The organism is Teredinibacter purpureus, from assembly GCF_014217335.1.
Lineage (GTDB): Bacteria > Pseudomonadota > Gammaproteobacteria > Pseudomonadales > Cellvibrionaceae > Teredinibacter > Teredinibacter purpureus.
Map to the genome: position 1 here is coordinate 4,051,789 of NZ_CP060092.1, position 57,671 is coordinate 4,109,459.

50 protein-coding genes and 1 tRNA gene (1 of these 51 running past the window's edge) are annotated in these 57,671 nt (G+C 46.1%); 12 read left to right on the forward strand and 39 right to left on the reverse strand.

From position 1 onward, the window contains the following. From flgF to H5647_RS18125, 9 genes are all read right to left on the reverse strand, one after another. A protein-coding gene (gene flgF, locus H5647_RS18085) for a flagellar basal-body rod protein FlgF (RefSeq protein WP_045860467.1) crosses the window boundary here: on the reverse strand, positions 1–574 show its 5' portion. It extends 176 nt beyond the left edge of the window; only the first 574 of its 750 coding nucleotides appear in the window; its start codon is at positions 572–574; its stop codon lies beyond the left edge, outside the window. A gap of 305 nt (positions 575–879) precedes the next feature. Further along, positions 880–1,743, reverse strand: coding sequence for a hypothetical protein (locus tag H5647_RS18090; protein ID WP_045860468.1), 864 nt, complete (start codon positions 1,741–1,743; stop codon positions 880–882). 253 nt (positions 1,744–1,996) lie between these two features. Further along, positions 1,997–4,426, reverse strand: coding sequence for a flagellar hook-basal body complex protein (locus tag H5647_RS18095; protein WP_045860469.1), 2,430 nt, complete (start codon positions 4,424–4,426; stop codon positions 1,997–1,999). A 49-nt stretch (positions 4,427–4,475) separates the two neighbouring features. Then, on the reverse strand, positions 4,476–5,195 hold the full coding sequence (locus H5647_RS18100) for a flagellar hook assembly protein FlgD (RefSeq protein WP_045860470.1): 720 nt from the start codon (positions 5,193–5,195) through the stop codon (positions 4,476–4,478). A 49-nt stretch (positions 5,196–5,244) separates the two neighbouring features. Further along, positions 5,245–5,685: a flagellar basal body rod protein FlgC gene (gene flgC, locus H5647_RS18105; protein ID WP_045860471.1), complete on the reverse strand. Its 441-nt coding sequence runs from the start codon at positions 5,683–5,685 to the stop codon at positions 5,245–5,247. A gap of 117 nt (positions 5,686–5,802) precedes the next feature. Continuing rightward, complete coding sequence (gene flgB, locus H5647_RS18110; RefSeq protein WP_045860472.1) at positions 5,803–6,207, reverse strand: flagellar basal body rod protein FlgB; 405 nt, start codon at positions 6,205–6,207, stop codon at positions 5,803–5,805. A 225-nt stretch (positions 6,208–6,432) separates the two neighbouring features. Then, positions 6,433–8,355 carry a tetratricopeptide repeat protein gene (locus H5647_RS18115; protein ID WP_082087110.1) on the reverse strand — a complete coding sequence of 641 codons (1,923 nt, stop codon included), beginning with the start codon at positions 8,353–8,355 and terminating at the stop codon, positions 6,433–6,435. Positions 8,356–8,571: 216 nt separating this feature from the next. After that, complete coding sequence (locus H5647_RS18120; RefSeq protein WP_045860474.1) at positions 8,572–9,447, reverse strand: CheR family methyltransferase; 876 nt, start codon at positions 9,445–9,447, stop codon at positions 8,572–8,574. A 41-nt stretch (positions 9,448–9,488) separates the two neighbouring features. Further along, positions 9,489–10,436, reverse strand: coding sequence for a chemotaxis protein CheV (locus H5647_RS18125; RefSeq protein WP_045860475.1), 948 nt, complete (start codon positions 10,434–10,436; stop codon positions 9,489–9,491). 396 nt (positions 10,437–10,832) lie between these two features. Between H5647_RS18125 and flgA the strand changes: the two genes are divergently transcribed. From flgA to H5647_RS18150, 5 genes are all read left to right on the forward strand, one after another. Next, positions 10,833–11,603, forward strand: a complete 771-nt coding sequence (gene flgA / locus H5647_RS18130; protein WP_052692172.1) for a flagellar basal body P-ring formation chaperone FlgA — start codon at positions 10,833–10,835, stop codon at positions 11,601–11,603. Positions 11,604–11,812: 209 nt separating this feature from the next. Next, a complete protein-coding gene (flgM, locus tag H5647_RS18135; RefSeq protein ID WP_045861520.1) occupies positions 11,813–12,124 on the forward strand; it encodes a flagellar biosynthesis anti-sigma factor FlgM in 312 nt (103 codons plus the stop codon). 287 nt (positions 12,125–12,411) lie between these two features. Beyond that, a complete protein-coding gene (locus tag H5647_RS18140; RefSeq protein WP_052692176.1) occupies positions 12,412–12,909 on the forward strand; it encodes a flagella synthesis protein FlgN in 498 nt (165 codons plus the stop codon). Between the two features lie 122 nt (positions 12,910–13,031). Further along, positions 13,032–13,108, forward strand: a tRNA-Arg gene (locus H5647_RS18145). A 377-nt stretch (positions 13,109–13,485) separates the two neighbouring features. Further along, on the forward strand, positions 13,486–14,196 hold the full coding sequence (locus tag H5647_RS18150) for a 16S rRNA (uracil(1498)-N(3))-methyltransferase (protein WP_045860476.1): 711 nt from the start codon (positions 13,486–13,488) through the stop codon (positions 14,194–14,196). Between the two features lie 69 nt (positions 14,197–14,265). Here H5647_RS18150 and H5647_RS18155 read toward each other — a convergent pair whose 3' ends face one another. After that, complete coding sequence (locus H5647_RS18155) at positions 14,266–16,713, reverse strand: putative bifunctional diguanylate cyclase/phosphodiesterase (RefSeq protein ID WP_045860477.1); 2,448 nt, start codon at positions 16,711–16,713, stop codon at positions 14,266–14,268. Positions 16,714–16,926: 213 nt separating this feature from the next. Beyond that, positions 16,927–17,859 (reverse strand): tRNA 2-thiocytidine(32) synthetase TtcA, encoded by a 933-nt coding sequence (ttcA, locus tag H5647_RS18160; RefSeq protein ID WP_045860478.1) that lies wholly within the window; start codon positions 17,857–17,859, stop codon positions 16,927–16,929. 273 nt (positions 17,860–18,132) lie between these two features. Here ttcA and H5647_RS18165 point away from each other — a divergent pair, with 273 nt between their 5' ends. Continuing rightward, positions 18,133–18,900 carry a PilZ domain-containing protein gene (locus H5647_RS18165; protein ID WP_052692178.1) on the forward strand — a complete coding sequence of 256 codons (768 nt, stop codon included), beginning with the start codon at positions 18,133–18,135 and terminating at the stop codon, positions 18,898–18,900. Positions 18,901–19,007: 107 nt separating this feature from the next. Next, on the forward strand, positions 19,008–20,291 hold the full coding sequence (gene bioA, locus H5647_RS18170) for an adenosylmethionine--8-amino-7-oxononanoate transaminase (RefSeq protein WP_045860479.1): 1,284 nt from the start codon (positions 19,008–19,010) through the stop codon (positions 20,289–20,291). A 40-nt stretch (positions 20,292–20,331) separates the two neighbouring features. On the opposite strand, the gene H5647_RS18175 is transcribed toward bioA, so the two are convergent. From H5647_RS18175 to adk, 12 genes are all read right to left on the reverse strand, one after another. Further along, complete coding sequence (locus tag H5647_RS18175) at positions 20,332–22,041, reverse strand: ATP-binding SpoIIE family protein phosphatase (RefSeq protein WP_045860480.1); 1,710 nt, start codon at positions 22,039–22,041, stop codon at positions 20,332–20,334. Between the two features lie 36 nt (positions 22,042–22,077). Continuing rightward, a complete protein-coding gene (locus tag H5647_RS18180; RefSeq protein ID WP_045860481.1) occupies positions 22,078–22,383 on the reverse strand; it encodes an STAS domain-containing protein in 306 nt (101 codons plus the stop codon). A 12-nt stretch (positions 22,384–22,395) separates the two neighbouring features. Continuing rightward, complete coding sequence (locus H5647_RS18185; protein ID WP_236074964.1) at positions 22,396–23,568, reverse strand: methyl-accepting chemotaxis protein; 1,173 nt, start codon at positions 23,566–23,568, stop codon at positions 22,396–22,398. Positions 23,569–23,765: 197 nt separating this feature from the next. After that, complete coding sequence (locus tag H5647_RS18190; protein WP_045860483.1) at positions 23,766–24,770, reverse strand: tryptophan--tRNA ligase; 1,005 nt, start codon at positions 24,768–24,770, stop codon at positions 23,766–23,768. An 83-nt stretch (positions 24,771–24,853) separates the two neighbouring features. Next, a complete protein-coding gene (locus H5647_RS18195; RefSeq protein WP_045860484.1) occupies positions 24,854–26,062 on the reverse strand; it encodes a BamA/TamA family outer membrane protein in 1,209 nt (402 codons plus the stop codon). A 61-nt stretch (positions 26,063–26,123) separates the two neighbouring features. Then, positions 26,124–27,263 carry a tRNA-queuosine alpha-mannosyltransferase domain-containing protein gene (locus H5647_RS18200; RefSeq protein ID WP_045860485.1) on the reverse strand — a complete coding sequence of 380 codons (1,140 nt, stop codon included), beginning with the start codon at positions 27,261–27,263 and terminating at the stop codon, positions 26,124–26,126. A 61-nt stretch (positions 27,264–27,324) separates the two neighbouring features. Then, positions 27,325–28,365, reverse strand: coding sequence for a cyclic nucleotide-binding domain-containing protein (locus tag H5647_RS18205; RefSeq protein WP_045860486.1), 1,041 nt, complete (start codon positions 28,363–28,365; stop codon positions 27,325–27,327). Between the two features lie 195 nt (positions 28,366–28,560). Next, complete coding sequence (locus tag H5647_RS18210) at positions 28,561–29,859, reverse strand: M18 family aminopeptidase (RefSeq protein WP_045860487.1); 1,299 nt, start codon at positions 29,857–29,859, stop codon at positions 28,561–28,563. Positions 29,860–29,871: 12 nt separating this feature from the next. Then, positions 29,872–30,669, reverse strand: a complete 798-nt coding sequence (locus H5647_RS18215) for an undecaprenyl-diphosphate phosphatase (protein ID WP_045860488.1) — start codon at positions 30,667–30,669, stop codon at positions 29,872–29,874. 82 nt (positions 30,670–30,751) lie between these two features. After that, positions 30,752–31,468 (reverse strand): tRNA (adenosine(37)-N6)-threonylcarbamoyltransferase complex dimerization subunit type 1 TsaB, encoded by a 717-nt coding sequence (tsaB, locus tag H5647_RS18220; RefSeq protein WP_045860489.1) that lies wholly within the window; start codon positions 31,466–31,468, stop codon positions 30,752–30,754. Positions 31,469–31,647: 179 nt separating this feature from the next. After that, positions 31,648–32,484, reverse strand: coding sequence for a hypothetical protein (locus tag H5647_RS18225; RefSeq protein ID WP_045860490.1), 837 nt, complete (start codon positions 32,482–32,484; stop codon positions 31,648–31,650). A 1,056-nt stretch (positions 32,485–33,540) separates the two neighbouring features. Continuing rightward, on the reverse strand, positions 33,541–34,197 hold the full coding sequence (gene adk / locus H5647_RS18230) for an adenylate kinase (RefSeq protein WP_045860491.1): 657 nt from the start codon (positions 34,195–34,197) through the stop codon (positions 33,541–33,543). 434 nt (positions 34,198–34,631) lie between these two features. Here adk and H5647_RS18235 point away from each other — a divergent pair, with 434 nt between their 5' ends. After that, positions 34,632–34,967 carry a hypothetical protein gene (locus H5647_RS18235; RefSeq protein ID WP_045860492.1) on the forward strand — a complete coding sequence of 112 codons (336 nt, stop codon included), beginning with the start codon at positions 34,632–34,634 and terminating at the stop codon, positions 34,965–34,967. 52 nt (positions 34,968–35,019) lie between these two features. Here H5647_RS18235 and mazG read toward each other — a convergent pair whose 3' ends face one another. The 3 genes from mazG to cysM are packed head-to-tail and all read right to left on the reverse strand — an operon-like array spanning position 35,020 to position 39,021. Further along, positions 35,020–35,850 carry a nucleoside triphosphate pyrophosphohydrolase gene (gene mazG, locus H5647_RS18240; protein ID WP_045860493.1) on the reverse strand — a complete coding sequence of 277 codons (831 nt, stop codon included), beginning with the start codon at positions 35,848–35,850 and terminating at the stop codon, positions 35,020–35,022. A gap of 14 nt (positions 35,851–35,864) precedes the next feature. After that, entirely contained in the window at positions 35,865–38,105 is a 2,241-nt protein-coding gene (gene relA / locus H5647_RS18245) for a GTP diphosphokinase (RefSeq protein WP_045860494.1), read from the reverse strand. Positions 38,106–38,127: 22 nt separating this feature from the next. After that, positions 38,128–39,021: a cysteine synthase CysM gene (cysM, locus tag H5647_RS18250; RefSeq protein WP_045860495.1), complete on the reverse strand. Its 894-nt coding sequence runs from the start codon at positions 39,019–39,021 to the stop codon at positions 38,128–38,130. 363 nt (positions 39,022–39,384) lie between these two features. Between cysM and H5647_RS18255 the strand changes: the two genes are divergently transcribed. Next, the gene (locus H5647_RS18255; protein ID WP_082087111.1) at positions 39,385–42,303 is read left to right on the forward strand and encodes a response regulator; all 2,919 of its coding nucleotides are present in this window, start codon (positions 39,385–39,387) and stop codon (positions 42,301–42,303) included. A gap of 38 nt (positions 42,304–42,341) precedes the next feature. On the opposite strand, the gene recO is transcribed toward H5647_RS18255, so the two are convergent. From recO to rpoE, 11 genes are all read right to left on the reverse strand, one after another. Beyond that, positions 42,342–43,043: a DNA repair protein RecO gene (recO, locus tag H5647_RS18260; RefSeq protein WP_045860496.1), complete on the reverse strand. Its 702-nt coding sequence runs from the start codon at positions 43,041–43,043 to the stop codon at positions 42,342–42,344. A gap of 15 nt (positions 43,044–43,058) precedes the next feature. Continuing rightward, positions 43,059–43,949, reverse strand: coding sequence for a GTPase Era (gene era, locus H5647_RS18265; protein WP_045860497.1), 891 nt, complete (start codon positions 43,947–43,949; stop codon positions 43,059–43,061). Between the two features lie 55 nt (positions 43,950–44,004). Then, entirely contained in the window at positions 44,005–44,694 is a 690-nt protein-coding gene (gene rnc, locus H5647_RS18270) for a ribonuclease III (protein WP_045860498.1), read from the reverse strand. Continuing rightward, the gene (locus H5647_RS18275) at positions 44,669–45,079 is read right to left on the reverse strand and encodes a DUF4845 domain-containing protein (RefSeq protein WP_045860499.1); all 411 of its coding nucleotides are present in this window, start codon (positions 45,077–45,079) and stop codon (positions 44,669–44,671) included. The genes rnc and H5647_RS18275 overlap by 26 nt, the downstream gene beginning before the upstream one ends. A 20-nt stretch (positions 45,080–45,099) precedes the next feature. Beyond that, positions 45,100–45,963, reverse strand: coding sequence for a signal peptidase I (gene lepB / locus H5647_RS18280; RefSeq protein ID WP_045860500.1), 864 nt, complete (start codon positions 45,961–45,963; stop codon positions 45,100–45,102). Positions 45,964–45,976: 13 nt separating this feature from the next. Beyond that, a complete protein-coding gene (lepA, locus tag H5647_RS18285; RefSeq protein ID WP_045860501.1) occupies positions 45,977–47,776 on the reverse strand; it encodes a translation elongation factor 4 in 1,800 nt (599 codons plus the stop codon). Positions 47,777–47,974: 198 nt separating this feature from the next. Next, positions 47,975–49,357, reverse strand: coding sequence for a Do family serine endopeptidase (locus H5647_RS18290; RefSeq protein WP_045860502.1), 1,383 nt, complete (start codon positions 49,355–49,357; stop codon positions 47,975–47,977). Positions 49,358–49,484: 127 nt separating this feature from the next. Further along, on the reverse strand, positions 49,485–49,937 hold the full coding sequence (locus H5647_RS18295; protein WP_052692179.1) for a SoxR reducing system RseC family protein: 453 nt from the start codon (positions 49,935–49,937) through the stop codon (positions 49,485–49,487). A gap of 139 nt (positions 49,938–50,076) precedes the next feature. Then, positions 50,077–51,087 carry a MucB/RseB C-terminal domain-containing protein gene (locus tag H5647_RS18300; protein WP_045860503.1) on the reverse strand — a complete coding sequence of 337 codons (1,011 nt, stop codon included), beginning with the start codon at positions 51,085–51,087 and terminating at the stop codon, positions 50,077–50,079. Positions 51,088–51,199: 112 nt separating this feature from the next. Further along, the gene (locus H5647_RS18305) at positions 51,200–51,985 is read right to left on the reverse strand and encodes a sigma-E factor negative regulatory protein (protein ID WP_045860504.1); all 786 of its coding nucleotides are present in this window, start codon (positions 51,983–51,985) and stop codon (positions 51,200–51,202) included. A 232-nt stretch (positions 51,986–52,217) separates the two neighbouring features. Next, complete coding sequence (gene rpoE / locus H5647_RS18310) at positions 52,218–52,799, reverse strand: RNA polymerase sigma factor RpoE (RefSeq protein ID WP_045860505.1); 582 nt, start codon at positions 52,797–52,799, stop codon at positions 52,218–52,220. A gap of 357 nt (positions 52,800–53,156) precedes the next feature. On the opposite strand from rpoE, the gene nadB reads away from it, so the two are divergent. Next, the gene (gene nadB, locus H5647_RS18315) at positions 53,157–54,803 is read left to right on the forward strand and encodes an L-aspartate oxidase (protein WP_082087113.1); all 1,647 of its coding nucleotides are present in this window, start codon (positions 53,157–53,159) and stop codon (positions 54,801–54,803) included. 10 nt (positions 54,804–54,813) lie between these two features. On the opposite strand, the gene H5647_RS18320 is transcribed toward nadB, so the two are convergent. Together H5647_RS18320 and H5647_RS18325 are read right to left on the reverse strand one after the other, a co-directional pair. Beyond that, positions 54,814–55,281, reverse strand: coding sequence for a hypothetical protein (locus tag H5647_RS18320; RefSeq protein WP_162926440.1), 468 nt, complete (start codon positions 55,279–55,281; stop codon positions 54,814–54,816). 35 nt (positions 55,282–55,316) lie between these two features. Then, positions 55,317–55,568, reverse strand: a complete 252-nt coding sequence (locus tag H5647_RS18325; RefSeq protein ID WP_045860508.1) for an FAD assembly factor SdhE — start codon at positions 55,566–55,568, stop codon at positions 55,317–55,319. 103 nt (positions 55,569–55,671) lie between these two features. Between H5647_RS18325 and ygfZ the strand changes: the two genes are divergently transcribed. Together ygfZ and H5647_RS18335 are read left to right on the forward strand one after the other, a co-directional pair. Further along, a complete protein-coding gene (gene ygfZ / locus H5647_RS18330; RefSeq protein WP_052692181.1) occupies positions 55,672–56,664 on the forward strand; it encodes a CAF17-like 4Fe-4S cluster assembly/insertion protein YgfZ in 993 nt (330 codons plus the stop codon). Positions 56,665–56,792: 128 nt separating this feature from the next. Beyond that, positions 56,793–57,635: an HDOD domain-containing protein gene (locus H5647_RS18335; RefSeq protein ID WP_045860509.1), complete on the forward strand. Its 843-nt coding sequence runs from the start codon at positions 56,793–56,795 to the stop codon at positions 57,633–57,635. Positions 57,636–57,671: the final 36 nt, after the last annotated feature.

A 57,671-nucleotide genomic window follows, 5' to 3' on the forward strand; every position in this document is an offset into this window, starting at 1 on the left:
CGGGCACGTCCTCTTCTAAATCCAACGCATGAATCAAACCATCGGTACCGCGCTTAATCGTGTCCAAGGCTGGGTTAACTAATTTAATTCTGTCTGCAAGCACTGGCGCGTCCACGCCCTGCCCAAGCGGCAAAACGGTAATGGAGCCGTCTATCGCCACTTCTAATTTTTCCGCGGGCGGTATTGAAATAGGCCCTCCATTGCCAAGCACCGGCAAGCCATTGCCGGTGCGTAAAATACCAACACTGTCCACAAACAACGAGCCAGCGCGCGTATAAGCTTCGCTGCCATCAGGCGCTTGCACGGCGATGAATCCTTCACCTTCAATGGCGATATCGAGTTCGCGCCCTGTTTGCACGAGTGCGCCTTGTTTAAAATCCGTTGCCGGGCTTTCCGCTAATGCGTAGGCACGTGTAGGCTGACCATCACCGTAATACACCGGCATACTGCGTGCCTGTGCAAAATCGGCCTTAAAGCCAACCGTATTAATATTGGCGAGGTTATTCGCATGCGCGGTTTGCGCTTGCATATTGTGTTTAGCGCCTGTCATAGCGACATATAGAGCTTTATCCATAGTATTTCACTGTCGTAACGCGTGAATTTAAACCCATCGAAAAACGTGTTGTTTGCATTGAATAACGATGGAAAAGTGTCACATTCGAACCCTATCCAGAAAGGAGCAATAAGGGTGCCAAAACGGGAATAGCGTTGTACTAGGCCATTATTGATTCCGCTAACGGTTGCTGCCGCGAGGGCTATTCGGTTAATAGTGCGAGTACCGCACGCTAGAACTACACCTATGACTACACCGATGAACTAGCGCAAGGAGTATGAAGAGTATGAAGAGTATGAAGAGTATGAAGAGTAAGTGGCGCGATGCTATAGCCCTAAACTGTAAGGGTCTAACCAAAGTGTTTTATCTTCCAGTGGTGTTTTGGGTGATAGCGTAGGGTTTTTTAAATGGAACGCAATACGGTTTTGGAGGTTAGCTTTGTTTAAGACATCCATCACCATAGGGTTGTTTAGAAAAAAATTATCGAAACTACCATCGGTTATCGCGGCGCGTAAACCCGATTCCAAATCGGCAGCCAACCGTATATTGCTCTGTGAAACAAAAAGATAAAAGGGCATTTTATAAATGAGCATTAATTTTTTCTCTACAGCCAACTCTAACGTCGGCCGCGACGATATTTCTGCCCAAGGCTCTTGCACGCCACGCGGGAAAGCGTCGAAGCGGCCACCATCGACCATATCGAAAAGATTGGAATATTTATTTGCCTTAACAACATTGAACCCATTAGCTTCTAAAATTTCAGTGTCTGACCATGTTCGGCCCTGCCCTAAATTTAGCCGTTTCATGTTTTCTATAGTTGAAACATTATCGAACGCTGGTTGGTTTCCAGAATGGATAATAAAAATACGATGCCCCAGTAAACCTTTGTAAAGTGGAATACGAACAGGAATAAGCTCTTCTTCGAGAGAGCGGGTGGTGCCCGCCCACATAATGGCTATATTGCCACTTTTAACTTCTTCGAGAAGTCGTGTTTGGGTCATATTCGTTTCACCATTATAGGTAATCGAATACGGCGTCTCGCTATAGGAAAGCGCTAATTTTATTAAGCCGTTACAATATTCACCGTTAGGGTCGGATATTTCACCAAGATTGACGGTCGCGGCCTGCGCGCGAAGGGGCAGCGCCATTATAGAGGCCAAGACTATTAAAACCATTAATCTATTGGCCATGAGTCACCCTCCTCACTGTGCCGCAAATCACTTTCACTCCCGTTAGGTTGAATACGCGCTCACAGTTTTAGCCCGCGGTGCGTAAGCGCATGCTTGGAGTATAGACACGATTCCATAATGCGGCAGTTAAATGACGCGATAGCCAGCTGTAACCCACACAAACGATTAACGAGCGAAGCGACCGTGGACATGCTCCACGCGGGTCGCGATAAACCGCATTAGTAACGACGTTTCAAGGTGCTCACACCTAGTGTTAACGTAGGTTAATAATTGTTTGCGTAACTTGATCCGCTGTTTCTATCGTTTTGGCGCTTGCTTGGAAATTGCGTTGCGCAATAATGAGATTTACCAATTGCTCTGACAAATCCACGTTCGATTCTTCTAGTGCACCGGATTGCAGAGCACCCAGTGCAGCACTGCGCGGGGTACCAATATTGGGTTGGCCCGATTCGAAATTTTCAGCCCACATGGTATTACCGACCGGCTGTAAGCCTTGTTGATTGGTAAAATCAGCCAGTGCCACCTGCGCCAGTGTTTGCGATTCACCATTGGTGTAACGCGCAAAAATAATACCACTTTCGTCAATACTGAGGCCCGATAAGCGGCCCGTCGCATAACCATTCTGATCGACATCATTCACCGAAAAGTCGGAACCAAACTGCGTAGTACCATTTAACTCAATCACAAAATTAGACGATGTGGGAGGCTCCGGTATGGCCGGCGTTCCACCTGCCAGTACGTTCTGTGGGCCCATCGCACCATTGGGCTGCCCATTAGAGTCGAGCGGCACCCAGTTCGAGATAAGCATATCTTCGGTGAGAATATTATTGAGTGAGCCATCCTCATTAAAGTACACACCAAAGGACAATGGCGTAGGTGATATATTGGCTGGCGGCGGCAGTGAGGTATCGGGATCGCCTACATCTAGGCCGTCAATTTGCACGAACATTTGCCAGTGATTGGAGGCTGAGGCGGGGTCCGTTGCATCGTAATTTTGTTTCACAAAGTATTGTGTCATTACATGAGAATTACCCAAGCTATCGTAGATACTCATGGAGGTGGCACTGTTGTAGGTGGACTGATCTGTCGGATCAAAAGCGTTGATAACCACATCCTCAAATTCGGCATCGGAAATTGGTTGATACAATCCAATAGAGGGAGGCGAGGCATTTTCCATCACGTAGCCTTGGTCTAGTACGATATTAATCGCACCGCCCACGGTTACCGAATTGAGGGTTGAGTCAAAATTACCCGCCCCTACCGGCGGTACCTGTAACGTTTGGGCTGGTGCGTCCAAATCACCTTGTATGGTGAGTGAGTCGCCACCATTTACACTATCAATAGCGATACGTAAATCGTCGCCCACGGCAGAGGCTAAAACTAAACTGGTTCCCGTTGGGCTTAAGGTTGCCGTTATACCTGGCAAAACTGAATCACTCAAAGCATTCACTTCTGCCTCTAACCCCGCTAGCGAATCCGCCACTAGGTTTACGCCGTTGAACGAGACCGTTAAGTTTCCGGAGGCACTGGTATGGTTACTGAGTGTTAATTCTGATTGCGAAGTAGCAGAGACGCCTTCCAACGCATTTAACCGAGAGGCCGTTTGTGCCGCTGTGACACCCTGTAAACTCGTAAACGGCACTATCGCACCATCAGGGCCAATAAATTCAATGGACTGCTGTGGGTAACCATTCGATACCGCTGCGATACCCCCTACCGAAGCTGGTGCTGGATTTAACCCAATTTGTGCCACGTTCGCAGAGGGTGTAAGCACTTGAACGAGAGAGTTTTCTCCTTCTTGTAAAGATGTAATCTCTAACCCATACACACCACCACCGTAGTCCACGGCATCGGCAATAACATCGATAGCGGTTTGCGGTAACACGGGGTTAAATATTTGCGCATTAATAACGCCGGCAAGCGTACTGAGATCATTAAACGTATTGATGGTGGCCGGTACGCCCGAACCGGTATCAAGATCAATACTAACGGTACCGTTGTTACCCGACGTAGCTCCCGACAACTGCACATCGAACGTCATAGGCGTAGTGGTAAAGTCGTTCGCTAGCGGCAACGCAAATGTAGTGCCCGTTAAGGTTGTGATGGTTGCATTTTGTAACCCTATCTGGGCAACACCAATTGCATTACCTTGCGTTTGAAATTCGCGGCCAATGCTTTGCAGTATTTCATCGGTGGAATCTAAATTGAGAATTGAATCGACAGACGTGGTTTGACGAGGTGCCAAATTAGCGGTTTGAATTTGTATATCACCGGTTATGCCGCCTACATTTCCGCCTGTATCGGCTTGAAACCCTTGAATACGTGCCCCTACATTATTAGTAATATAACCGTCATCGTTCAAACCAAATGTACCCGCACGCGAATAGAGTTGTTCCCCATTGCGGCTAAGCAAAAAGAACCCGTTACCGTTAATAGCCAGATCTAATTCATTTTCAGTAAAGGCGATATTACCTTGCGAAAAGCCTTGTGCCACGTCTTGCACCTGAATACCGCTGCCCACCGAGTTGGCTCCCGCACCTAAAACCGAGGTAGCGTAAACATCGCCAAACTCCACTCTAGACACCTTAAAACCTGTGGTTGACGCGTTGGCAATATTATTACCCGTCACGGTTAAATCTGTTGAGGCGGCACGAATGCCGCTTAAAGCCGTATCGAAAGGCATATACTTCTCCTGCTAAACTTAATTACAACGTGCGGCAATAAATTGCCGCCTATTCATTAAACTGTTTCACGTCGGCCAGATTCACTGCACCAATACCCGCTAAATTCAGTACAAGGCTGCCATTGCTAGCAACGGTCACACTATTAACATTCGCACTAAGCGCAGTATTTAATTCCGTTGAATTTCCGTCGCTTTGGGTGAGTACTTCAAACCGATATAAGCCTGCATTTACGCCATTTTCATGGCGACTTTCCCAATCAATTAATTCACCATTCACCTCGGCATTTTGTCCATCCCAACGCAGTACTACTTCGCCTGCAGGCTGTACACCAAGGGATATTTGCTCTACGAGTTCACCAGATTCGGTTAAAATATTCACCGATATGTCACTTGCACTAGCAGGCACATCAATGCTTGCCGTAATCACACCGCCGCTTTCAAGCTGAGTTCTATCGGATGGTACCGTTACGGAACGGCCCACGAGGGTAGAGGCTTGCAATGCTTGATTGGCCACAAAATTATTAGTAAAACTATCAAAATTGTTATTTAGCCGATCAAGGCTTTCCACCGAACTAAATTGCGCCAACTGGGCAATAAATTCGGTATTTTCTTGCGGGCTTAACGGATCTTGATGCTCTAACTGCGTAATCATTAGTTCCAAAAAAGCACTTTGACCAAGCTCGTTGTTTTTAGCCTCGCCCTTGGTTTTATTGGCGATCGATAAATCGCTTAACAGGCTGTTATTGCTGATAGCATTTATTTCACTCATGCGTTTTTCCTCACCAGCTCTACCGTTTTAACAAAATTGTCATGACTATTTATTGGCCCAATGATAATACCCGTTGAACCATTTGCTTGGCCGCGTTCATCACTTCTACATTTACTTGAAATGAGCGAGAAGCCGAGATCATATTCGTCATTTCTTCTACGATATTAACGTTCGGGTAATATACGTATCCGTCTTCATTTGCATTGGGGTTTTCGGGCTCGTAACGGGGTTGTAAAGGTGCATCACTTTCTACAATTCCCTGCACTCTCACACCCATAGATTCGGGCGTATCATGTTGAGCAGACATGGTGTTGCCCTGTAGCGCTGCGGCCTGAACCGCCGAAAATACTGGGTGCCTACCACGGTAGGTTAATTCACTACTTGAACTGGCCGTTTCTGCATTGGCAATATTACTGGCCGTGGTATTGAGGCGAATGCTTTGTGCATTCATACCCGAACCCGCGACATTAAAAATATTGGATAAGCTCATACATTTCTCACAACAAAATAATGTTTAAATAACCGTTAACACAGTCTCAACGCAAGAGACGACTGCTTTCGATAGAACAATCGGCGCTCGGACAATATCCAACACAGCAGATATTCATTATTCACCACGAATGGCTTTTGTCAGCCCTTTAAACTTGCTATTGAGAAATGTAAAACTCGCTTGGAAATCTAAATTGTTTTTCATAAATTCAGCATGTTCCACTTGTTCTTCTACTGTATTGCCATCAATACTGGGCTGGCTGGGTGTACGGTATAGGGTATCCAGCTCACCCAAGCTTTTGTCATCAAACTGTAGGTGTCCGTTACGAGTAGCACGCAAGCTCATATTGCCCGACTTATCGCCCAGCCGTGACGCTAGTGCTTGCTGAAAATTAAGATCTTTGGCTTTATAACCTGGCGTATCCACATTCGCTAAATTGCTGGCCAGTATGCCGGCACGCTGGCCCCGTAGACGCAAAGCTGATTCATGAACACCGAGCGCTTGATCGAATGAGATTGCCATGGGGTTTTACCTTCCAGTTCAAAAAAGAGTGTTATACCAGACTAATAGCAATGCGTATGCCAAGAGGATGAAAACCACTAACACGTTGTTTTATATGGTTTTTATTTTATTCTAGATGCCAGCAGCAGCGGTGAGAAGCGGCAATTTATTACCGCGCTTAGAGAGGATAGTGTAACCGAAGAAGATTGCGTGAAAGCCCTGTATCAAGTGGCACAATAGCCATTGCTACAGGTTTGCCAAGCCTTGTAAAACATAATAGAACGCAGCGCTTTCCGAGTCGCCCAAGGCGATATCTGCAAGCGTTGTATCGAGTTCAGTCTGGCTAATAAGACCGAGGCGTTGGTCTAAATACGCCGCCAAAATTTGTTGCTCTGAATTCATCGGCTGAAGGCCATCACGCAATGCCCGCGCGTTTGAGGGTGAACCCAGTAACATTTCATTGATGGCCATTTCACTGCGTATATAGAAGTTTTCGTTAACCGATAATTGCTGGCGATAAAAATTTTGTGACGCTTCGAAGTTACCTTCTTGACGATAGGCATGACCAATTTTGTGTAAATACTCTGTGTTTTCAGTACTGTGATACAAGTGTTGCCACACTTCTCTAGCGGCATCCTCTTCACCCAATGCGTATTGGGCGGCAGCATGAATCTCTAACAATTCGGGCAGCTCGTTAGCATAATACGCTTCTTGCTCTTCTTCAGACATTAACAGGTAGTTTTCAGTTAAGGTCGATACGCTATACCCGTGTTCTTCTATCGCTTGCACGCTAACATTTATTGCGGCTTCGCTATCACCTTGGGTAACCAACAGGCTGGCTTGCAGTAGCGCATAATCACCACGCCTAACGTCACTGGGTAGCGACTCCAACAGCGCTAAGGCCTCTTCGGCGTTGTCTTGCTGTAGTAATAAATCGAGTTTTATATCGTAGGCCCCAAACAGGACCTCTCGAGCCTCTTCCGTTACATCAAATTGGTAGCGTTCTATCAGTTCATTCACGGCCAGCAACTTCTCTTCTTCTGTTGCCAACAATTCGATTCGACGCTGCTGATAATAAAAATTATCCGGCTCCCGCGCTAAATGCGCATCAAATATCGCCTTTAGGGCCTCTTCGTTATCATAGCGTTCGGCGAGTGTTTCGCGCGCCTCCAGATAGCGGGGCTCATCTGGAAACTGATGCAAAAAATCCATTAACACTGCGACTGTTTGCCATTCAAGGTATTCTGGCCGTGAGTATTCCACGAGTATATCAAGCGGGTAGCGTTGCTCTTGAGCGGGTAAAGAGCCCAACCGAGAGAGATAAAACTCTACCAATTTAAACTTTAAATCGGTGGTAAAAAAATGCTGCCACTCCATTTCTAGCATGGCGATAATAAAACTAAATAACACGTCGTCTTCATGCTGCAAAGGTAAGAGCCGACCTAACTGTTGCGCCGATAACTGACCATTTTTCTGCAGAACCTTCTCGGCAAATACAAAGTATTCATAGGCGTCATCCCACTCCCTATCGGCCTCCTGTCGCGCCTCTAATACCGTATTCAATTTATAGAGCCCTTCTTGATTAATGGCATAGTCACCACATTCAAGGACCTGTTTTACCCTGTTGTGAAAATAGAAATTCGCCGCCATATTGGTTTGGTAAGCCCGCTGAGGCGAGTATTGATAATGCTGCCCAATATAAGCTTCGGCTGTATTTTCGAGACCGTACGACAGTAAAGTCGCAGGAAAGAGAATATCGGCTAGCCAATAGTTCTCGCTATGGGAGGGCTGTTCCAACCACTCGTCTAGTTCGTGCGTATCATAAGGCCCTTCAAGTAAACTCATCAAGCCCATCCATTGTGTTATAAATATTCTCACATCAGACGCAAGGCAATTATCACGAAAGCCGCTAGTCGTAGAATGCCAAGCCTCCAGTAGCGGCGTAATATCATCTGGCCGACGAATAAATCGCCAACGATTTTTCTCAAACCGCGTAAATGACTCGATAAAATCGCTTTCTTCGGCTTCTTTAATCTCTACTCCCAATCTTTCTATCTTTTGCTCCGCGTCGCTATAACGATCGTCTTTGCAGTCGTAAGCAGCCACTGCCGACAGGGCCAAACCACACTGTACAATCATAACCACCAAGGATAATAAAGATCTTCGCATAGGACTTTGCTCAAAAAAAGTGCATGAAACGTGAGTAAGGCTCACATCCTTGTGTGCCCGATAACGTTAGACGGACACACTCTCAATAATGAACACTCAATTCATAAACAAGCAAAAAAACACAACGGAAACCTATGGCTAAGTTCGCAGATACTCATTAACCGAGTACGCCGAATACCGTTCAGGAGAGAAAACAGGAAATAAAAGCAGAGTTGGCTACTTTGCGCGGTAAACCACACCGGGGCTGCAGTGAATCATTTCAAACAAATCAGATGCGCCAGCGAGGCTCTCGGACGACCCCAAAAAGAGATAGCCTCCTCGTTTTAGGGTGCCATGAATTCGCTTGAGAATATCGTATTTTAAATCACTCGAAAAATAAATAAGCACGTTTCGACAAAACACAATATCGAACTTGCCTAACAAAACAAAAGATTCTTGTAAATTAAGCGGTTTAAAAATGACACGCTGCTTAATATTAGGTTTAACTCGCCAGCAATCTTCTTGCGGATGTTCAAAAAAATCGCGTAGCCGAGGTTCGGATAGCCCACGCGTGATCGACAAACGGTCATATTCACCACGTTTGGCATTGTTTAGTATTTCACTGGATAAATCCGTTGCAACAATTTCCAGCGGCAAGCTGCTAACGCCGAGCGTCGCACGAATATACTCTTCAACAATAACACTTAACGAGTAGGGTTCTTGGCCAGAAGAACAGGCCGCCGACCATATGCGCATTCTATTCCCTTTACTCGCGCCCACTACTTCCGGCAATAAGTTTTTTTTCAAGTATTCAAAAGGGTAATTATCACGAAACCAAAAAGTTTCGTTAGTCGTCATTGCATCAATAACCTTTTGACGCACTTCTCGGTTTGCAGGGCTTTTAATGAGTACCGTCAATGCGCTTAACGACGCACATTCATAATCTATTAGTATGCGCCTGATGCGCGTTGCCACTAAGTATTGCTTATTATGGCCAAGGTCAATACCCGCAATAGTCTGAAGATAATCGCGAAAATCTTGAAATTCTCGGTCACCTAGTTGCACTCGCCCTTGATTACTTGGCGTATGAGAACTTCCGGCATTAACGCTCATATAGGTATCAATTCCCTGTGCAGTAAGTTACCCAATAGGGGTTATCCGACGTGCTCACCCTCGTTTGTGAGTTGCTCTATGCGAGCGTTAACGCGTGTTGCCAGCTCATCTGGATGAAACTTCGCAAGAAAGTCGTTGGCTCCCACTTTTTTCACCATAGCTTCATTAAACACACCACTTAATGAGGTGTGTAGAATAATATGCATTTTTTTAAGGTTCTCGTTCCCTCTAACCTCTGCTGTAAAGGTGTATCCATCCATTTCTGGCATTTCAATATCAGAAATAATAAGCAGTATTTCGTGATAAGGATCTTTACCTTCTTCCACAAGATGATTGAGATAATCTAATGCTTCACGCCCGTCTTTACGTAGTGTTGTTTTACACCCCAGCGACTCAACCACTTTTTGAATTTGTTTTCGAGCAATGGTGGAGTCATCCACAATTAACACGTGTTTGCATACCACGGTATCACGCTGCGCGCTTTCAATTACCGATGCACTAACATCAGAAGGTAACGGCGAAACTTCAGCCAGTATTTTTTCTACGTCAATTATTTCAACAAGTTTATCGTCTACTTCAGTGACTGCTGTTAAATAATTTTCTCGGCCAGCGCCTTTGGGCGGCGGATGTATGTCTCCCCAATTCATATTGACGATACGCTCAACACCCTTCACTAAAAACCCCTGAGTAGAACGATTATATTCCGTTATGATGACAAAACAGTTGGCTATATCCTCCAGCGGCGCCGAGCCGGTGGCTTGCCGTAAATCCATAATGGGTATAGTGCCACCCCGAATATGCGCAACACCGCGTATAACGGGGTTTCTCCTGGGTATCTCGCTTAGCGAGGGGCACTGCAAAACTTCCTTTACTTTAAACACATTTATGCCGTAAAGCTGTCGCCCACCCAAATTGAACAGCAAAAGTTCCAGCCTATTCTGGCCCACCAATTGTGTACGCTGATTGACGCTATCTAAAACACCAGCCATTTCGGGCCCCTTATTTTGTGCTGTATGAATGCAACCATAAATTCGGTTATACGTTTGGCCATGTAATTAAAAGCCTGAAAGTTAGTGTGCTATGTAAGTGCGTTGAGCCTCTACACTAAAACGAGTAAGCCCGTCATTTTTCCATCATGCCGATAGCAACTTTCGGTCGGCCACCGTTATTCCGCCTTTTTTTTGACGGACTCAGATGAAATTAGAAGAGCCAATACGACAATTAATACGGTAGCTACGCAAACTAAACATTAGGCACACGCTTTGCTTTAACACGTTTAGGCCACGTTGTTATTGGCTGTTGTGCCAGTTAAATGGCGCAAATAAAGCCGACCGCTTTTCATACAGCATAGGCCAATAATCTCTATACGAGGGAGTTTTTTAGTGATGCAACAGTCGGCCAGCGATCGCGTATTAGCCACCATTGAGCACCGTTATTTCACCAAACGTTTCATTTTTGCTATCGGTGTAATGGCCGGCCTAACCTTCAGCCTCCCGGCCCTTAGCGTTGAGATAGAATCCATTGAAAATATTCGCTCGCAAGTTCAACAAAAATTAGAACACTACGTTCAAGAACGCTATCCACAATTGTCTTTCGGGGATGACCTTACGGTGCAGGTTGGTCGTATAGACCGTCGCCTGCAGCTTTTAAAATGCCCCAGCCCCCTAACACTAAAAATAAATGAACAGTCGACGGCGGCGAACGTCACTATTAAAACCGGCTGCGCAAGTGGGCCTCACTGGAGCATTTATGTTACTGGCACTGTACAAATTTTTCGCAATGTAGTGGTCGCCGCGCATAGCTTAGCGAGAGGCGAAACGGTATCTGAAAGCGATTTGACGTTTCAGCGGCTTGATACTGCTCGCTTAAGTTCTGGCTACATCGACAACCCCAAACGCGTCATTGGAATGGAGTTAAAACGCCCTTTACGCGCACAAGATATTGTAAAGCTCAGCACATTGAAGCAGCCAAATCTTGTGCGTAAAGGCGATACGGTAGTATTGCGCGCAAAAGCGTCTCACCTTACGGTGGAAACAGAAGGTACAGCGCTGTCCAATGGGTACATGGGCCAACAAATTAAGGTGCGCAACGAACACTCACGACGCATTGTTGACGGTTTGGTTATGGGGCCAGGCGAGGTACAGGTAACCTTGTGATAGTGCGAACATGGGTATCAGCGGCGCCTATTAGACTACTCGCTTAACCACATACACACATTTTTGTGATTTATTTGGGCTCATTTAACATTCAGCCCTAAAGCTAACGTACAAATGGCCGATACTAAGATTAAGCAGCACTAGACCTCACCGCTTGAAGGTAAGCGTAATACTCGATTTAGACAATGAAGGTACAACGGGATATTCCCATGACAATTCCTCCTACCAATGGTGTAAACAGCAATAGCACAGCAGCGGCTAACGCAGGCAAGGCTCGCACCTCTACACCTTCGCCAGCGAGTGACACGGCAGTACCTAGCGCCAACACACAGTCGTCAGACAACGTATCTCTCAGCACAACAGGGCAACAGTTCTCTAAGTTCGCTGCAGAACTCTCCAATTCACCGGCTGAAGACCCAGAACGCGTTGCCAGTGTACGAGCCTCATTAAACAGTGGGCAATACGCTATCGATCCCGACGCCATTGCTGCGAAATTACTTGACCAAGATAGCAACTTTTAGCCCCTTTCTCTTAGATATTACATCAGATAGCGAGCATTCGCGGCCATGCTCGCCAAGCATCACCCAACCCCATACTCACCATTACCCGGCCTACACCTGCAATAAAACGCCTTCAGATTAACTAACGTCATTTTAAACAGGCACAAATATTGCCGTATAAGTAGGTGTTGCCGTTTTATTGGCACAATCACTCACTATTCACGGGCGTTTTCGTCAACTAAGCTTAATGGCGCCCTGTAACCCTAAGAGATGCGCTTTTAAACCCCTTTATAGGGCTGGAGAACATTATGATCCTACCAATACCCCCCGCATCGCTCATGCAACAAATACAAGGTGATATCGCCGCGTGTACCACGTTACTGGATCTACTTGAGCGAGAAAGAGTTGCGCTGGGAAAACGCGATATGGATACACTTGACGAGTTAATTGAACAAAAAGCGGCACAACTTAAGTGGCTAGAAAAAAGCTCTCAAACGCGTACACAGTGGGCTAGAGAGCAACTACGGCTCGATCCTGCAGATCAAGATACGATGAAAGCGGCATGGCAAACAATGTTGGAAAACAGCCCAACCCCAGAATTAAGTAAAAGCTGGGAAACACTGAAAACATTGCAAGACGCCTGTAAACAAGCCAATGAGGTAAACGGTAAAATACTCGCTCGAAACCAGAAAACATTTGGCCGATTAATTGAGATTGTTCGTGGCCAAACAGCCACACCAAATTTATATTCGACTGCGGGCAAATCTACAGGCAACCAGATATCGCACAAACTGGGTGAAGCTTAACCCGCTACACGCCTCTTTCTTGTTATTTTCACGCCGAACACGCCTTTCATAATCACGGGGTTAATCAATCCTGTTTTCCTGTTTTACCGAATGCAGTATCATACCCGCCGTAACTCTACTCTCCTCCCTTAGCTCAGCTGGATAGAGCGTCCCCCTCCTAAGGGGAAGGCCGCAGGTTCGACTCCTGCAGGGAGGGCCATTATTGTCCTACCAATACACGCCTTTCTCGCTCCTGTTAATCCACTCAAGAACGTTACGGATATTCGATATAACGTTTTGTTAAACGAAAGGCTGTTAGGATTACTGTTAGATAATCACGTTAATGCCTTAACCTAAAACAACCCTCTTGGTTCGATCCAAAGATTGTGTTTTAACGATTGTTCTTAAAACTATTGTTGTGCTAAACCGCTAAAACTTAGGTAGGTTTTATTTGCTCTCCAATGCTAAATACTACTCATACACGTCATTCAGTACCCCACAGACTATGCACACCCTATTAATCCACCCTGACATGATATAATAAGCGAATAATTTTATATTAGATGACGCCCTCACCTCCCACTCCAAATTACGCCAATGAATCTACTTTTATTACAGGCCAAGCACATTCAAAGTGCTTCACCCATTGCTCTTTCAAAAAAGCAAAGTGAACACATAATCAACGTACTCAAGCTGTCGACCGGAGACTCTCTTCGCGTTGGGGTAATCAATGGCCAAATGGGCTACGCAACTGTCGTGTCACTGGGCGAAACAGTTTATATCGCGCTACAAACGTTAGATCAGCAACCCACTCCTGCATTGCCTTTAACGCTGATTCTCGCACTACCTAGACCGCAAATGATCAAGCGTATTCTACAAACAATCGCGTGTATGGGAGTGGAACGGCTGTGCTTGATTCAAACCTCAAAGGTAGAAAAAAGTTTTTGGCAATCACCCGCGGTTACCGATGAGTCGATTGAATCTCAGTTAATATTGGGCCTTGAACAGGGCGTGGCCACGCAGCTACCCATTATTGAAAAGCACTTACGCTTCCGCCCATTTGCAGAGGACACCCTCCCATCACTGACTACAGCACAGAATAGCTATATTGCGCACCCTGGGCCCTATTCAGAATGCCCTCGTCTCTCGTTGGAGCAACGCGCAACGGTCGCTATTGGGCCAGAGGGTGGGTTTTCTGAACAGGAAGTAGGCTACTTTGAAAAATGTGGTTTTACGCCCGTTCAAATGGGCGCACGTATTTTAAAAGTTGAAACGGCCGTAACGGCGCTGCTGGCAAAACTGTATTAGAAGGATTTTGAGTTACATCTACGTGACCGTTACGCAATACAACGGCGCGCCCCAGAGCAGCAGGAAGCACTAAACAGAAATTGTAATGACGCGTTTTTCGAGTAACAACTCGAACTTGTTAGGCTCCACCGGCCGGCTAGCCAAATAGCCTTGATAATATGCACAGCCATATTGATGAATTAAATCCAATTGATCTGCTGTTTCCACACCTTCAGCTACCACTTCCAGGCCGAGCATATTACCCATTGCGCTAATCGTCTCTACTAGCACTCTATCGTTACGGTCTTCTGTAATATCCCGTACAAAGCTTTGATCAATTTTTAAAATGGCGACGGGAAGTTTTTTCAAATAACTAATAGAAGAATAACCTGTACCAAAATCATCTAACGCAAAATTAATGCCCTGCGCTTGCAGCGTTGCCATCGTACTGATGGTCTCATCCAGGTTATGGATAACAATGCCTTCGGTAATTTCCATTTCTAGCATTTCTGCGGCAAAGTTTTCGCGCTCCAATATACGCGTAACATCATCAACAAATTGAGTGGAACGAAACTGGCGCGGGCTAATGTTCACGCCCAAGCGCATATTCTTTGTCCATAACCCCATATGCTCCCACTCTTTTACCTGCTGGAGAGACCGTTCAATAACCCACATGCCCACTTGCACAATTAAACCGGATGTTTCAAGAATAGGAATGAATTCCGCTGGCGAGATCATACCGCGCTGCGGATGCATCCAACGCAATAATGCTTCAGCGCCTACAATCGCACCCGTTTCAACATCCACTCTTGGCTGGTAATACAGGTTAAAGGCATCCGTTTCTAACGCGCGATGGAGATCACCTTCCATGACCAAGACATTCCGTGCATTATCGGCCATATATTTATTAAAGAATTGGATCGCATCGCGGCCTTGCTCTTTAACTTGGTACATGGCGGTATCGGCGTAACGCAACAGTTCATGTACGCCAGCATCCTCTTCTGGATAGATAACAATACCCACGCTACACGTAACATGTAGTTCCAAGTCATTATAGAAATGCGGTTCAGATACATAAGAACGTATGCGTTCGCCGATTTGCTCCGCACGTAATATTGCCGTAGGCAAGTCTGTTCCTAGATCGGTTAATACCACTACAAATTCATCGCCGCCCAATCGCACAACAACATCGTTGTCCGAGGCTATGGCCATTAACCGCTCAGCCACATGTTTTAGAACACCGTCCCCTGCGGGATGACCAAGTGAATCGTTAATATATTTAAATTGATCCAAATCGATAAATAATAATGCACCGTAAATATGGTGCTTAGCCGATTTACGCAGCTCTTCTTCCAGCCGTTCGACTAAGTAGCTGCGATTGGGTAAATCTGTTAACGCATCGTGATAGGCCATGTGCTCCATTTGAGCCTGAGCCATTTTTAGCTCGGTAATATCGGACGATACCACCAAGGCTACCACTTCATCGTAGAACTCCATTGGCATTACGTGCGTGTGCATGCTGTGCTCAGTACTATCATTACTGATCCACTTCTCTTCCCATATTTGAGCACTCACACGAGATTTAATAACCTCTGTATCGAGCGTAATCACTTCTAATGGATCTGTTATGAAGTATTCGGAGAAATCGCTTATGTGCGAACCACGCATCGCTTCAGGGCTGGTCTGTAAAAAATCGGCGAGTGCTTTATTCGCAAAAATATAATGGCCGTCTTTATTTCTAGCGCCTACCCAGACAGGTAAGCTATCGATAATTTGACGAACATGCTCTTCACTTTTTCGCAATACAACTTCAACCGCTCGTCGCTTAGCCAACGCCAAGTCCACCGCATCGAGAAGCTGGTTTCCACTGTTCACCAGCTGTTTTAATTCATCGTCACGAGTATGCGCCGGGAGCGAAAGCCGCTGTTCACCAGGGCTACCAGGGTTGATCTGTTTTATTTGTGTAGCAATACGAATTAAGGGTTTTGTCAGTAGATGATGGAACGCCACGAACAAAATGGCTACCAACACAAAACTGCGAATAAGCCCGATGATAATAACAATGGCAGATTGCTCGTAAAACGAGCTGTACACTGCGTCCATATCCACTTCAAATTTAATAAGCCCATGCTCGCCATCTTTCTCGTGACCAGGAATAAATAGTGGGGAGCTGTATATTTTGAGATGTTCTGAGATTTGCCGCGTTAGCCACACGGTATTACTTTGACGGGGAATACGCTTAGAAGCGGCAATTTCATTGCCAAGCTCGTCTTCTATAGTGACGGCGACAATAAAATCGTTATCCATAATACCCTCGGCAACCTCGTTGGCGAGCATGTTATCGAGAGTGTGAATTGCCCGTGCTGCAGGCGGCGTAGACATGTCCGTGATGCTAGCGATTTGATTGTTAACAGCTACCGACTGAGCTTTAAAATCGATATAAATTTGAAAGGCACTCATCAGCGAGCCAATCAGCAAGGCGATAATCACCCCTAATTTTGCGAGCCGAAACGATATGCCGTGGAAAAATCCTTGCACCTTTTACCTATTTCTCGTCAGTTAAGGCGCGTGTCATTACGCCAATATTACACAGTGATAGCGTTGATCGAACAGCCTGGTTGGCTCACTTTCGCGAGCAGCAATAACCTTGGCCGGTGTGCCGTTCGCAACGATATTACATCCAATAAGCTTAGTATTTTTTATTCTATGCCGCTGACATATTGCCTTCGACGATTCTTATAGACGTAACCATTACCTCAAATTTAAGGCATCAATAAATTGCACCGCTGATGACAAGGGTAAATCGTTATTGATTGCCTGGCTACCTATTTGCGCAGCAGTCGCCGATTCGGTCTTTTTTTGTACAGCCGGAGTTCGGGGGCTGCTGCGGTCCAAGGTCAGTCCTGCAAAGTCGAATAACGTACTATCGGCCAATTGTGACGGGGAAATACGCTGCAGTGCAGAGAATATAATGTCTGTCCGACCCGGGTGCTCTCGCTCCCAGCCTTCAAGCATCTGTTTTATCACTTGCCGCTGAAGATTCTCTTGAGAACCACACAAGTTGCAAGGAATAATGGGGAACGCCTTTGCTTGTGCATATTCCTCTAGATCAGATTCCGCACAATACGCCATCGGGCGGATAATGATGTTCCGTTTATCGTCTGCCAGTAATTTAGGAGGCATAGATTTCATGCCCCCACCATAAAAGAGGTTGAGAAATAAAGTTTCGACCATATCATCGCGGTGGTGGCCCAGCGCAATCTTTGTAGCGCCTATCTCCTCTGCGAAACCATACAAGGTGCCGCGCCTTAGCCTAGAGCATAGTCCACAGGTAGTCTTCCCCTCGGGTATCACCGATTTCACTACACTATAGGTGTCACGCTCAACAATGTGGTATTCCACGTCCAGCGAATCCAAATAGGCGGGTAATACATGCTCTGGGTAGCCAGGCTGCTTTTGGTCAAGGTTCACGGCCACCAAATCAAAATGAATAGGTGCGCTGCGCTGTAAGCCCATTAATAGTGCCAGCATGGCGTATGAATCTTTACCGCCAGAAAGACACACCATGATCTTATCGCCCTCTTCGATCATGCTGTAATCGCTAATCGCTTTACCCACATTGCGCCGTAAGCGCTTCTGTAGCTTATTGAATTCTGTACGGTTATTTTGCGCCTGCAGGTCCAATCAACAACTCCTCAGATTAGATCGGTGGAAAAGTTCGCTATTGTACGGATTTTGGGCATCACAGGGAATCATTGCCTCCTCGAGGCAAACTCTTGCCGAGAATGAGCCTGCCAACCTAGAACATCGGTTCGCTTTATCGCTCACAGCCCTTGCCATCAACGGGCCGATGAATAAGTTGGACGTTAAAGAGCATTCAGGCACGCGCTTTGCTATTTCACCCTCAAGTACAACATTTATCGACAACCACTCTCGCAGGACAGGATCACAGCGCTAATGGCCTCATCGTTCGATCAAGCAGCCCAAGCTCCACGCTCCGCCAAACAGCATTGGACACTGTGGGAAGCCGATATACTCGTTGCCTGTGGTCTCAAGCATCAATTCGTGACGGTGTTCGAACCAGATTCTGGGCAACTCATGCAGAGTTTTATCCATGGTTTTGATCTCGATAACTCACTCTTATTACTCGACGGTCTTTACCCTGTACTGCAGAAGCGTCTGCCCCCGAATTCGACCTTTTGGCTACAAATACGGTGTGAGTACGGTTTTTTCAACTTAAAAGTGGCGTTAATCGAAATTGAAGAGCATTCAAAAGGGGAATGGATAACGGTAAAAGTACTGTCTTCGGCGTTAAGCCACAATCGTCGCTGGCAGTCGCGCGTGTTCTTCGAGCCGCGCCAAGGGCCGCGCGTTGACCTACAGCTGGACAATCAACCTTTGCAGCAAGCCTATGTTGTCAACCTTAGTCGAAAAGGTGCTCAGGTCGATCTCTACGGTACAAACCTTAGCTTAGGCCTGATTCGAAAGCGCAGCCTTCACGGCCATTTTTTCTTCAATGACCGGTTTCAGCTCCGTTTGGATGCCACCATTCGGCAAAGCCGTTTTTTACGCAAACCATGCTGCCACACTCAGCTGCGCATTCTGTTTAACCGCCTTAACGATCAACAGCAAATGCTGTTAGATAGTTTTATCGATACATTGGGGACAAGCCCGAACGATACCTATCCACTCTCGAGCCTCCTATCACCCGCCGCGATGGCGTGACCGCGCAGCTAATTATAAGTGAATAACCCGCGTGTACTTTAACGTTCGGGAGACGCTACAATATCCGGCCTTATTCACGACCACTCGAGTAATTCAGGCTGTTGCCTATGTCCTTATCTGAAGACCAAATTCTTAACATCGATAACCGCCATATTTGGCATCCCTACTCTTCCGTCAATACTGCGATGCAGCCGTATGTCGTGGATTCTTGTAACGGAGTGAACATAAACCTTAAAAATGGTCGCTCCCTCATCGACGGTATGGCCTCGTGGTGGAGTATGATTCATGGTTATAACCACCCAGAACTGAACCTTGCCCTTACCACACAGCTATCCGATATGGCCCATGTCATGTTCGGCGGCTTAACGCACGAGCCCGCAGCACAGCTGGCTAAAACTCTTGTTGAGATTACCCCGCAAGGCTTAGAGCACGTATTTTTTTCTGACTCTGGCTCGGTTGCCGTTGAGGTTGCAATGAAGATGGCGGTGCAATTTTGGCACGCCCGTAAACAACCGCAAAAAAATCGATTTATCAGTCTGCGCAGCGGTTATCACGGCGACACGTTTGGCGCCATGTCAGTATGCGACCCAGTGACCGGTATGCATCAACTGTTCAGTGAGGTATTAACGCAACAACATTTCACCGAAGCGCCGCAATGTGGTTTTAACGAACCGTGGAATGAAGGCTACCTAAGCGATATCACACAAAAAATTGAACAATATCACTCGACACTTGCCGCCGTAATTCTTGAGCCTATCGTGCAAGGCGCCGGCGGTATGCGTTTTTATTCGCCACACTATTTGCGCGGCGTAAAGGTGTTATGTGAAAAATATAACCTGTTACTCATTGCAGACGAAATTGCGACGGGGTTCGGACGGACAGGAAAACTATTCGCCTGTGAACATGCCGAAATTACCCCCGATATTTTATGCTTAGGCAAAGCGCTAACCGGCGGCTATATGACACTCGCTGCGACGCTCTGCACTCAAGCAGTTGCCGAAGCGATTTGCGAAGGAGACGCAGGATGCTTTATGCATGGCCCAACGTTTATGGCAAACCCGCTCGCTTGCGCGGTGGCAAACAAAAGTATTGAACTACTGTTAAACAGTGACTGGCCAAACGCTATTGATAATATTCAACAACAACTGACAGATGGATTAGCCCCCTGTGCAAGTTTTAATACCGTGCAAGACGTTCGTTGTTTAGGGGGAATTGGTGTAGTAGAAATGAAGGAGCCGGTGAATATGGCGGAAATTACGCCGGCATTTGTAGAAGAAGGTGTATGGGTGCGCCCATTTGGCACTCGCGTTTATATTATGCCTCCTTACGTTATTAACAACAGCGATTTAGCGACCCTAACGTCTGCTTTTGTGAAAGTGCTCAAGCCCTAAAAAGGATAACCACATAGCCTGTTCACAGCCGTTCAATACCTTAGTCGCTGTGAATGGTATCGCGACATAAATCATAAATTGCAGTAGCGGTGCGTCCACCGTTACTGTATTCCAAAGACGAACAAAGGTTATTTAATAAATTCAAACCTCGACCATGACGCTCATCATTGGATTCACATTCTTTCGCTATTCTATCGCAGTCAAATCCATTGCCACTATCCGTTATGTCGAACCTTATCTGATTGGGTTCGCCGCGAAGATAGGCGAAATCCACATTGATATACCCATTGATCAAGCTTTCCAAGCGTGAATGTCGCTCTTTATAGTACAATTCAAAACCATCAGCGGTACTTTTAAGTGATGAATCCAAACCGAGTACACCATGCTCAAGCGAGTTGCTGTATAACTCACTCACTATCGTAAAAATTTTATCTTGATGTAATTCAATGCCTTGAATACTCGATACAAACCCAAGTATTTGATTCACTATATTCGTATTACTTAAATCTTCTTTTTCCAACCGCATTGTTAACTGCCACGGAAAAGATTCGGCCGTATGATAATCTGCGCCGACATCCACAATTCCACCGGTATCTCTATCACGATGAACGAGCCGACCACCGGTAATTTCTACAATCGATATATCATCCGACTGACCACATCCCTCATGAAAGTCATTTACCGCCATATGAACCGACGACACGACGTCTTCACTGCCTTGTAAAATAAGGTTTTCCAGACGTTCCAACCCAAACTCTTCTCCACGACTATTCGATGCTTCATTGACGCCATCGGTATAGATATAAATTTTTTCGCCCGGTAACACCTCAATCGTTCTGGGGCTGTCATCAAATTCTTCTGACTCGAGTATGCCTAAAGGCATATGCATAGAGACAATTTTTTCCAAACCAACCACCGAAGGCTTAACGCGTAAGATATCGTTCATCCCACCCGACCATACCGTTAAATTCGTACCGGTATAATCTAACTGTACAATTGTCGCGCAGCAAAACATGTTAGTGGGTAACAATTCGAACAGTAATTTATTCACGTCTACCGCAATTTGAGACACACTCGCCTGATGCGAAATGAGATTAAAGAACACCTCTGTAACGGGCAAAGAACCGATCGCTGCCGCAAGGCCATGGCCAGTAAAATCACCTATTAACAGGTAAACACCTCCATTCGGTGAAGCACCACTTAAAACCATATCGCCGTCGAACATAGACATAGGCGACGTATAAGAACTGATATTGTCGCAATGAGTTTTACTACGTTTATTACCTCGGGCGAAAATATGTTCAACAATTGCGTGTTCTCGCCGAACCAACTGCTGGTGATACATTAACGATTTATTCGCTTCACTTAGGCGGTAGTACAACGTTTGAGAACGAACATGCGCTTTTATTTTAGCGAGAAGAACATTCTCATTAACCGGCTTTGGAACAAAATCATCGCCTCCAGCTTCGAGACAGCAGGCAATTACCTCCGCATCATCCAAGGCCGTCACAAAAATTACCGGAACAAAACGACCCTCGCTCTCCGACTTAATGATTTTAGTCGCCTCCATGCCGTCCATTTCGGGCATGTTGATATCCATTAAGATCAAGGTAATTTCAAGGTCTTTCCTATATAAGTCGCAAGCAATCTTTCCATTTTCTGCTTCCACACAGTCATACCCTTCATCTTCCAAGATAAAAGACAAAAGATCGCGATTGTATGCGTGGTCGTCGACTATAAGTATCTTCATTAGTACTGATTCCCTGCGATAGTAGGCTACTAGTGCCTAGGATATATCAAACTTCGTATCGAACCGAGAAATTGAAAATATTTTTTTTATTTGGTCGTTAGTGTTAATGATTTTAATTTTAACGTCATCACCATTAAAAAAGCTTCTGGCGTTAATTAACATGCCAAGTGCAGAGCTATCCATATATCGAGTACCCGAAAAATCAATCACTAAGGTCTTTTTACTCAGCCCTTTAAGGCTCTCATAGCTTTTCCGAAATTGATCTACCGCGCCAAAGTCGAATCGCTCATCAAGCGTGATTATTGCATCGCCGCCGCTGGAATTTGCTACATTTATCGTCATATTCCGTTTACCTTAATATAATTCAATATCGGTGGAACCCGAGTTTTCTCGGGGTTTATTCTGACTTACGGGCTCAAATGTGGCCAACCGCTGTTGGATAGAGTCGAAGACTTTATCTAAAGATTGATCTTTACGGCTTAACTCGATAATACTACTAACGATATTAGCCAAATAACTAGAGTGCTCTGTTATTTGGTGCGCGTACTGGGACACTCTATCTGCAGACTGCAATGCCGTTACCGCGTTGCCGATTTCTTGTTTAATTTCTTCACCAATTTGTGCGCCACGCCCCACGCTTTCGGTCACTTTCTCGTTCACTAATTCCAGTTCCGCCAGCATTGCATCCAAATGCCCCTTCGCGTCAATGGCGATATTCATATCGAGTGAGGCGATATCACCTACCACTTTCTCTACATTTGTCACGGTATTTTTTGCCGTTTCTGCCCGCTCCCGAATTTGCTCATTCAATGCGTTAGAATCCTGTGATAGCTTCCGAACCTCGTCTGCAACTACGGCAAAGCCTCTGCCTGCCTCGCCCGCTCGGGCAGCTTCAATTGCCGCATTAAGGGCGAGTAAATTGGTTTGATCGGCAATACCACGAATATCGTTAATCAGTACAAACATGCCGTCCAAGTGCGTCACCATATCTTGAATATTGTGTACCGCTTGTACGCTTTTATCGCTGATATCGACAAACAATTTTACATAATCATCCAGTATGCGGCCCACTTCGTTCGCAAAACGTTTTAAGGAGACCTCTTCATTTGAAACTGTCTCTCCCGCAATTGATTTATTCGAAAGCTGGTGGACAATACCCATCATTAGATCTTTTTCGGCGTTTGCTGAATCGGACAAACCTTGGAAGCTGGCATGTAAACGAACAGTCGATTCTTCGACCGTGTTTTGAATGCAAGAAGATAGGTCGATTAATTCGCTGCACACCGGTAGCGTGGCTCTTTCCATTTGCTGATCAACCGCACGAAAGCTTTCGCGTAGAGAGTTTTGCAATGTCTCAGTGGCGCTTATATCATCTTTCGGAGACTTTCCAACCACCATCGCTGTCACGATAACGCTCACCACTAACAAGCTCACCGCAATATGTAATGATTCGAAATAGTAAATGGCAATGACAGCAAGAACCGCAACCACAAAAGGCACAATCATTTGGGAGTGATTATTTTCCACACAGTTTCCTCAGCGGCTAGTTAGCTAAATGCGCCATCAGATTCAAAAATCGATATGCTTAAGACTAGACGTCGAAGGGGGTGTGCGCCAGCGAGGTTGCTAAGTGGCTAGTGCGGAAGAAATGGGGAGATAGAACGCTGCTTTGCATTTTTACGCGCCAAACAGCGTGACTATAATTGGCTTATCTGGAAACACTATTACATAGCGCCAATACCAATAGCTTTACGTATTTTGGCTAACATTGGAGCACTTACATCTCGCGCTTTTTCGGCGCCCAGCTGCAATTTTTTTTCAATAGCAGCGGTGTCTTCCATCAATTCAGCGTAATGGGTTCGAGCCTCAGAAATTTCTGCGTTGACCAACTCAAAGAGCTGCTTTTTCGCTTCGCCCCATGCTATCCCCTCTTCGAATTGCTTACGCATCGCATTCGTTTGCGTTTCATTCGCAAAAGCCTGCCACACCTGGAATACGGTTGAGGTATCCGCGTCCTTCGGCTCTCCAGGCTCAAGCAAATTGGTTTTGATTTTATTAATATGTTTACGTAGTTGTTTCTCGGGTAAAAAGAGCGGAATGGTGTTGTTATAACTTTTGCTCATTTTTCGGCCATCAAGCCCCTGTAAAACAGCTACAGAGTCATCGACAACAGCTTCGGGCAACGCAAAAACATCGTCAAAATGATGGTTGAAACGCCCGGCAATATCACGAGCCATTTCTACGTGCTGAATTTGATCTTTTCCTACGGGTACTTTGTTGGCATTAAACATCAAAATATCGGCCGCCATTAGCACTGGATAGCCATACAAACCCATAGTCACGCCATTGTCGGGATCTTCGCCCTCGTCAATATTATTGGCGACAGCCGCTTTATAGGCATGGGCGCGGTTCATCAACCCTTTCGCGGCCATACAGCTGAGAATCCAGCTTAGTTCTGTAATTTCTGGCACATCGGACTGACGATAGAACACCGCTTTATCGACATCTAGCCCTAGCGCTAGCCATGTTGCCGCAACCTCTTTTGCAGACTGCCGAATAAGCGCTGGCTCATGGCATTTAATGATTGCATGAAGATCTGCAAGAAAGTAAAACGCGTCGGCGTCCGCTGATTGGCTTGCCTGTATCGCGGGGCGAATAGCGCCCACGTAATTACCCAAATGGGGGGTACCGGTTGTTGTGATACCCGTAAGAACTCGTTGTACTGCCATAATTGGTCCACTATTTATGCCATTGTTTTATACTTGCGGACTGTATCGCCCGTTTAGGTTCCTAGGCGTGCGATAGACACGCTTTACCACGCAGAACCGGCGGTAATATACCATGCGGTCTCGTCTGGGCCACGCGCTATATCAATGCCCGCTCGTATTCCGTAACGTTTCGCAATGAAGTAGCGAAACCCTGTGCCATTCGCCAAATAATTCTCCGTAGAGCCCAAACCCTCGAACGAATCTGCCACCCGTCCCATTCCACTGAACACCTTTAGCGTCCAGCGAGTATTGATATCCCAACTCACTTCTAGTTCGGTTTGAGCGATGCTTTTTCCTTGATAACGGGCAGCGGGAATGCCCCGTATATTCAGTGATGGCAGTGCAAATGTCGGCAAAAAATCATCAGCATTGGCCGACTCCATCGCCAGTCGCCAAGCCAAGCGCCAATCATCTACAACCTGCCAGTAATTCCTGCCATCGAATTTCGTCACGCTGTAGTCAATGTCGCTACCTATCGTCTCATCAAATTGACTATAACCAGCACTATAGTGGTAGCCCTTGGTGGGGCTAAAAACATTATCGCGACTGTCATATTCAGCGAGCACCCCCAAGCCGGAGGTTACAACTTCCTGACTAAGAATGCCTTCTAATCCTTGCTTAAGTTTGTCAGGGAGCCCTTCCGGTAAACGATCTCCACCCCTTTCCAAAGACACTTCAGCGGAAACGGATTGCTGCTTCAACCCTAAAAATAGACGGCTACCCCGTAACTGAAACTTCAACGAGTGCACCATGCCCAAAGCTTTCGTATTGAGTGAAATGGGCTTATCCAACTGAAAGTCGCCAGAACCATAAAAATCTATATTAACATCGCCATACCCTGCTCCACCGGTATAACGAATGGCGCCAGCTTTCCATATTCCCATATGCCCTCCCCCTGTCATGATTGAATCATTTCCCGTGGTCACGCCCATCACTGCTGAAACACTAGGCGGTAGTAAATATCGCCCAGCACCAACATTAGCGTTGCGCATTTTAGCCAGTCGAGCATCTTGATTTTCCTCATCTTCATGAAAGAATACGCCGACCAAACCAAAGCCCCCGTCAACGGCCGAATCGGTAATAATCACTGGAATAGGGAAAAACCCATACGCATTCTCAGACAAGTATTCACTCGTATCGAATTGGCCATCAATGGGGTCAAAAAATTGCGATGCAAAGTCTGACGAAGAGGCGTTAAGTGTGCTAAAAAAGACAAATAAACAAACGAATGTCCGCAGAAAACTATTTTTCATAGTAAGAAAACACCATAGATGAATGAATTTTTTCAGGTATGCCATTAGCAGAGTAGCGGATCTATAGGACGACGGCCCCTACTGTATCGTTAAATACCTTTTCATATTCCGCGCTAAGACTTTGCCATTGCATTGTCGATAACGCCATCACAGGCGGAAGTGGCTCGCCAGCACTAACGGCTAGCGCCCACGCCATAATACGCTGTGCGCAATCTTTACTTTCAGCCATACTCGCAACATGAGTATCGGGATTATGATGACTAAAATCCGAGTAATAACGATACGCTGAATCAAACAGTTCTGTATACGCGAGCCTATCAGGCACTAACGGGATGCAACCCGCCGCAACGCCATCCAATACCGATAGACCCTGAAAATCGTGTAAGGCGGTCGACAGCACCACGTGGCTTTGTGCCAATAAGGTTCGGTAGGCTGCCGGATCGGCCACAAACCCCCAAGCTCCCAGCCAACCGCGAGATTTCAGTAGATTATGAATCACGTCGAAGGTGTCCGGCACGCGTCGAAATTGCTGGCCCACAATATGGCACGTTATCGACACATCCTCCGGTAGGGCCTGAAGTACACCCAATAACTTATCGGGGCCTTTGTCGTATTCCCAGCGATGATTCCAGACGATGGTTAGCGTGTTGGGTTTAATCAATGGTGTTTTTTGAAAGAGTTCTTGCTCTAAAGGTACCGAAATTACACGTGATTTTGTTTTAAGTTCTTCCACAATGCCCGCAGGAACCGCATCTGGCATTTTTTTCAGTAGTTCCGCTACCCCGTCTAAAAAGGTTAGACGGTTGTAATCTGAATTAAATACAATTTTATTCGCCGCTAGGCCCGAATATAAACTCACCATTCTCGGTTCCATTACATATTTTTGATGAGCTGTTAGCGGGTAACTAAATTGATTTTCGTGAAAATAGAGAATGGTCGGCGTTGTCGCCAGGGCGGGAACAAGCCCTTTTAATGTCGACAAATCCACCATCGATGTGGCGACAATCAGGTCGAAAGGCTGTGACAAGCATTCCTGCTCTCCGCGCCCCCAACTTAAGCTATTACCCCGTACTCGCCAGTTAAAATGGCGCGCAGGCAAATGTAGTACCGTCCAATGATGATGATCTAAATTGGCCACGAGCCCATGCCGCCAACGTCGATGGCTTTCGGCATCATAAGCAGAAAGAAGAAGAATTTTCATAAACGAAAAACCGCAACACGTCATGTTCCCCTAAACGAGTTGCGACTTTATAGGGGACGATTTACTGAGGTACTGTGCTTTTTAGGATAACAGCATCGAAACCCGCTTGGCAAAGTAAGTGGGCAGCGATATCAGCGCGACTACCGGCATCGTCGGGTACGACATAAACATTAGTACGCCCCAATTCTGCAAGGGAATTACGTAACCGAGAAAGTGGGATATTGATCGCGCCAGGCAGGTGATTGATTCGAAATTCCATAGGCATTTTGACGTCGAGTAACTTATAAGGTTTTTCGAGTTTTTCAAGCCCTGCATTTTCGACGTAATGCACAACAGGTGCTTTTAGCAGCGCATTAAAATTCTCTGAATTCAAACGTTTCAAACGCCCGGATGTAAGCATTTCTACACTGGCATTGCGAGGCGTGTCACCCAACAACGACTCTTCACCAAAGAATTGGCCAGGGTGGATAACAATATCAACACTATCCGAATGATTGTGAACGCGGGCACTGCCAGAAACGAGCACATAAAAAAAGTCGCCTCTTTCACCCTCTTTTACAACCATTTCGCCCTTTTTCATGCTCACATCTTCGAAGCGCAGAAATAGCTCTTGCACTTGCGCTAGAGGTACTTTTGCGAATAGAGGGGCTTGTAAGAGCGCGGCCATCCAGTCGCCACCTTCCTCTTCGTGAAGCTCGGCAACTTCGAATTCCCCGGTCGAATATTCCATGGTATCCAAATCGGTATCCACTGCAGATTGGCTCCATGCCATCAAACGATCCAATGTTTCGGTATCAATCGAAAATACCTTAACGCTGGGCGATTTAGCAACGCCTGAGCACAACGTGGGCGATTCGGGATTCAGTGAATTATGGGCTGCAGCGGAATCACCTAGCACCGTAGACACGTAGAAGGCGCTATTAATGAGATCTACCTGTCCGTCGAGCAAGTAGTACTGTGTGTTAACAGGCCTGCCACGCTTAAACAACATTTGACCTTTGCCGTATTCTTGTACATCTATTTTAGTGAGCGCTTCCTGCAAGTATTCGTCGTCCAGCCCGTTAAAGGGCACAAAGTTTTTTAACGTTTGAATATCCAGCATTTAAGTTCCTCGTAATTTGCTCACATTTTGCCCCGTTTTTCGCCGATGTAATGCGCTCAAAATCACCCAAACTCAGGAACAGAACCTCAATTCAGTTCAAAACATTCCAAATGGGGCCTGCACCTGTCGAAAAAAATGACAACTTTTCAAAGGGGGGATTCTACGCGCCAATCAACCAAAGTGTAGCAACTAACGTCACAGGTTGGAGCAATAAGGTAGATTTTTAACCGTTAAAAAGCGGTTCAATAGTGTATTCATATGCACCAAATCTATCACGCCGGCGAACTCTCTGATGGAGTGCATTGCGAAGGTCGGCACGCCAATATCAACCGTTGTTATACCAATACCAGCCGCTGTAATCGGGCCTATGGTGCTCCCACATCGAGTATCTGCACGCGTCACATAAGTCTGTAATGGGAGACTGCTCGGCGACGATGCCAACCATCGCACTAACGCTGCTGTAGCGCTACTCGTTGCGTAACTTTGGTTGGCATCAAACTTAATAACAGGCCCCTTGTTAATAATCGGCCCATGCTTGTCATCGTGTTTATTGACGTAATTGGGATGGACACCATGGGCATTGTCCACCGAAAACATAAGCGAGCGGCGCAAGGTAATTTGCCGTGACTCTCCTCCCACGGTAAGACGCTCAATGACTTCATCCAATAAGGGCCCTTGAGCGCCAATATCAGATCGACTACCGACCTCTTCATGATCATTACAGATGAGTACGCTGGTGTGATTCGTTCCTGCATCAATCAACGCCCTTACACCAAGATAACAACTTAGCAAGTTATCCAGCCGAGCACTTGCAATAAAGTCATTCTCTAAACCTAGCACTGCAGGCGGCTGCGTATCATAGAAGCTCAAATTAAAATCGAGTACTTCTTTCGCATTTTTATCATCGAGTACATCTAATAGGAGTGCGCGAAAACTTTTTGGCTCGTCGGCCTGATGCAAAATTGCATTCATATCTGTCTGAGGGTTTACGCGGCGGCTATTATTAGCCTCTCTGTCTAGATGAATCGCTAAACTCGGTATACTCGCTATCGCGTTTTCAAAATCGATCAGGGCGGTTTTAAGTTCCCCTGATGTCGATAAATAAGATATTCGCCCAGCAATGGAAAGATCCCTATCAAACCATGGGTTTAATAACGCCCCACCGTAAACCTCTACACCCAACTGCGCATAACCTTTACTTTGGATTTCCGGCAAAGGCTTTACTTTCAAGCAAGGGCTGTCGGTGTGAGCACCAATAATACGAATACCGCTCTCTTCCACAGCTTCTGTACCCACTATAAACGCCAATACAGATGCGCCGCCACGCACCACAAAATAGCGACCACCTGGCGTTAAATTCCAGCGTTCCATCTCATTAAGCTGTTTAAATCCTTCTACTGATAATAATGTCGCCATACTCTGGGCTGCATGATAAGGCGTGGGGGATTTTCTGACAAAATCTAATAAACCGTTCGTTAATTCAAGTGATGACATAATAATTCTCTACTAAAGCGTGTACGCAATTAACAAAACACCCAGCACTAAACGATACACCACAAAGGGCATCATACTCAGTCGATTAATAAAACTTAAAAAATAATGGATACAAAGGTAAGCACTCGCTCCAGAAAGTAAAATGCCAAGCCCCAGCGCCAACCAGTCAACCTCGGCATTTCCTAACACTAACTCCAAGCCTTTGTATCCGCCGCCAAGTAGAATGATGGGCATTGAAAGTAAAAAGGAAAACTTCGCTGAGTCTGTACGTGAAAAGCCCAAGAATAACGCCGCTGTAATTGTAATGCCGGAACGAGAAGTGCCAGGAATTAACGCAAGCGCTTGTGCGAAGCCAATAATAATAGCCGCATATAATGTCAATTGAGTAAGATCTTTCACTTTGCTAGGCAATCGATCTGCCACTGCGAGTACTACACCAAATAAAATCGTTGTTGTCGCAATGACACTCGTAGAACGCAGATTGGCTTCAATGTAGTCATCAAATAACAAACCAAACACCCCCGCCGGAATGGTTGCCGCGATAATACACCATGCAACCCGCCCATTCGAATTGGTGCCTTTACCCGCAACCGATAATCCCCACCCCGAAATAAGGTCAACAATATCTCGACGAAAATAAAACATCACAGCGGACAAAGTTCCCACGTGTACAGCAACATCAAACGCCAACCCCTGATCTGGCCAGCCCAAAAGTTCTTTTGGCAAAATTAAGTGCGCAGAACTAGAAATGGGTAAAAATTCGGTTATTCCTTGAATGAGTGCGAGCACAACAACTTGAACGATATCCATACGGGGCCTCAAAAAAGTATTAAGTGATAATTCTGACGGTATTCACTGTAAAACCGAGAGTTGAATAAGAATAGGGGGAGAATTAGCGATCGCGGATACGCTGGCGCTTTTTCCACGTAATTTCATTACGTAAATATATTGGCTCTACCGCTGTAAAGGCATAAGCCGATGGGCTCATTTTTGGTTTATAGGATTGCACCGCTAGCGCCAAGGCAGCTTCAGCGCGAGGTTTAAAATCTGGAGAGATTTTGGAGACAGGAGTATCAACTAGAGGTTGAACGCTCCAGCCATGCCCTACCCCGTGAACATCCTCCAAGCTAAATTGTGCTTTTAATTCCTCTAACGCGCAAAGAGGCGCGCAGACCGCAGCCGGTATCACGGCTTCACAATGCTCATTCTCTGCACGGTAAGCCGACCAATACACTTCACCCATCCGGGCATCTAGTGCAGGAACGATAATTGAACCGGACATACAAGATAATGTTGCCCGATATTGCTCAGCCATGACATCCAGTGTATTCAACCCAATAACCGGCAATTTTGCGCCGTAAGAAAGCCCTTGGATTATCCCTAAGCCAATACGAATACCGGTAAAGGAGCCAGGCCCTCGTGTTACCGCTAAAGCATCTAAATCGGATAAGGCGATTTTAGCCTCTTCTAGCACTTCGTTAATAAGAGGTAAAAGTACCTTAGAGTGTGATTTGGGTGTGTCGCAGTATCGCTGCACGACAGTCGAGCCGTCGGTTACGGCAACTGAGCAAACTTCGGTTGAAGCATCAAGAGCGAGTAATTTAGACATAGCGTTGTATCAATAATAGTGGGTAACGAATATAAAAATGACAGAGATCGCTATTTTCCGACTCGGAACCAAAGAACGCAAACAAAAATCCCCCGAAAATTGCTCTCCGAGGGATTTTTTAACCACTTACGCTGAAAGTATCTCAGTTAAATGATTGTGCGTTAGCCAAATAGCGATTATTACGCTTTCTTAGCTGGACGACCACGACGCTTAGCACCAGCTTTAGCTGGCTTCTTGGCGGCTTTCTTTGTGCTAGCGGCAGCTTTTACCGCAGGCTTTTTAGCAGCGGCTTTTTTAGCTACGGGCTTAGCTTTAGCAGCGGTTTTAGTCGCTTTAGCGGCAACTTTTTTAGCTTTTGCAGCAGCTTTTGCCTTAGCGGCAGCTTTTTTAGCTACTGTTGCAGCTTTGGCTTTAGCTTTCTTTTCTGCGGCTTTTACTTTTGCTTTTGCTTTTTTCTCAGCAGCGGCAGTTTTAACAGCTAACTTCTTGGCAGCTGCTTTAACTTTTTTGCCGTCAGCGGCAGCGCGAGCTTTAGTCCAGCGTGCAGCGAATGCAGCACTTGCTTTAGCAAAATCAGCTTCGGCTTGGCTAGCAAGAGCATCTTTAAGCGCAACAACTTTCGCAATAGCAGCAGCTTCTGCAGCTTTTGCAGCAGCTAAGGTTTTAACCGACGCTAATACAGCTTTAGCATCTGCAGCAACTTGTTTTGCAGCAGATGCCTTTTCAGCAACTTTAGCAACGGCAGCTTTTGCAGTGGCCGCTTTTCGTACATCAACGGGTTTCTTAGATTTAGCAGCAGTAACCTTTGCAGCAGAGGCTTTAGCGCGAGCATCAGCAACTGACTTAACAATGGCGGCCAAATTGGCAGCAGCTTTATCAAATGCTTTTTGTGCTTTTGCTGCAGCAGCGTCTACAACTACTGGCGCGGCTACGGATTTAGCAACTTTTTTAGCCGCTGGACGACCCGCATTTTTTGCAGCGGCCGGACGACCACGTTTCTTGGCAACTTTTGCCATATTGAGTTCTCCTCACAAATCGTATTTGTTTTCTGATTTTTGCTGAATCATTCAGCTCCAATCAGTTGCATAGCACCTTGAATAAAAAGACACCTAAGCGTCTGGCGGGGATATTATTTTATCTGTCGGGAATTTGCACGCCTTTGATGATGTTTTTTAACCAAATAAGGCAGTTTTCTTCCTAAATTTATCAAATTAATAATTATTCTTCGATTAATGGGTATTTTTTTGTTTCAAGTTGAAAAATATTCACACAATCAGAAATTGGATACAGCTCAGATTTAATCCTTCACATTCAAAATACAGCACCCATTCCAGCCTTTTCATCCACTCTATTTCTACCCTTCCACTATAGAATAGTTGATAAAGCAGAAATTATCTTTTCAGTGTTTGAATTCGCCCTTACCGACACAGAATTCCCCTTTATCCTCTAGCGCTGACCAATCGTTAGTTTATTTGTTCACGCAAAACCGAAATGCTGCACATCTTTCGAAGACAATTTGGAGCCTGGAGTTTATCGGAGGGCTCAACTCAAAAAAGAGGCTCTTACCTTGGACGATATCAACCAATATACAACGAAGAAATCTACTCGACATATTGAATCAAAATTCGCATAGGCTATGCGTAAACACGGTAACAACCTTAAATTCCAATATAGAAAATTGCTTCTACGCAGAATCAGCCCACGCGTTTCATTACAACGCTGCCTGAACAACTACGCCAAAAGACACCATTTAAAGTCAATCGAGTTGCACTTAAGGCAACATCGACGGTACATATCAACGATGAAGGCGATTTTTTTGGGAAACGAGAGTGTTACGTGATTAGTGTAAATAATGAAGGTTCAAACGTTGGCTCGCTGAATAACGAACCGCGCCTGCCATAGAGAGAAAGTATCTTTTCATGCGATAAAAAAGCCTGAACCTCTCTTATTCGCATCCTGTTTTACTACAACAGCGAATTAGGTGGATCCAGGCTTTCATTTATCTTATTTAAAGGCGAGATAACAGCGCCTTAACGCAATCTATTGAGCTAATGTCCATTCGCTCGCTAGAATCATTTCGATAAGACAGCTAGAACGTTGCTTTTGATCTCTTCAAGTGAGCCAACACCGTCAACACGGTTAAAACGCACGTTTACATCAGTATTGTTCTTTTCTTGATCCTGATAGTAAGCAACCAAGGGTTCAGTTTGTTCGTGATAAATGGATAACCGATTCCGTACGGTCTCTTCTCTATCATCTTCACGTTGAACAAGCGGTTCGCCCGTCTCGTTATCCAAACCATCTTTGCTTGGCGGGTTATGAATGACGTGATACACACGACCTGATGCTTCATGAACACGTCGCCCACTTAGACGAGCAACTATTTCTTCGTCGCGTACGTATATTTCAAGCACATGGTCTATCGCTACCCCAGAATTACTCAGGGCTTCGGCTTGCGGAATCGTTCGCGGAAAACCATCAAATAAGAAACCGTTGATACAATCATCTTGTGCAATACGCTCTTTTACAAGATCGATAATGATATCGTCTGATACGAGACCACCCGATGCCATAATATCTTTTACTTTTACACCTAAAGGAGTGCCGGCTTTAACTGCCGCACGGAGCATATCACCGGTAGAAATTTGCGGTACGCCGTATTCATCCATTATAAACTTGGCTTGTGTACCCTTACCTGCTCCTGGAGCACCTAATAAAATTGCTCGCATTGATTTCACCTCGTTAAGAATTTAATAAGTTTCTGATCACAGCCCATATAGGCCAGACACAATAGCGACTAAACGGCCATAGGTGCTTCACCCAGTGACAGTCGTATTCGTGAGAACGATTCCGCCCCCATAATTAGTAGCATTGCACTATATTCCTCCACCCCTTCTAGGGCTGAAGTATGAATTCGGAGTGCTGTTCAAAATAGGGGCGATACAATACACGCCACCTGCTACAGACACAAGCGAGCCGAATCGCTATTCCCGCGCTGACATCACGCCGCCTACGGTAGGCGTTGCTAGACTATACTCAAACGCATGATTATAAAGACCCTGGCGCTCCATGTAAGGTAACCATCGAAGCTCTCACCCCATTTCTCACAGAGCTAACAAACAGCCTGATCGTTTACACACTACATCACTTAGAAGAGTACATTATGAATGTTAGAGAATTGGTGTCCACGTGGCACAAACACGCGCATTGCACATTAACGGATAACACTTACGACGTAACGCTTTCATTAGAAGACGCCGCCAAAGTAGACGCTTTAGCTGAAATGTATCCGCGTCGATCTAAAGAACAACTCATAAGCGAACTTGTTACCTCTGCGCTAGCGGAACTTGAAGCCAGCTTCCCCTATATTGCGGGCCCCAAAGTCGTTGCTATGGATGAATTCGGAGAGCCCTTACACGAAGATATTGGGCCAACACCCGAGTTTCTCACCCTAACGAAAGAGCACCTCGCTAGACACAAAGCAACGAAAACAAAATAGCGCCTCCGAAAGCGTAGTTATTCGGCGCCCACCCACATCAAAGGAGCCCCGATTAATCTATTGTATTAGCCTTCGATTGATCCCAAAAGAGGTCCATTTGCTCGACAGACGCCTCCTCTAAACTCGAACCCGCTTGCTCCAGTGCTGCTTCTATAAAATTGAACCGGCGCTCAAACTTTTGGTTTGCTTGACGAACGAGCTGCTCTGCATCCAATTTATTGTGTCTTGCAAGGTTTACACAAGAAAACAGTAGATCTCCCAGTTCCTCCGCAATATGAACGGCGCTCTCGTCTTGTATTGCGACGTGCAACTCAGCCACCTCTTCCTGTAATTTTTCAAATACTCCGGCAATATTCGACCAATCAAAACCCACTTTAGCGGCGCGTTTTTGTAATTTCTCGGCGCGCTTCAATGCGGGTAATGCTCGCGGCACATCATCCAATGCTTTTTGCTTACCTTTAACACTGCGCTCGCGTTGCTTAATAGCCTCCCAAGAGGCTTTTATGCTCGCTTCACTCACGGTTTCGGACGCCGCGCGCTGACTTTCAAGCGTGCCCTCAGGAAACACATGGGGATGACGACGTATTAATTTGGCCGTTAGCGTATGTACCACATCATTAAATGACCAGCGACTTTCTTCTTGTGCCAACTGACCATAAAAAACAACTTGGAATAAGAGGTCGCCAAGCTCCTCTTTTAGGTGATCAAGGTCGTTCTGTTCAATCGCATCTACTACCTCATACGCCTCTTCTATTGTCGAAGGCGTTATTGAACGGTAGTTTTGCTTAATGTCCCAAGGACAACCCGTTTCAGGGTCTCGTAATCGCTCCATTAAATAAAGCAAATCTTCCATCGAGAAGCGCGGGGGGCTGGGTGTATTCATAAAATCCAAACCCTCTACACTTTACGTCGTACAGATGAAACATTGGGCAAATGATTTAACTTCGCAAGCACTCGGCTAAGCTCATTGAAGTCAGCAATTTCTATTTGTAAGGTCATATCAACGGTATTTTTCTTTTTATTGGACAATGTCTGCATCGCGCTGACATTAACTTTTTCTCGGTCTAATAAGGTTGTGATATCCCTCAGCAGGCCATGCCTATCAAACGCCTCTACGCATATTGTCACAGAATACGATTGGCTGGGCTCTTCTGCCCAGTTAACCGATATTATGCGTTCGGGTTCAATGGCCTGACGCTGCATGAGATTGATGCAGTCCAAACGGTGTATCGAAACGCCGCGGCCTAACGTTATATACCCAGCAATACGATCGCCGGGTATTGGTTTGCAACATCGTGAAATATGCGAGAGTAAATTTCCTACCCCGCTAATAAAAACATCGGCGCCGCCAGTTTCGTTGGTAGCACGCCCCACTAATGAGGCAACGGGTTCCTCATTAGTGTCTATATTCAATAAACGCTGGGCCGCGTTAATCACCTTTTCTACGCCAATATCGGCCGTACCTACGGCTGCGTACAAATCTTCGAGCGATTTTAAATGTAACTTTTGTGCCAACGCTTGGTAATCTAGATTGACTACGGCTAGACGTTTAAATTCATGATCTAAAAGCGCTCGGCCATCATCTATGTTTTGATCGCGATCTTGCTCTTTAAACCAGTGCTGCAACCGGCTTCGCGCACGAGACGTTGTAATATAGCCAAGGCTCGAGTTCAACCAATCACGGCTTGGCGTTTCTCGTTTTCCTGTCAAAATTTCCACTTGATCGGAGGTGCGCAGGGCATAATTAAGTGGCACTATTCGACCATTTATTTTAGCGCCTCGACAACGAATACCTACATCCGAATGAATTCTAAAAGCAAAATCAACGGGCGTTGCGTGTGCGGGCAGATCAACTACATGGCCGTCGGGAGTAAACACATAGATACGATCCTGCTCTATTGTTTTAGGTAAATGTTCATCGAGAGGGTTGCCACCAATCTCTTCGTGCCACTCAAGCACCTGCCGAAGCCACTCTATTTTTTGTTCGTAGCTATCCGAATTTTCGTCTTTATCGGTATCTTTATAACGCCAGTGAGCACAAACACCGAACTCGGCTTCTTCGTGCATATCACCGGTTCGTATCTGAACTTCTAACACTTGATTTTCGGGGCCTTTTACAGCGGTATGCAACGAGCGATAGCCATTTTCCTTAGGGTTAGCAATATAGTCATCAAATTCTCGGGGGATATTTCGCCAAAGCGCGTGTACCAAGCCTAATACGGTGTAGCATTCACGATCATTCGCCACCAAAATTCTAACGGCACGAATATCGTAAACTTCCGAAAAACCAATCTTTTTTCGCCGCATTTTTCGCCAAATACTGTAAATATGCTTGGCTCGACCGTAAATTTCAGCCTTAATATTTTCTTCGCCCAAGGCGGTATGCAGCAGGCTGATCACATTATCGATATAGGCTTGCCTGTCTAAGCGTCGCTCATCCAGTAATTTTGCAATGTACTTGTAATCAAAAGGTTGGAGATATCGAAAGGCAAGATCTTCAAGCTCCCACTTAATGTGACCAATGCCCAACCGGTGAGCCAAAGGGGCGTAAACCTCTGACACTTCTCGGGCCACTTTTTGTCGCCGCTCCACAGGTGCTTTTTTAACAGCTCGAATTGCGCACGTTCGTTCAGCTAGTTTAATAAGCGCAACGCGTACGTCGTCGACCATCGCCACCAACATTTTTCGAATATTTTCGGACTGCTCTTCAGACTCCTGACCAAAAACACTTTCATTGGTATGATTCGACAAACCACTAATGGCAGCCATTTGTTTCACACCTTCTAAGAGGTGTGCAACGACTTTTCCAAAGGCATCTGTGACAGCTTGGCTGGACAGTTTATTTTCCCGCACACTGCGGTATAGGATGGCCGCGATCAGCGTTTCTTCATCTAACTGAAGTTCCGCTAAAATCTCTGCCATTTCAAGGCCAGCATTCAGCGTGGAGTAACCCTCACCCCAATCACTATTATTATCACCATCAAGCGACACAACCTGCTGCGCGAGCAAGCAAGCTTGATGTAGGTTTTCTTGGGTGGATGCAGGAACATGAGCCAATTCTTGAATCCGCTTTGACCAAGCGACAATATCAATTGCGCCTTCATGATCGATGGGGTGGTCTTGCCTGACTTTAACCATAAATAATCAAATAACGTTCATTTTATCGATTGTGAAATATGCCTGAGGATAGGTAACGATCGCCACGGTCGCAAATTATTGCCACTATCACCGCATTCTCCACTTCTCGGCAAATATCCAGCGCGGCAGCTACTGCACCTCCAGAAGAAACGCCACAAAAAACACCTTCTTCTTGGGCCAGTGCACGCATCGTATCTTCCGCACGCTGCTGGGTCATATTGACGACACGGTCAATATACTGATCGGTATAAATTGCAGGAAGGTATTCCTGAGGCCAACGGCGAATACCCGGTATCGAAGCACCATCGGCAGGTTGCAGGCCTGTCACTTCAATACGCGAATTTTGCTCTTTCAAATAACGGGAAACACCAACGATAGTCCCCGTTGTACCCATAGCACTTACAAAATGCGTGACTCGCCCCGCAGTTTGAGACCAGATTTCTGGCCCCGTGCCTTCGTAATGCGCTAATGGGTTGTCGCTATTAGCAAACTGATCCAGCACGACGCCTCTGCCTTCGGCGGCCATAGATTGCGCTAGATCTCTGGCTCCTTCCATACCCGCTTCGCGCGAGACCTCAATTAACTCGGCCCCGTAGGCTGTCATTGCCGCTTTGCGTTCTTCTGTCGCGTTTTCGGGCATGATCAAAATCATTTTATAGCCTTTTATGGCCGCGGCCATCGCTAACGCTATACCCGTATTCCCACTCGTTGCTTCAATCAATGTATCGCCTGAGCGAATATCACCGCGCGCTTCAGCATGCTTAATCATTGACAAGGCTGGCCGGTCTTTCACCGATCCTGCGGGGTTATTGCCCTCTAGCTTCAACAGAATAGTATTACGCTCTATACCCGTCATTCGTTGCAAGCGTACAAGCGGCGTATGCCCTACGCATGACTCTATAGTTGGAAACTCCATACTAAATTCACTGCTCCACAATCATCTCAATGTTTAAGGACGCTGACACCCGACCTAGTGTAGGCACTCCCCTCGCTGCAACGCAGCAATTTAGTCGGTAGCCCCCACCACATTCGGAGCGCAATTCTAACAGTTATGCTTCCTAAATTTCTTCTTTTTGCCTATGCTAGGCTACTTTCAGCCCCTACCAAGCAGAAACGGTATCCGACTCGCCTATAACCTGTTTTAACAAACGGTATACCTACAGGCCACTGTGCGGTTATCCGCGCCGAACTACACAGGCAATACGGTTTAATACTAAAACAATAGTTAACACGAATAGAGATACAATCTCGGCAGCGCAGCTCCCAACAAAGGCCCATTATGTTTGAAAATAGATCTCTTAAACGCAAGCTTTGGCAGCTCATTATTGGGCCTTGCGCGCTAGCGCTTCTAATCCTTTCAAGCTGTTATTTATATTTGCAGCAACAATTTATGGACGCGCAAAATATCGCACGCGATCAATTTGTTTTCGCCTTGTTTGCCGACTTCACTGGCAGCCGAGCGGTCAGCCCTGTTGCAATCGACCAGCTTTCACTGGCTCTTCTTAACACAGAAAAATTTCGCACGCTGGCAATTGTCGACAATGAATTCAATCCCATCTGGCTACGCGGACTACCGCTAAAAACACCGTCCGCAGAGGAAAGCCAAAACATCATTCGCGCAGGAAAAAGCAAACGCAGCTACTGCATCAATAATTTGTGTTACGCCTATTTACACACAAATATAAAGTTAGAGGTTTCAAGCAACACACACCAAACGGAATCGGAATACATTATTGTCGTCTCTGACAATTTAAATCACTACATTACCCGCTACCAGAGCATTATTGCCCTTCTTGTTACGATTGCCATTTGCCTATTGATAGCGGCTATTTACCTGAGGAAATATCAACGCATTATTCTCGACCCCCTAGAGAATATTCATACCGGTATACAAAACTATATTAGCGGTAGAGGCGATGCTGAAATATCGGCTAAATCCGGTAAAATTTACGGCCGACTCGTTAACGATATCAATCAGCTCGCGCGCCTACAGCGAATTACACAAGATAACCTGCAACAGAATATTGAGCAATCCACAGCGGAACTACGCGAAACGCTTGAGACCGTCGAAATACAAAATATTGAATTGGATATCGCCCGCAAGAGCGCGCTGGAATCCAGTCGAGTTAAATCTGAATTCTTAGCCAATACTAGCCATGAAATTAGAACGCCATTAAATGGCATTCTTGGTTTTTCTGAACTGCTCAAAAAAACTGAACTCAATACTCAGCAAACCGAATATCTAGAAACTATAGATGAGTCGGCGAAAGGGTTATTAACAATCATCAACGATATTCTTGATTTTTCACGACTGGAAATCGGGAAGCTTACGCTCGAATATAAACCCGTTCGCTTGCGCCAAGTTGTGGAGGAGTCCCTTCGGTTGCAGGCCCCTGCTGCCCACGAGAAAAAATTACGTCTACTTACCGTTATCGATCATGATATTCCGGAACATTTACTGGGTGACCCGTTACGGCTTAAACAAGTACTATCCAACCTTCTATCGAATGCTATTAAATTTACCAATACTGGACACGTATTAGTCAGCGTCAGCAAAGAAGATAGAGCAGATAACCAAATTACACTGCATTTCCGTATTACCGATAGCGGTATTGGCTTAAACCAAGCACAACAAGAAGAGTTATTTGACGCATTTACCCAATTGGATTCCAGCGAAAGCAGAGCACACGGCGGCACCGGGTTGGGGCTGGCCATTGCTAAAGGCCTAGTTGATCGAATGAATGGCCAAATTGGTGTAGAAAGCGAACCCGGTCAAGGAGCGACCTTCTGGTTTACCTCTACACTGGGCCGCAACCCTAACGCTGCCAATACCGTGGGTTACTTAAAAGGTACGCTGCGTAACATTCGGTCAATGGTGTACGATTGCTCCTCTATGAGCCGAACTGAAATCACTCATTATCTTCGCGGTTGGGGAGCTGAAATCCATGAAATTGCGCACTTCAACGACATCGAATCCAGCACAGAAGAAGCCTGCCGAAACGGACAAGTTAACCTTGCCATTATTGATGCGCAAGTTGATGACAAAACGTTTGATAAGATAAAACTTCGTAAAATTGTCGATACGCTCAACCAAGATTATTCCATTCCCGCGGTGATTTTGGCCTCTCCAGCAATACAACGATTAATCGAGCCTGCTTTAGCGGGTACGCATACCGCTATCATCCAGCGTCCCGTACTCTGCAATCGCCTACACCAAACGGTCTGTGAGCAGCTGGGAATTATCATTGCCGATGCCGAGACAGACACGCCAAAAACCGCGAAAAGTGCTACACGAGAAATTAAGGAGATCCACATATTAGCGGTAGACGACAACCCAGCCAATCTTCGATTAGTCACTGAACTACTGAAAGATATTCATGTGAATGTTGTTGCCATTGATAACGGCGCCGATGCCTTAAAGCTATGCGAAACGCGAGCGTTTGACCTTATTCTGATGGATATCCAAATGCCCGGCATGGACGGGCTAGAAGCAACCCGCGAGCTACGCAAACGTGAAAACCCTGACCATCGCACTCCTGTAGTGGCATTGACCGCTCACGCGGTTAATGAGCAAAAATCAAAATTACTATTGGCGGGCATGGACGATTATTTAACGAAGCCCGTGAGTGAAAACGAACTACAACATATTATCGATCGCTGGGTCGCACGCAATCCGTACAAGCGCAACACCAATGAGCACAACCTTGCCGCAAACACCACTATCGTCGAGACTAAAACCTCAACCGCCAATGTAGCGGATACAACGAGTATCGATACCGCCGACGAAGCAGCAGCCAGTATCGAAAAAGTCACAGAGAAACTCGTCGATATCCAACAATCATTATCTTTGGCGAAAAATAAACCCGATCTCGCCAAAGATATGCTCGTCATGTTGCTTGAATCTTTACCCATGGCTAAAAAGGAAATGTCGACCTACCTAAACGAAGGGAATCACAAGGAACTTCAAGAAGTTGTCCACAAGCTTCATGGGGGTTGCTGCTATTGCGGTGTCCCCAAACTACAAAAATTAAGCTCCGAGTTAGATTCAAGACTCCAACACGCACTCCAACACAACGAGCTTCCCCCACTTCTCGAAGAGAGCATCGCACAACTTCTATCCGTTATTGACCAAATGTTAGAGTGGCACGAAGCCATTGATGTAAGTGCGCTTTTTGACGAAGATGAATCGACGACTTAATGTGCCCTCAATTGCACGGTCGGGCAAGCCTTGGCGAACTATTTAAATAGCTCGCGACTCACCAACGGTTTGCCCCCCAACGCTTCGTTCAATGCCACTCTGCAAACTTGCTTAGCCGCTAAACGAGCGCCCTCGGCAGCCCATCGCCCTTCTGCGATAGCCTGAAGCTGGCTACCGCGTAGGGAAAGCTGTCTCGAATGAGGTACAACGGGTGTAAACCCCTGTGTGGGGCTGAAGGTATAATAAAATTCACTGCTTGCCTCAATAGAGTTACCTTGCGCATCTTGCAGGAAATCAATACCAACACCCAAATCATCCAATAGCAAAAATTCAAATTCACGCAACACGACATCAACCACCTCTTTCTCCACAACACTTAACTGCTGCAAACAACGATGGTACGCTTCAAACAACCGAGGATGGGGGTCCTCTGCAGCGAACAACCGCTGAATCAATTCATTAATATACATTCCACAATAAAGAGACTCACCTGCGTGTAACAATGGCGGGTGTTCAATTTCAATTTGCGAGAGTGTTCTGAGTGTGTTTTTGCCGTGATAACTAATTGAGAGCGGTACAAACTGCTGTGGTTTACTGGAACCAGAAGATTTCCGGTGACGGGTACGAAAAACGGTACTTACCCGGCCATAGTGCTGGGTAAAAAAATCAATAATAATGCGGCTATCGGTAAAGTTTCGCCAATGTAAAACAAAAGCCAGCTCGTCCTCTACCTTTAGCATAGCCCATTTCCCCGGCTATTCGTCTAACCCAAGGCTGCGTAAAGCTCTAACATCGTTAGACCAACCGCGCTTCACCTTCACCCAAAGATTTAGCATTATTTTGCAGTCAAAGAGCCTTTCCATATCTTCACGCGCTTGCTGACCAATCTGTTTGATACGCTCGCCTTTATCACCGATCAGCATTTTTTTCTGGCCACTTCGCTCAACTAAAATAGCCGCACTAATGGTAACAAGCCTATCATTTTCAACAAACTCTTCAATTTCTACTGCTGTCTGATACGGAACTTCATCGCCCAACTGCCGAGTAATTTTCTCCCTTACAATTTCTGCCGCTAGAAATCGAGAATTTTTATCTGTAATCTGATCTTCTGGATAGAAATGCTCTCCCTCTGGTAAAAAATTTGAAACAAGAGCTTCTAGTTTATCCAAGTTTTGATTTTTCAATGCAGAAATAGGCACAAGCTCTGCTTGAGGAAGCTGCTGAGAAAGATGCTGTAAATGTGGAAGCAACTCGTTTTTATCGTCTAGCTGGTCGACTTTATTGACCGCGATAATAACGGGACATGTAACATTTGAGACTTGCAAGCAGACCCACGCATCCTCGTCCGTCCACTGCTTTCTATCCACTACGAATACCACCACATCAACATCTTTCAATGCAGACGAAGCGCTCTTATTCATAGCTTTGTTAATCGCTTTCTCCTGATTTTTATGAATCCCAGGCGTATCAACAAATAACATCTGTACACTGCCTACCGTTTTTATGCCAAGCACATTGTTACGAGTAGTTTGGGGTTTACGCGAGGTAATACTAATTTTTTGCTCGAGCAAATGATTCAATAAGGTCGATTTACCCACATTGGGACGACCAACAATCGCGATGTAGCCAGATTTTAAAGAAGACATAATTAACAATTTCGCCTGATAATAGGGAGAGGGTGCTAGCGATACCGCAACGTAACTATTTGACGCCTAGTGCCAATAGCATTTGTTCCGCTGCCTTTTTCTCGGCTACACGCTTGCTGCCAGCGATTGCAATAGTGGTTTTTTGTGCGCCGCCAACATCGCAGCTCACCTCAAATTCAGGTGAGTGGGAGTGACCAAAACACCGCACTACTTCATACCGTGGCAGGGGTTTTTTATGCTCTTGCATATACTCCTGCAGGCGAGTTTTTGCGTCCTTTGCGGTCTCTGCGGGAGAGGTTAAGTCAAGCCGTGTATCAAACCAACGTAACACCGCTGTTTTACACGTTTCCATTCCCGACTCGATATAAATTGCACCTAACAGTGCTTCAACTGCATCAGCTAAAATTGATGCTCTACGAAAACCACCACTTTTCAATTCACCTTCGCCTAATTGCAGGTAATCGCCCAACTGAAAATCTCGGGCAATTTCCGCCAAAGTTTCGCCTTTCACTAAACTCGCTCGCAAGCGGCTCAAATCACCTTCGCGCGCAGTAGGGAATTTATGAAACAAGGCTTCGGCAATAAAGAAATTCAACAACGAGTCGCCAAGAAACTCTAAGCGCTCATTGTTTTTCGGCCCAACACTCCGATGAGAAAGGGCTCGATATAACAGAGTCGGGTCTTGGAACTGATACCCCAACGCAGATTCAATTCGTGCGCTATTCAGCTTCGATAAGGTACTCACAACATAATTCCGGCTGGGAAGTGTCAAGCTGACTTTTAAATATCAGCAACACTTCAATATTGGCAAACATAGGTACACGTTTTTCGTATACATTGTTTATTAACACGCGGTCATTCTTACGCACTACTTTAAATGCAGTCCCTTCTTCACCGCGCACATTATTTATCATCATAAAATTTTCAATTTTTCGATAAATATCGCGTTTATCCATCGCGCCCAAATTAGATTCCTGCTCTGAAAGCGATTTCAATGCTCCCTGAACTGCCCAATTATCTAAATAATGGGGGCCAATGCGAAACACGCAAAAAAACAAGCCCCCAAAAAAGAGAATCATGAACATCGTATTGGTAGAAATAAATCCAAACTGACAATTGGGTTTGTTCATAACATCTATCCAAGTGGTACTTATATTGAGCCTGTTCGAGAAAAACTAGGCAAACTCAAAAACTTGTCCCAGTGCATCCATATAGCAAATGCTTTACCTACAATTCGATCTTCCGGCACAAAACCCCAATCTCGGCCATCTGAGCTGTTATCGCGATTATCACCAATCATTAGATAGTGCCCTTGCGGTACATCCCAACTACCATTGACACTAAGCCGCCCAGGAATGGTACATTTGCGCATTCGGTGGGTTTCGCCATCTATATTTTCATCGGTGATTAAATAACTACCGCCTCGAGCAGAACAAAAATCGACACTTTCGATTGTCTCTCTTAGCACCAAGGTCTGCTCTGCTTCGACACCATTAATATATAGCACGTTATTCGTGTAACGGATTTTGTCGCCCGGCAGCCCAATGACGCGCTTAATAAAATACTGGCTGCGATGAGGCGGAAAAAACACCATCACATCACCGCGCTTCGGATCACTTACAGGAATAATTTTATTACGGAATACCGGCATACGAACACCGTACGCAAATTTATTCACAGCAATAAAATCGCCCACTTCCAGCGTAGGCACCATAGATTCTGAAGGGATTTGAAAGGGCTCGATAATGAACGACCGTAGAAAGAAGACCAAAAACAAGACAGGAAAGAAAGATTTAGAAAACTCTACAACGGATGGTTCTGCCGCAACCGCCATATAAGCTTTTACGTAGCCCTCGTCCTTCTCCTTTTGCGCGTCAGTTAAATGGGGAAAGCGTGCATCAACATTCGCGATAGCTGCGCGACGAGACTTTTTCAACATTACAATATCGTAAAGCCAAACCATGCCGGTACCAGCAACGGCCAACATTAAAATTAACGGTAAATTGATATCCATATTTGTCCTGTATTTAACTATCGATTTTAAGCACAGCCAAGAAAGCTTCTTGTGGAATTTCGACACTTCCCACTTGCTTCATACGCTTTTTACCGGCTTTTTGTTTTTCCAACAATTTCTTCTTCCGGCTAACGTCCCCACCATAACACTTAGCCGTTACGTTTTTGCGCAACGCTTTTACCGTGGTTCTCGCAACGATTTGACCGCCAATAGCGGCTTGAATAGCCACATCAAACATTTGTCGTGGAATAAGCTCTTTCATTTTATCGGCTAATGCACGGCCTTTGTAGTGAGCGTTATCACGAAAAATAATCAATGCTAACGCATCAACTTTTTCACCGTTAATGAGTACGTCAAGGCGCACCAAATTGGAGGGCGCAAACCGTACAAAGCTATAATCTAATGAGGCAAACCCACGGCTTACCGATTTTAGCCTATCAAAAAAGTCCATAACCACTTCATTCATGGGTAATTCATAGCAGAGCGACACCTGCCCGCCAACATATTGCAAATTTTTCTGAATACCACGTTTTTCAACACACAGCGTAATGACAGCGCCTAAATAGTCGGACGGAACGAGAATATTCGCTTCGCAAAGCGGTTCACGCATTTCGTCAATTAAGCTGATATCCGGTAATTTGGAAGGGTTATCCACATAAATGGTTTTCCCATCATTTGTTACCACTTCGTAAATTACAGTAGGTGCGGTAGTGATAAGGTCGAGATTATATTCCCTCTCTAGTCGCTCTTGGATAATTTCCATGTGCAGCATACCAAGGAAGCCGCAACGAAAACCAAACCCTAAAGCATCTGAACTTTCAGGTTCATAAAATAAGGAAGCATCGTTTAGGGTTAGCTTGGCCAAGGCGTCGCGGAACGTCTCGTAATCATCGGAGCTTACGGGAAATAGACCTGCATAGACTTGTGGCTTTATTTTTTTAAAGCCTGGAAGCATTTCAACATCGGGGGTCTTTGAATGCGTTAACGTATCACCCACTGGCGCGCCCAAAATCTCTTTAATTCCTGCTACGACAAAGCCCACCTCCCCCGCATTTAAGACACCGGTATCTTTTCGTTTCGGGGTAAAAACACCGACGATATCAACACCATGGGCTTTACCAATGGATTTTGCGATTATTTTGTCTTTTGTTTTTAAAGATCCCTGGGTCACGCGAACAAGCGAGACAACGCCAAGGTAATTATCAAACCAAGAATCAATAATAAGGGCTTGAAGCGGTGCATCAACATCGCCAACAGGCGCAGGAACATCGCGTACCAGCCGCTCTAATACATCCTGAATACCCAAACCAGATTTCGCGCTACAGCGCACTGCATCAGTAGCATCGATCCCTATAATATCTTCGATCTCTTCTGAAACTCGCTCCGGCTCTACCTGAGGCAAGTCCATCTTATTCAATACGGGGATAACTTCTAACCCTTGCTCTATAGCCGTGTAACAATTGGCGACAGACTGGGCCTCTACGCCCTGTGCGGCATCCACCACAAGCAGTGCACCTTCACAGGCGGCCAAGGAGCGCGACACTTCGTAGGAGAAATCAACATGACCGGGAGTATCAATAAAGTTCAGTTGATAGGTTTTACCGTCTTGCGCGAGGTAATCCAATGTAACGCTCTGAGCCTTAATAGTGATGCCTCTCTCGCGCTCGATATCCATGGAATCCAGCACTTGGGCTTCCATTTCTCGAGCGGATAGGCCGCCACAGTCTTGAATAAATCGATCTGCGAGGGTCGATTTACCGTGGTCAATATGGGCAATAATAGAAAAATTTCGGATATGACTAAGATCGGTCACGAGGGCTTGCTACTCATCAATGATTAAACGGCCTAGATCTGCTTTATGGGCCTCTATTACAGAGCCCGTATCAGCGACTCAGAGGGGCTTTCGGTGGCGCAAGTCTACAGTATTTAATAAGCCTAAGCTATGCGAGCACCACCCCCCCGAAATTACTTGAGCGTGGCGCTGCTAGGCTTGAAGGCACTAAGATTAAGGCTACTGTAGCCGTATCGTTCTGAAGGTTGGGCGGCCATCGCGGAAAAACCGTATGGGCTGTAAACTATCGGAAGGCAAATTGGCTAATATCCGACGGTAATCCTCTACTGTTTCTATCTGTTCGAACCCGAGCTGCGCGATGACATCTCCTGGAGCAACGCCGGCATCGGCGGCAGCACCATGAGGGTCCACCTGAGTCACCGTTACACCACCGGTTAACCGCCACTGATCGCGAAGCGATGATTCAATCGTTTCAACCGTTAAGCCTAGACGGTCCGCCGCGGTACTCGGTGACACCTCAGTGATTGTGGCCGCAGCATCGCCGCCCTCTAAGCGCCCTACCGTAACGTCAATAGTTTTACGCTTTCCTTTACGCATAACGACTACGGGTACTTCGCTATCAGGCTGAGTTGAGCCCACCGCGTGAGGCAAGTCACCTGACGTAAGAATGTTACGCCTTGCGAACTTCAGAATAATATCACCAACCATGATGCCCGATTTATCGGCTGGGCCACCGGGCTCCATTTGAGCAACAAGCGCTCCCTGAGGCCGTTTTAAACCAAAGGAGTCGGCTAAGTTCTTATCAACCTCTTGAATAACAACGCCCAACCAACCCCGATCCACTCGGCCTTTTTCTTTTAACTGTTCAACAACGTTTAATGCGACGGTCGACGGTATAGCGAACGAGAGACCAATGGAGCCGCCCGAACGTGTATAAATTTGAGAGTTAACCCCAACAACTTTACCTTCCATATTAAACAATGGCCCTCCCGAATTGCCGGGGTTAATGGCGACATCGGTCTGAATAAAAGGCACGTAATTTTCGTTTTTGTCTGTTGGAATACTCCGCCCGATTGCACTCACAATTCCCGCACTTGCCGAAAAATCTAATCCAAAAGGAGAGCCAATGGCAACTACCCACTCACCTATGCGCAACTCATCATTGGTGGCCAAGGTTAAAAATGGTAATTTTTCTTCATCAATTTTTAACAGGGCCAAGTCTGATCGGGGATCTGAACCAATAACCATTGCTTTAAATTCGCGGCGATCAACAAGCCGGACCACGATTTGGTCTGCATCTTCAATCACATGATAGTTAGTTAACAAATAGCCATCGCTCGAAATAAGAAACCCAGACCCCATAGAACTCATATTGCGCTCTGGCATTTCTCTAGGCTCAAACAGGTGCCGAAATATATCAGGAATTTGCTGCCCTGGTGGGAGACTAAAGCCACGCGGCTTTACCGCCGTTGTGGTGTTTATTTTTACCACGGCAGGAGAGCTTTTTTCAATTAACGGGGTAAAGTCGGGAAGATTATAATTGGCTGCTGAAACAATCAATGGAAAGGCCAAAACTATAAACACAAAAAACCGTACGATCATTTATTTTCTCCGCGAAAGTATTTTTTCAATCCTCTGGCTTATAAAAAGCAATTTGCGCCAGTTAGTTATCAGAACCTCAAACTCGCCTTCTGGTTCCCAGCATTCATAAAATTAGTGTAGGCCTATATTAGTCACCGACACTAATCACCGAAGACAGTTGACCCAACAACTGAGGCCTTACGCCTTTCCTGTTTGGCAAAAAACGAACAATACCACCGCCAATCAGCAAGCCCACAACGGCAGCAAGCATCATAAATATTTCCGCAACGTCACTATACGAGGCCCCTGCCAATGCCAGAAACATACACAGCAAAGGTAATCCGTAACTTAATAGAGCATCCAGCACCATGGCGGTTTCATCAACACCAATTAGCACGTCATCCCCCAACTGAGGCCGACCATGAGTGGAGTCAGACGAGTAAAATGCTTTGATGCACGTAAGGTTACTATCAGCGGCGACGAGTAACTTCTGGCCACAACCATGCCGGGCACGACACTGACCACAGGTCGAAAGTTTGAGAGTTTCGACCCAAACGCCATCACACTCAACTGCGATTACTTTGCCACTTTCACTTAACACTCGAGATAAGCCTATGATTCTCTGCGATACAAAAAACAGATAATGGATGAAATTGCGGGGTATTGTAGACAGTTTGGGGGGTTATGCCCAAAAAACAAGGCACCCCCAACACTAAGACGGCATTGCAAGATGATGCCCGTTAGGGAACGGGCGTTAAAAGCGGCGTAGAAATAGACTGCAATATTCTAACAGCGGCCGTTTCTGGCACTTCCCCAACTAACGAGAGATGCACAACTTGCTCTTCTGCTCGACGTAAATCCATCAAAATTAATGTCGCACCGCGCTGTGCCATTCCTCGAGGAATCTGCTGGACATCCTCGTTTTCTGGCACGAGCTCAGGATTAACAAAAACAGAAAAGGAAGAAAGCCCATCGGTATACGTGTGCACAAGACCATCCTGCTCTGTCCAGCGGGAATTGGCGCGAGTGAAGCCGACAGGCACCCAGCTAGGCATCCACTTATCCACACCTGCGCTAGCACCAACCTCAGCGCTCTTGCGCTCTGTGGCCACCTCTACACACGGCTGATCGGGCTCAACCGAGGTAAAACTCTCCAGCTCCTCACTGTCCCATTCAGGGTTATGATCAAAGGCAACAAACTGCATGCGCTCCAGTACTTTGCTACGCGAAACAACCAATACCTTTAGCAACACGCCAGACTCAACATCTACACCCAAGCTCATACCGTAGCGATCATTATCTTTCGGCAGCAGTTGCACCACAGCCACCTTTCGGCCGGCAACTCGATCATAGCCTTTATAGTATAAATGGTAATACTCGTTAAAATGTAACGCTTTGCCACTACCCGTGGCCAACATTGCACCTCTCACCATGCGTCCGCCGAGCGATTCGCAACTGGCCGTTCGACCATCACGGTTTAGCGTTCGCGTAGGCCCGTTCAGCAAAATATAACGCTCATTTTCAATGTTGTTCACAACCGCATGAGACACATCAATGGTTTCTAAGCTGCCGCCATGCTCATACGTAAACACACCGCGATAATTCTCGGTACGCATCGCATACGTTAACCTTGCAAGAATTTTCTCCGCAGAAGGCTCTGTTTCTACCGCATAGGTTTCAACACAAACAATACAGAGCGCGACAACGCCGAATAAGGCTTTTATATAGCGGCTTAAACAAAACGGGAACACGAGTTACAACACCTCGTTGGCAACGATTTAGTAATAAGGGAAAGATGAACGAAAAGTAGTATTTAAAACGTAGAAACGACCGCATTAACCCGCAAGACGGCCGTCTCAATAATTATTCTGAGTCGCGAGGCACTAATGTCTGACTTTCTACCACAGAGGCTTCACCTTCAGCAATTGTCGGTGCAGATACGGCATTCAAGTCGGTTAGACGCGCAAACGAAATAACACCCAAATCACTATTGTCTGATACCTGGCCAGCATGGATCATCATAAGACGGTCCAAATGCGCCTGTAATTCAGCATCCTCGACGATTTGTGCACTTTTGCTGCCTGTTGTGGGTAGCGCCTGAGTGATTGCACCTCTAGGCAGGGACGGTTGCTGTGCAGTGTGAGCTGTACTTACAGTACGAGCCGATAAAGTTGGCGTATCGAACCCGGCGGGAACAACCGCAGAATTCAAATCGGGCGCAACGAAAGGCTCCAGTTCTGCAAGAGCGCCATCCGTAACACTATTGCCAGCACCAAACCCCGAATACTGCTGAACACCCACCAACAAACCAAAGGCAACCGTCGCAGCAATACTGCCTTTAGCCATAATATCGACCCAACGACGTTTGGCCGACGGCGAGGATAAGGCGTGAGCCGGTTCCAAATCAATTTCAGCTCGAATATGAGCGGAAAGATCGACCCCCATTAATGGAGAGCTCTCGTTCTTCATTACAGCGCTGGCCATGTGATAGCGATGCCAAGTCGCACGAACATTTTCGCTTTGCTCTGACTCTCTTAGTACACGCCGTAGATCAAGTTCATCACCTTGATCGTCCAGCAATGCGGATATAGATTCGCCAATAGCTGTGCTCATTGTTTCGGGCTTTTCATTCTGTGCAGAAGAAGTCATATCTACTAACGCCTGGAGTATTACACCGCCAATGCGGCAATTATTTTAGAGAATAACCGGTAAATATTATCGATTATCAGCCCTATAAAGTAGCCTTATTCAGCCGCTATTCAGGACTCACACAATCTGACCACCGTGTGCTCATTTTGTTTCACTTATCTCAACATTTATTAACGAACCATGCGTCACGACTATCAGCAATGACCAAACAGCGGACTCACTCAATACCCACCTATAGCAAATGGGCCATCTGTTTATCAATAGATTCACGTGCACGAAAGATACGCGAGCGAACAGTGCCCACGGGACACCCCATAACCTCTGCAATATCTTCGTAGCTTAACCCTTCCATTTCTCGAAGCGTTACCGCCGTACGTAAATCTTCCGGCAAGTCGCGTATGGCTTTTTGTACAACATCGTCCAGCTGATCTCTCATTAGCTGCCCTTCAGGAGAGCCGAGATCTTTCAGTTGTTCACTGCCACTGTAGTACTCCGCATCTTCAACATCGACATCGGAGGCTGGCGGGCGCCGCCCACGTGAGACTAAGTGATTTTTTGCCGTGTTGATCGCTATTCGATAAACCCATGTGTAAAACGCGCTATCACCTCGAAAATTAGGTAGCGCTCTATAAGCTTTGATAAAGGTTTCTTGCGCGACATCTTGAACTTCAGCACTGTCTTTTATAAAACGGCTGATAATCGCAAATATTTTATGTTGGTACTTCAAAACCAAAAGATCGAATGCTCGTTTGTCGCCTTTTTGAACGCGGACAACAAGCTGTGCATCTGTTTGCGAAGCGGGTTGCACCGCCATTGACTACTCCCCAAAACCTTCACTGCCGGAAGGCTTACTTAAATTCTATCGCTTTGATATCCAGTGACCGAAGAAACCCTCTCCACTGAGGATCGCTCAATTATTCATTCGTCTAGTCGCGTTGATTACCCACAAACTCTAAAACAAAAAAATGCTATGCCAATTCAGATGAATGAACACCCTTAAAGTTCCATGCGCCACTAACTAAAATAGAAACACCTTAAATTCAAGCGCTGCATCTATCCCCTAAGGTTAGGACATTCCCGCAAAAATCAATGTATCACCGCCGGAATATTACAGAATAATGAAGTACTTAAGGTATAGTAGACGCTGTTTGTAATGGCTCCCCCCACTTTTATGACTACTATTCGATCAATCTCAAACCCTTCTTATGATGTGCTTATTATTGGCAGCGGTGCAGCCGGACTAGCGCTCGCACTTAATCTTCCCTCTAGCCTTCGTATTGCCGTACTCAGCAAAAGCAAACTTAATGAAGGCTCAACCTGGTACGCACAAGGAGGCATCGCAGCAGTTTTAGACGATAGTGATTCAATAGAATCTCACGTAAACGATACGCTTAATGCCGGCGCGGGGCTATGCCACAAAGATGCTGTTGAATTCACTATTAGCCATAGTAAATCGGCCATTCAGTGGCTTATAGACTTAGGCGTTAACTTTACCCGACAAGCGCAGTCTGGAGATTTCCATCTCACGAGAGAAGGCGGGCATAGTCAGCGTCGCATCATTCATAGTGCCGACGCCACAGGAAAAGCACTACACACCACCCTGCTCGAAAAAGTGCATAAAGCCGACAACATCGCTCTACACGAACATTACGTCGCGCTGGATCTCGTTAAACAGGTCGACCCCAACAGTAAAAAGTTACGCTGTGCTGGTGCATACGTATACAACCGCAGCACCGAGAGCGTAGAAGCCTTCACCGCAAAAACCGTTGTACTTGCCACTGGCGGTGCCAGTAAGGTCTACCTCTACTCATCCAATCCCGATGGGGCGAGCGGTGATGGCATAGCAATGGCTTGGCGTGCAGGCTGCCGCGTCGCCAATATGGAGTTCAATCAATTTCACCCCACGTGCCTGTACCACCCAAAGGCAAAGTCCTTCCTCATTACTGAAGCTGTTCGAGGGGAAGGCGGCAAACTTCTATTACCCAATGGTGAACGGTTTATGGATAGCTTTCATGAACTGGGAGAACTCGCCCCGCGCGACGTTGTTGCGCGTGCAATCGACCACGAAATGAAACGATTGGGTAGCGATTGCGTTTACCTCGATATCAGCCACAAATCTGAAATATTTATTGAGTCTCACTTCCCTAATGTACGACAGCAGTGCCTTGAATACGGTATCGATATCACTAAAGAACCCATTCCCGTTGTACCAGCAGCTCATTATACCTGTGGCGGTGTTATGGTAAACGAGCACGGCCAAACCGACCTACACAACCTGTATGCCATAGGTGAAACCTCCTTTACGGGGCTTCACGGGGCAAACCGCATGGCCAGCAACTCATTGTTAGAATGCATTGTATTCGCCCAATCTGCCGCTAAAGCTATCAAAGCCTCTCTTCACGAGATTTCTCCGCTTCGTGATATCCCTCCGTGGGATGCAAGCCGCGTCACCAACTCCGACGAAGACGTAGTCATTTCTCACAATTGGGATGAACTCAGGCGTTTTATGTGGGATTACGTCGGTATCGTGCGTACACAAAAGCGATTAGAGCGTGCTAATCACCGCATCAAATTACTGCAGAAAGAAATCAACGATTACTACTCTAACTACAAGGTTGGAAATGATTTAATCGAACTACGAAACTTGGCCGTTGTAGCTGAACTCATTATTGGCTCTGCCATGCAAAGAAAAGAAAGTCGTGGGCTGCACTATTCTCTAGATTACCCCGACTTAGCTGAATTCGCGCAAGATTCAATACTGGTACCTATGAATTTTGCAGCGCAAAATATTATTGTCCATCATGAGCACAAAACCTAGACTTTAAACCCTAGTTTTCTGCGCCTATGCTAGGCTCGAACGCCTCCGCCGAAAGTTGCTTCAGCTCTATACGCAACACTCGAAAATCACTTGGCTGCTCAACGCTTTGTTTTATTAGTACAAGAGAGGCACTCGACCCTCGTGACAACTCCAGAGACTGGAATTTAATAATCACCAAAAATCGCGTTAGCACAAGCTCTTGAATATACACAGATAGGAATTGATCGTCATTCCCGCGCAGAATCGACAGCCTGCCCTCATCAATTTTAAGCGCTGTAATGCGCCTCATTGCAAACCAAACATACTTCAAATAAAGAGCGCTCAGGCTAACCCCTATCAACGCAATCAACGTCAACCACCACACAGTGCCTAATGCAACAACTAACACAACAACAGCAACGAACACACCAAGAACAGTCCATTTAAGCGCTATCGCACCATGCACACGAAACACTAATGCAGACGATTTCTTTACCATAAAATTGGGGCTAGCGCGCACGAAATAACGATAGCTTAGGCCTCAGGCTGCAGGCCAGTATTGTTTCTCACGATTTTCACTATTTGACGAATATCGGCTTCATCTGGCTCGCCCTTTTGTAAAAACCAATTAAACATATCCTGATCTTCGCATTCCAACAGCTTTTCAAATAACGCTTGCTCTTCCGTCGGGAGCGTTGAATATACGTTTTCGACAAATGGCGCTAAAATTAAATCTAACTCCAGCATGCCACGACGCGCAGCCCAGCGTAATCGATTAAGATCCATAAATAACAACACCTACCAATTGAATTCTAAAATTTCGGCGCAATTGTATCACGCAAGCCCGTCAATTTTTCGACGAAACCTCACCAACCATGCAGTGGACTTTATGACCAATTGGCAGCAACGATTAGATAACCACCCCTTATTGGACGCGGCCAGCATTGGCTCAGACCAAAATTGCCTTGCCATACTCAGCGAGTACCGCCTATTAACGGTATCGGGGCCTGACTCGGTGACATTTCTACAGGGGCAATGCACTTGTGACATCAGCCAATTGAACTCAGATCACTGGCTGCTAGGTGCACACTGCAATATTAAAGGGCGAATGCACAGTAGTTTTTATGCAGCGCGCATTGATGAAAACACGATTGGATTACGCCTGCACAGCAGTATTGCAGAAAACGCATTAAACGCATTAAAAAAATACAGTGTTTTCTCGAAGGTTGAACTTACCCTAGCACCCGCGTGGATTATGGGCCTGAACCACCCAGATCAGTCGACGCTACCCAATACAACAATAAAGCTGCCGCCCGTTAACGAAACGTCTCACCCAGAAAACGGCCTAACCGTTCTGCGCCTAGACAAAAACCGCAGCGAAATATGGGCCTCACAGGCCGCTGCTCTCGACCATTTATGGCCCCACATTACTCAAGGGCTAAACCTAACCTCTCAAGCAGTCTGGTCTCGGCTGAATATTGAACAAGGTATTGCCGAAGTCCGTGCAGAAACGGTAGAAGCCCTCTTACCGCAAGAGCTTAACTTTCAGCTCATTAACGGTGTATCTTTCAGTAAAGGCTGCTATACGGGGCAAGAAATCATTGCCCGGCTTCACTACAAAGCAACCCTTAAAAAACACCTCTATCGCGCCACGACAGCGTTACTCGACAACGAATCTTCACCCATTTACGGAACAGAAATCGTTGATAAAGACACAGGAAAACGCCTAGGTTCTGTTATTCAAAGCCTTTCTGGCAACAATAATCAGTGGCTACTATTAGTGCTCGTGAACGACCTCGCCGTTCACACAGATTCCGCCGTTTTAGCGCTAGGCTCCCAGCCAAAACTTACATGGCAGCCGTTACCTTATGCTATACCTTAGAGTAGCGAACACCTACCCCAACCTCGTCGCAATATCCATCTAAACAACCACTCCTCGTGCCTATTAGACGGAGCTGGCTGAGGTGACATTCGCATTTATCTGACTCCAATCACAATGGGAATGTGAATATGAATGACCTTGCCACCAAGGTTTCGAACGACATCAATAAAGCTATCGACAGCGACCAGCTCGTGCTGCCCACGCTACCCGAAATCGCACTTAAAGTGCGAGAAGTGGCCAATGACGCCGATGCTAGTATTAAGCAATTAAGTGATGTTATTAGCTCCGATGCCGCCCTAACAGCCCGTATTATTAAAGTCGCCAATAGTCCTCTATTTCGCGCGCCACGCGAAATAGAGGACTTAAATATGGCGCTCTCTCGCCTAGGCATGCAATACACTTGCAACCTTGCAACGGGCCTAGCGATGGAGCAAATGTTCCAAGCAACTTCCGATCTCATTGATAAACGGTTACGCGAGGTATGGTCTAGATCGAGCGAGATTGCAGGAATGTGCCACGTACTGTGCAAGCACAGGACTAAATTACGCCCCGACCAAGCCGCACTGGCCGGCTTAACCCACCAGATTGGTATATTACCCATATTATCGTACGCCGAAGACAACCCTTACTTGATGGGCGATAGCATGACGCTAGACAGCGTAATAGATGCCGTACACCCCCAACTTGGCGTTAAAATTTTAACCACATGGGAGTTCCCAACAGAAATTCGCAATGTCCCTATTGAGTACCTCAATTTTACGCGAGAAACAGCAAAAGCAGACTATGCCGACTTAGTGACGGTCGCCATGTTACAAAATCAGTCAACAATAGCGCTCAATCGCTATGCCAATCTCGATACAAGTACCGTAAAAGCCTTTTATCGGTTAGATTTAGATCCCAACATTGAAGCAACAGAAGCCGAAGATTTAAGCGAGGAAATGGAAGCCGCACTTGCCATGCTGCAAGGCTAAACACGCAGAAAGAATCGCCGACATTGCACCGGCGAT

Excerpts from the sequence above, each read along its gene's own strand:
- ygfZ (WP_052692181.1), top strand. The coding sequence starts at position 55,672 with ATGACCAATTGGCAGCAACGATTAGATAACCACCCCTTATTGGACGCG.
- flgB (WP_045860472.1), bottom strand. The coding sequence starts at position 6,207 with ATGGCAATCTCATTCGATCAAGCGCTCGGTGTTCATGAATCAGCTTTG.
- rpoE (WP_045860505.1), bottom strand. The coding sequence starts at position 52,799 with ATGGCGGTGCAACCCGCTTCGCAAACAGATGCACAGCTTGTTGTCCGC.
- H5647_RS18275 (WP_045860499.1), bottom strand. The coding sequence starts at position 45,079 with ATGAACAAACCCAATTGTCAGTTTGGATTTATTTCTACCAATACGATG.
- H5647_RS18235 (WP_045860492.1), top strand. The coding sequence starts at position 34,632 with ATGAATGTTAGAGAATTGGTGTCCACGTGGCACAAACACGCGCATTGC.
- H5647_RS18115 (WP_082087110.1), bottom strand. The coding sequence starts at position 8,355 with ATGCGAAGATCTTTATTATCCTTGGTGGTTATGATTGTACAGTGTGGT.
- H5647_RS18215 (WP_045860488.1), bottom strand. The coding sequence starts at position 30,669 with ATGGATATCGTTCAAGTTGTTGTGCTCGCACTCATTCAAGGAATAACC.
- cysM (WP_045860495.1), bottom strand. The coding sequence starts at position 39,021 with ATGGAGTTTCCAACTATAGAGTCATGCGTAGGGCATACGCCGCTTGTA.
- bioA (WP_045860479.1), top strand. The coding sequence starts at position 19,008 with ATGTCCTTATCTGAAGACCAAATTCTTAACATCGATAACCGCCATATT.
- H5647_RS18305 (WP_045860504.1), bottom strand. The coding sequence starts at position 51,985 with ATGACTTCTTCTGCACAGAATGAAAAGCCCGAAACAATGAGCACAGCT.
- tsaB (WP_045860489.1), bottom strand. The coding sequence starts at position 31,468 with ATGTCTAAATTACTCGCTCTTGATGCTTCAACCGAAGTTTGCTCAGTT.
- recO (WP_045860496.1), bottom strand. The coding sequence starts at position 43,043 with ATGCTAAAGGTAGAGGACGAGCTGGCTTTTGTTTTACATTGGCGAAAC.
- H5647_RS18205 (WP_045860486.1), bottom strand. The coding sequence starts at position 28,365 with ATGCTGGATATTCAAACGTTAAAAAACTTTGTGCCCTTTAACGGGCTG.
- flgM (WP_045861520.1), top strand. The coding sequence starts at position 11,813 with ATGACAATTCCTCCTACCAATGGTGTAAACAGCAATAGCACAGCAGCG.
- H5647_RS18190 (WP_045860483.1), bottom strand. The coding sequence starts at position 24,770 with ATGGCAGTACAACGAGTTCTTACGGGTATCACAACAACCGGTACCCCC.
- H5647_RS18140 (WP_052692176.1), top strand. The coding sequence starts at position 12,412 with ATGATCCTACCAATACCCCCCGCATCGCTCATGCAACAAATACAAGGT.
- H5647_RS18335 (WP_045860509.1), top strand. The coding sequence starts at position 56,793 with ATGAATGACCTTGCCACCAAGGTTTCGAACGACATCAATAAAGCTATC.
- H5647_RS18120 (WP_045860474.1), bottom strand. The coding sequence starts at position 9,447 with ATGAGCGTTAATGCCGGAAGTTCTCATACGCCAAGTAATCAAGGGCGA.
- H5647_RS18210 (WP_045860487.1), bottom strand. The coding sequence starts at position 29,859 with ATGTCATCACTTGAATTAACGAACGGTTTATTAGATTTTGTCAGAAAA.
- H5647_RS18125 (WP_045860475.1), bottom strand. The coding sequence starts at position 10,436 with ATGGCTGGTGTTTTAGATAGCGTCAATCAGCGTACACAATTGGTGGGC.
- flgC (WP_045860471.1), bottom strand. The coding sequence starts at position 5,685 with ATGAGCTTATCCAATATTTTTAATGTCGCGGGTTCGGGTATGAATGCA.
- H5647_RS18255 (WP_082087111.1), top strand. The coding sequence starts at position 39,385 with ATGTTTGAAAATAGATCTCTTAAACGCAAGCTTTGGCAGCTCATTATT.
- mazG (WP_045860493.1), bottom strand. The coding sequence starts at position 35,850 with ATGAATACACCCAGCCCCCCGCGCTTCTCGATGGAAGATTTGCTTTAT.
- H5647_RS18095 (WP_045860469.1), bottom strand. The coding sequence starts at position 4,426 with ATGCCTTTCGATACGGCTTTAAGCGGCATTCGTGCCGCCTCAACAGAT.
- H5647_RS18100 (WP_045860470.1), bottom strand. The coding sequence starts at position 5,195 with ATGAGTGAAATAAATGCTATCAGCAATAACAGCCTGTTAAGCGATTTA.
- H5647_RS18195 (WP_045860484.1), bottom strand. The coding sequence starts at position 26,062 with ATGAAAAATAGTTTTCTGCGGACATTCGTTTGTTTATTTGTCTTTTTT.
- flgA (WP_052692172.1), top strand. The coding sequence starts at position 10,833 with ATGCAACAGTCGGCCAGCGATCGCGTATTAGCCACCATTGAGCACCGT.
- H5647_RS18200 (WP_045860485.1), bottom strand. The coding sequence starts at position 27,263 with ATGAAAATTCTTCTTCTTTCTGCTTATGATGCCGAAAGCCATCGACGT.
- H5647_RS18325 (WP_045860508.1), bottom strand. The coding sequence starts at position 55,568 with ATGGATCTTAATCGATTACGCTGGGCTGCGCGTCGTGGCATGCTGGAG.
- lepB (WP_045860500.1), bottom strand. The coding sequence starts at position 45,963 with ATGGATATCAATTTACCGTTAATTTTAATGTTGGCCGTTGCTGGTACC.
- H5647_RS18180 (WP_045860481.1), bottom strand. The coding sequence starts at position 22,383 with ATGACGATAAATGTAGCAAATTCCAGCGGCGGCGATGCAATAATCACG.
- era (WP_045860497.1), bottom strand. The coding sequence starts at position 43,949 with ATGTCTTCTTTAAAATCTGGCTACATCGCGATTGTTGGTCGTCCCAAT.
- H5647_RS18150 (WP_045860476.1), top strand. The coding sequence starts at position 13,486 with ATGAATCTACTTTTATTACAGGCCAAGCACATTCAAAGTGCTTCACCC.
- adk (WP_045860491.1), bottom strand. The coding sequence starts at position 34,197 with ATGCGAGCAATTTTATTAGGTGCTCCAGGAGCAGGTAAGGGTACACAA.
- H5647_RS18290 (WP_045860502.1), bottom strand. The coding sequence starts at position 49,357 with ATGATCGTACGGTTTTTTGTGTTTATAGTTTTGGCCTTTCCATTGATT.
- H5647_RS18320 (WP_162926440.1), bottom strand. The coding sequence starts at position 55,281 with ATGGTAAAGAAATCGTCTGCATTAGTGTTTCGTGTGCATGGTGCGATA.
- nadB (WP_082087113.1), top strand. The coding sequence starts at position 53,157 with ATGACTACTATTCGATCAATCTCAAACCCTTCTTATGATGTGCTTATT.
- H5647_RS18090 (WP_045860468.1), bottom strand. The coding sequence starts at position 1,743 with ATGGCCAATAGATTAATGGTTTTAATAGTCTTGGCCTCTATAATGGCG.
- H5647_RS18165 (WP_052692178.1), top strand. The coding sequence starts at position 18,133 with ATGGCCTCATCGTTCGATCAAGCAGCCCAAGCTCCACGCTCCGCCAAA.
- H5647_RS18175 (WP_045860480.1), bottom strand. The coding sequence starts at position 22,041 with ATGAAGATACTTATAGTCGACGACCACGCATACAATCGCGATCTTTTG.
- H5647_RS18225 (WP_045860490.1), bottom strand. The coding sequence starts at position 32,484 with ATGGCAAAAGTTGCCAAGAAACGTGGTCGTCCGGCCGCTGCAAAAAAT.
- relA (WP_045860494.1), bottom strand. The coding sequence starts at position 38,105 with ATGGTTAAAGTCAGGCAAGACCACCCCATCGATCATGAAGGCGCAATT.